The organism is Marinomonas sp. KMM3893 (assembly GCF_004352855.1).
Classification (GTDB): Bacteria; Pseudomonadota; Gammaproteobacteria; order Pseudomonadales; family Marinomonadaceae; genus Marinomonas; species Marinomonas arenicola.
The window spans coordinates 519,043-576,713 of sequence record NZ_SJSC01000003.1 but is presented as its reverse complement, the minus strand read 5'-3'; the positions used below and the strand labels follow the sequence as shown (position 1 = coordinate 576,713).

57 protein-coding genes and 1 other RNA gene (1 of these 58 running past the window's edge) are annotated in these 57,671 nt (G+C 46.4%); 14 read left to right on the top strand and 44 right to left on the bottom strand.

Going from position 1 to position 57,671, the window contains the following annotated elements; all coding sequences use genetic code 11:
- Positions 1 to 107: 107 nt before the first annotated feature.
- The 7 genes from E0D71_RS10580 to zapE form a co-directional block, all read right to left on the bottom strand.
- A complete protein-coding gene (locus tag E0D71_RS10580) occupies positions 108 to 740 on the bottom strand; it encodes a glutathione S-transferase N-terminal domain-containing protein (RefSeq protein WP_133003270.1) in 633 nt (210 codons plus the stop codon).
- 100 nt (positions 741 to 840) lie between these two features.
- Positions 841 to 1,611 (bottom strand): cytochrome c1, encoded by a 771-nt coding sequence (locus E0D71_RS10575; RefSeq protein WP_133003269.1) that lies wholly within the window; start codon positions 1,609 to 1,611, stop codon positions 841 to 843.
- Entirely contained in the window at positions 1,612 to 2,850 is a 1,239-nt protein-coding gene (locus E0D71_RS10570) for a cytochrome bc complex cytochrome b subunit (protein ID WP_207923365.1), read from the bottom strand.
- A complete protein-coding gene (gene petA / locus E0D71_RS10565; protein ID WP_207923374.1) occupies positions 2,850 to 3,443 on the bottom strand; it encodes a ubiquinol-cytochrome c reductase iron-sulfur subunit in 594 nt (197 codons plus the stop codon). Before petA ends, E0D71_RS10570 begins: the two co-directional genes overlap by 1 nt.
- Positions 3,444 to 3,693: 250 nt before the next feature.
- The gene (gene rpsI, locus E0D71_RS10560; protein ID WP_133003268.1) at positions 3,694 to 4,086 is read right to left on the bottom strand and encodes a 30S ribosomal protein S9; all 393 of its coding nucleotides are present in this window, start codon (positions 4,084 to 4,086) and stop codon (positions 3,694 to 3,696) included.
- 14 nt (positions 4,087 to 4,100) lie between these two features.
- Positions 4,101 to 4,529, bottom strand: coding sequence for a 50S ribosomal protein L13 (gene rplM / locus E0D71_RS10555; protein WP_115898655.1), 429 nt, complete (start codon positions 4,527 to 4,529; stop codon positions 4,101 to 4,103).
- 156 nt (positions 4,530 to 4,685) lie between these two features.
- The gene (zapE, locus tag E0D71_RS10550; protein ID WP_133003267.1) at positions 4,686 to 5,786 is read right to left on the bottom strand and encodes a cell division protein ZapE; all 1,101 of its coding nucleotides are present in this window, start codon (positions 5,784 to 5,786) and stop codon (positions 4,686 to 4,688) included.
- Positions 5,787 to 5,915: 129 nt separating this feature from the next.
- On the opposite strand from zapE, the gene E0D71_RS10545 reads away from it, so the two are divergent.
- The gene (locus tag E0D71_RS10545; protein WP_133003266.1) at positions 5,916 to 6,371 is read left to right on the top strand and encodes a DUF1043 family protein; all 456 of its coding nucleotides are present in this window, start codon (positions 5,916 to 5,918) and stop codon (positions 6,369 to 6,371) included.
- 73 nt (positions 6,372 to 6,444) lie between these two features.
- Here E0D71_RS10545 and E0D71_RS10540 read toward each other — a convergent pair whose 3' ends face one another.
- The gene (locus E0D71_RS10540; protein ID WP_133003265.1) at positions 6,445 to 7,209 is read right to left on the bottom strand and encodes a Nif3-like dinuclear metal center hexameric protein; all 765 of its coding nucleotides are present in this window, start codon (positions 7,207 to 7,209) and stop codon (positions 6,445 to 6,447) included.
- 14 nt (positions 7,210 to 7,223) lie between these two features.
- On the opposite strand from E0D71_RS10540, the gene E0D71_RS10535 reads away from it, so the two are divergent.
- A complete protein-coding gene (locus E0D71_RS10535) occupies positions 7,224 to 8,291 on the top strand; it encodes a trypsin-like peptidase domain-containing protein (RefSeq protein WP_133003264.1) in 1,068 nt (355 codons plus the stop codon).
- On the opposite strand, the gene E0D71_RS10530 is transcribed toward E0D71_RS10535, so the two are convergent.
- From E0D71_RS10530 to E0D71_RS10490, 9 genes are all read right to left on the bottom strand, one after another.
- Complete coding sequence (locus E0D71_RS10530) at positions 8,285 to 8,839, bottom strand: polyketide cyclase (RefSeq protein ID WP_133003263.1); 555 nt, start codon at positions 8,837 to 8,839, stop codon at positions 8,285 to 8,287. The genes E0D71_RS10535 and E0D71_RS10530 overlap by 7 nt on opposite strands.
- Positions 8,832 to 10,181: a histidinol dehydrogenase gene (gene hisD / locus E0D71_RS10525; RefSeq protein ID WP_133003262.1), complete on the bottom strand. Its 1,350-nt coding sequence runs from the start codon at positions 10,179 to 10,181 to the stop codon at positions 8,832 to 8,834. The genes E0D71_RS10530 and hisD overlap by 8 nt, the downstream gene beginning before the upstream one ends.
- Complete coding sequence (hisG, locus tag E0D71_RS10520) at positions 10,182 to 10,826, bottom strand: ATP phosphoribosyltransferase (protein WP_133003261.1); 645 nt, start codon at positions 10,824 to 10,826, stop codon at positions 10,182 to 10,184. It abuts the gene before it with no gap.
- A gap of 1 nt (position 10,827) precedes the next feature.
- Positions 10,828 to 12,090 (bottom strand): UDP-N-acetylglucosamine 1-carboxyvinyltransferase, encoded by a 1,263-nt coding sequence (gene murA / locus E0D71_RS10515; RefSeq protein ID WP_133003260.1) that lies wholly within the window; start codon positions 12,088 to 12,090, stop codon positions 10,828 to 10,830.
- A 22-nt stretch (positions 12,091 to 12,112) separates the two neighbouring features.
- Positions 12,113 to 12,349 (bottom strand): BolA family protein, encoded by a 237-nt coding sequence (locus tag E0D71_RS10510; RefSeq protein WP_133003259.1) that lies wholly within the window; start codon positions 12,347 to 12,349, stop codon positions 12,113 to 12,115.
- A gap of 200 nt (positions 12,350 to 12,549) precedes the next feature.
- Positions 12,550 to 13,164: an ABC transporter substrate-binding protein gene (locus E0D71_RS10505; protein WP_133003258.1), complete on the bottom strand. Its 615-nt coding sequence runs from the start codon at positions 13,162 to 13,164 to the stop codon at positions 12,550 to 12,552.
- A gap of 11 nt (positions 13,165 to 13,175) precedes the next feature.
- Positions 13,176 to 13,643: an outer membrane lipid asymmetry maintenance protein MlaD gene (gene mlaD, locus E0D71_RS10500; RefSeq protein ID WP_133003257.1), complete on the bottom strand. Its 468-nt coding sequence runs from the start codon at positions 13,641 to 13,643 to the stop codon at positions 13,176 to 13,178.
- Between the two features lies 1 nt (position 13,644).
- The gene (gene mlaE, locus E0D71_RS10495; protein ID WP_133003256.1) at positions 13,645 to 14,427 is read right to left on the bottom strand and encodes a lipid asymmetry maintenance ABC transporter permease subunit MlaE; all 783 of its coding nucleotides are present in this window, start codon (positions 14,425 to 14,427) and stop codon (positions 13,645 to 13,647) included.
- On the bottom strand, positions 14,424 to 15,167 hold the full coding sequence (locus E0D71_RS10490; protein ID WP_133003255.1) for an ATP-binding cassette domain-containing protein: 744 nt from the start codon (positions 15,165 to 15,167) through the stop codon (positions 14,424 to 14,426). The genes mlaE and E0D71_RS10490 overlap by 4 nt, the downstream gene beginning before the upstream one ends.
- A 225-nt stretch (positions 15,168 to 15,392) precedes the next feature.
- Here E0D71_RS10490 and E0D71_RS10485 point away from each other — a divergent pair, with 225 nt between their 5' ends.
- From E0D71_RS10485 to yjgA, 9 genes are all read left to right on the top strand, one after another.
- Positions 15,393 to 16,355 carry a calcium/sodium antiporter gene (locus E0D71_RS10485; protein ID WP_133003254.1) on the top strand — a complete coding sequence of 321 codons (963 nt, stop codon included), beginning with the start codon at positions 15,393 to 15,395 and terminating at the stop codon, positions 16,353 to 16,355.
- On the top strand, positions 16,355 to 16,921 hold the full coding sequence (gene lptC / locus E0D71_RS10480; protein WP_133003253.1) for an LPS export ABC transporter periplasmic protein LptC: 567 nt from the start codon (positions 16,355 to 16,357) through the stop codon (positions 16,919 to 16,921). The genes E0D71_RS10485 and lptC overlap by 1 nt, the downstream gene beginning before the upstream one ends.
- Positions 16,905 to 17,423, top strand: a complete 519-nt coding sequence (lptA, locus tag E0D71_RS10475; RefSeq protein ID WP_133003252.1) for a lipopolysaccharide transport periplasmic protein LptA — start codon at positions 16,905 to 16,907, stop codon at positions 17,421 to 17,423. Before lptC ends, lptA begins: the two co-directional genes overlap by 17 nt.
- A complete protein-coding gene (gene lptB, locus E0D71_RS10470) occupies positions 17,424 to 18,149 on the top strand; it encodes an LPS export ABC transporter ATP-binding protein (protein ID WP_133003251.1) in 726 nt (241 codons plus the stop codon). It abuts the gene before it with no gap.
- A gap of 75 nt (positions 18,150 to 18,224) precedes the next feature.
- Positions 18,225 to 19,703, top strand: a complete 1,479-nt coding sequence (locus tag E0D71_RS10465; protein ID WP_133003250.1) for an RNA polymerase factor sigma-54 — start codon at positions 18,225 to 18,227, stop codon at positions 19,701 to 19,703.
- Positions 19,704 to 19,721: 18 nt separating this feature from the next.
- A complete protein-coding gene (locus tag E0D71_RS10460) occupies positions 19,722 to 20,171 on the top strand; it encodes a PTS sugar transporter subunit IIA (protein WP_133003249.1) in 450 nt (149 codons plus the stop codon).
- Positions 20,172 to 20,181: 10 nt separating this feature from the next.
- The gene (locus tag E0D71_RS10455; protein ID WP_133003248.1) at positions 20,182 to 20,451 is read left to right on the top strand and encodes an HPr family phosphocarrier protein; all 270 of its coding nucleotides are present in this window, start codon (positions 20,182 to 20,184) and stop codon (positions 20,449 to 20,451) included.
- Positions 20,452 to 20,459: 8 nt separating this feature from the next.
- Positions 20,460 to 21,812 carry a magnesium transporter gene (gene mgtE / locus E0D71_RS10450; protein WP_133003247.1) on the top strand — a complete coding sequence of 451 codons (1,353 nt, stop codon included), beginning with the start codon at positions 20,460 to 20,462 and terminating at the stop codon, positions 21,810 to 21,812.
- A gap of 6 nt (positions 21,813 to 21,818) precedes the next feature.
- Entirely contained in the window at positions 21,819 to 22,355 is a 537-nt protein-coding gene (gene yjgA, locus E0D71_RS10445; protein WP_133003246.1) for a ribosome biogenesis factor YjgA, read from the top strand.
- A 60-nt stretch (positions 22,356 to 22,415) separates the two neighbouring features.
- Here the strand turns inward: yjgA and E0D71_RS10440 are convergent, their stop codons facing one another.
- The 7 genes from E0D71_RS10440 to E0D71_RS10410 are packed head-to-tail and all read right to left on the bottom strand — an operon-like array spanning position 22,416 to position 31,529.
- A complete protein-coding gene (locus E0D71_RS10440) occupies positions 22,416 to 23,246 on the bottom strand; it encodes a carbon-nitrogen hydrolase family protein (RefSeq protein WP_133003245.1) in 831 nt (276 codons plus the stop codon).
- Positions 23,246 to 27,067 carry a YhdP family protein gene (locus tag E0D71_RS10435; protein ID WP_133003244.1) on the bottom strand — a complete coding sequence of 1,274 codons (3,822 nt, stop codon included), beginning with the start codon at positions 27,065 to 27,067 and terminating at the stop codon, positions 23,246 to 23,248. The genes E0D71_RS10440 and E0D71_RS10435 overlap by 1 nt, the downstream gene beginning before the upstream one ends.
- A gap of 19 nt (positions 27,068 to 27,086) precedes the next feature.
- Entirely contained in the window at positions 27,087 to 28,541 is a 1,455-nt protein-coding gene (gene rng, locus E0D71_RS10430) for a ribonuclease G (RefSeq protein ID WP_133003243.1), read from the bottom strand.
- On the bottom strand, positions 28,534 to 29,139 hold the full coding sequence (locus E0D71_RS10425) for a Maf family protein (protein WP_133003242.1): 606 nt from the start codon (positions 29,137 to 29,139) through the stop codon (positions 28,534 to 28,536). The genes rng and E0D71_RS10425 overlap by 8 nt, the downstream gene beginning before the upstream one ends.
- Positions 29,140 to 29,161: 22 nt before the next feature.
- Positions 29,162 to 29,635, bottom strand: a complete 474-nt coding sequence (gene mreD / locus E0D71_RS10420; protein WP_133003241.1) for a rod shape-determining protein MreD — start codon at positions 29,633 to 29,635, stop codon at positions 29,162 to 29,164.
- Positions 29,632 to 30,459 (bottom strand): rod shape-determining protein MreC, encoded by an 828-nt coding sequence (mreC, locus tag E0D71_RS10415; protein ID WP_243712017.1) that lies wholly within the window; start codon positions 30,457 to 30,459, stop codon positions 29,632 to 29,634. The genes mreD and mreC overlap by 4 nt, the downstream gene beginning before the upstream one ends.
- A gap of 26 nt (positions 30,460 to 30,485) precedes the next feature.
- A complete protein-coding gene (locus E0D71_RS10410) occupies positions 30,486 to 31,529 on the bottom strand; it encodes a rod shape-determining protein (RefSeq protein WP_133003240.1) in 1,044 nt (347 codons plus the stop codon).
- Positions 31,530 to 31,765: 236 nt separating this feature from the next.
- Between E0D71_RS10410 and gatC the strand changes: the two genes are divergently transcribed.
- From gatC to gatB, 3 genes are read left to right on the top strand one after another with little or no spacing between them, the layout of a single operon-like run.
- Positions 31,766 to 32,053, top strand: coding sequence for an Asp-tRNA(Asn)/Glu-tRNA(Gln) amidotransferase subunit GatC (gatC, locus tag E0D71_RS10405; protein ID WP_133003239.1), 288 nt, complete (start codon positions 31,766 to 31,768; stop codon positions 32,051 to 32,053).
- Between the two features lie 12 nt (positions 32,054 to 32,065).
- Positions 32,066 to 33,526, top strand: coding sequence for an Asp-tRNA(Asn)/Glu-tRNA(Gln) amidotransferase subunit GatA (gene gatA, locus E0D71_RS10400; RefSeq protein ID WP_133003238.1), 1,461 nt, complete (start codon positions 32,066 to 32,068; stop codon positions 33,524 to 33,526).
- Positions 33,527 to 33,528: 2 nt separating this feature from the next.
- The gene (gene gatB, locus E0D71_RS10395) at positions 33,529 to 34,974 is read left to right on the top strand and encodes an Asp-tRNA(Asn)/Glu-tRNA(Gln) amidotransferase subunit GatB (RefSeq protein WP_133003237.1); all 1,446 of its coding nucleotides are present in this window, start codon (positions 33,529 to 33,531) and stop codon (positions 34,972 to 34,974) included.
- 147 nt (positions 34,975 to 35,121) lie between these two features.
- Here the strand turns inward: gatB and mutT are convergent, their stop codons facing one another.
- The 20 genes from mutT to rnpB form a co-directional block, all read right to left on the bottom strand.
- A complete protein-coding gene (mutT, locus tag E0D71_RS10390; RefSeq protein WP_207923364.1) occupies positions 35,122 to 35,505 on the bottom strand; it encodes an 8-oxo-dGTP diphosphatase MutT in 384 nt (127 codons plus the stop codon).
- A complete protein-coding gene (gene argJ, locus E0D71_RS10385; protein ID WP_133003235.1) occupies positions 35,505 to 36,725 on the bottom strand; it encodes a bifunctional glutamate N-acetyltransferase/amino-acid acetyltransferase ArgJ in 1,221 nt (406 codons plus the stop codon). Before argJ ends, mutT begins: the two co-directional genes overlap by 1 nt.
- Before the next feature lie 14 nt (positions 36,726 to 36,739).
- Positions 36,740 to 39,442 (bottom strand): preprotein translocase subunit SecA, encoded by a 2,703-nt coding sequence (gene secA / locus E0D71_RS10380; protein ID WP_133003234.1) that lies wholly within the window; start codon positions 39,440 to 39,442, stop codon positions 36,740 to 36,742.
- A 144-nt stretch (positions 39,443 to 39,586) separates the two neighbouring features.
- Positions 39,587 to 40,504 carry a UDP-3-O-acyl-N-acetylglucosamine deacetylase gene (gene lpxC, locus E0D71_RS10375; protein ID WP_133003233.1) on the bottom strand — a complete coding sequence of 306 codons (918 nt, stop codon included), beginning with the start codon at positions 40,502 to 40,504 and terminating at the stop codon, positions 39,587 to 39,589.
- 108 nt (positions 40,505 to 40,612) lie between these two features.
- Positions 40,613 to 41,857 carry a cell division protein FtsZ gene (gene ftsZ / locus E0D71_RS10370; RefSeq protein WP_133003232.1) on the bottom strand — a complete coding sequence of 415 codons (1,245 nt, stop codon included), beginning with the start codon at positions 41,855 to 41,857 and terminating at the stop codon, positions 40,613 to 40,615.
- A 39-nt stretch (positions 41,858 to 41,896) separates the two neighbouring features.
- Positions 41,897 to 43,168 (bottom strand): cell division protein FtsA, encoded by a 1,272-nt coding sequence (ftsA, locus tag E0D71_RS10365; RefSeq protein ID WP_133003231.1) that lies wholly within the window; start codon positions 43,166 to 43,168, stop codon positions 41,897 to 41,899.
- A gap of 74 nt (positions 43,169 to 43,242) precedes the next feature.
- Complete coding sequence (locus tag E0D71_RS10360) at positions 43,243 to 43,893, bottom strand: cell division protein FtsQ/DivIB (protein WP_243712015.1); 651 nt, start codon at positions 43,891 to 43,893, stop codon at positions 43,243 to 43,245.
- A 33-nt stretch (positions 43,894 to 43,926) separates the two neighbouring features.
- Positions 43,927 to 44,877 (bottom strand): D-alanine--D-alanine ligase, encoded by a 951-nt coding sequence (locus E0D71_RS10355; RefSeq protein ID WP_133003229.1) that lies wholly within the window; start codon positions 44,875 to 44,877, stop codon positions 43,927 to 43,929.
- Entirely contained in the window at positions 44,878 to 46,302 is a 1,425-nt protein-coding gene (murC, locus tag E0D71_RS10350; RefSeq protein WP_133003228.1) for a UDP-N-acetylmuramate--L-alanine ligase, read from the bottom strand.
- Positions 46,299 to 47,369: an undecaprenyldiphospho-muramoylpentapeptide beta-N-acetylglucosaminyltransferase gene (murG, locus tag E0D71_RS10345; RefSeq protein WP_133003227.1), complete on the bottom strand. Its 1,071-nt coding sequence runs from the start codon at positions 47,367 to 47,369 to the stop codon at positions 46,299 to 46,301. Before murG ends, murC begins: the two co-directional genes overlap by 4 nt.
- Positions 47,362 to 48,561, bottom strand: coding sequence for a putative lipid II flippase FtsW (gene ftsW, locus E0D71_RS10340; RefSeq protein ID WP_133003226.1), 1,200 nt, complete (start codon positions 48,559 to 48,561; stop codon positions 47,362 to 47,364). Before ftsW ends, murG begins: the two co-directional genes overlap by 8 nt.
- The gene (murD, locus tag E0D71_RS10335; RefSeq protein WP_133003225.1) at positions 48,558 to 49,907 is read right to left on the bottom strand and encodes a UDP-N-acetylmuramoyl-L-alanine--D-glutamate ligase; all 1,350 of its coding nucleotides are present in this window, start codon (positions 49,905 to 49,907) and stop codon (positions 48,558 to 48,560) included. The genes ftsW and murD overlap by 4 nt, the downstream gene beginning before the upstream one ends.
- Positions 49,908 to 49,916: 9 nt before the next feature.
- Complete coding sequence (mraY, locus tag E0D71_RS10330) at positions 49,917 to 50,999, bottom strand: phospho-N-acetylmuramoyl-pentapeptide-transferase (RefSeq protein WP_133003224.1); 1,083 nt, start codon at positions 50,997 to 50,999, stop codon at positions 49,917 to 49,919.
- 14 nt (positions 51,000 to 51,013) lie between these two features.
- Positions 51,014 to 52,360 (bottom strand): UDP-N-acetylmuramoyl-tripeptide--D-alanyl-D-alanine ligase, encoded by a 1,347-nt coding sequence (gene murF, locus E0D71_RS10325; protein ID WP_133003223.1) that lies wholly within the window; start codon positions 52,358 to 52,360, stop codon positions 51,014 to 51,016.
- Positions 52,350 to 53,816, bottom strand: coding sequence for a UDP-N-acetylmuramoyl-L-alanyl-D-glutamate--2,6-diaminopimelate ligase (locus tag E0D71_RS10320; RefSeq protein ID WP_133003222.1), 1,467 nt, complete (start codon positions 53,814 to 53,816; stop codon positions 52,350 to 52,352). Before E0D71_RS10320 ends, murF begins: the two co-directional genes overlap by 11 nt.
- 1 nt (position 53,817) lies before the next feature.
- Positions 53,818 to 55,581 (bottom strand): penicillin-binding protein 2, encoded by a 1,764-nt coding sequence (locus E0D71_RS10315; protein ID WP_133003221.1) that lies wholly within the window; start codon positions 55,579 to 55,581, stop codon positions 53,818 to 53,820.
- Positions 55,578 to 55,856, bottom strand: coding sequence for a cell division protein FtsL (ftsL, locus tag E0D71_RS10310; protein ID WP_133003220.1), 279 nt, complete (start codon positions 55,854 to 55,856; stop codon positions 55,578 to 55,580). The genes E0D71_RS10315 and ftsL overlap by 4 nt, the downstream gene beginning before the upstream one ends.
- Positions 55,849 to 56,787: a 16S rRNA (cytosine(1402)-N(4))-methyltransferase RsmH gene (gene rsmH, locus E0D71_RS10305; RefSeq protein ID WP_133003219.1), complete on the bottom strand. Its 939-nt coding sequence runs from the start codon at positions 56,785 to 56,787 to the stop codon at positions 55,849 to 55,851. Before rsmH ends, ftsL begins: the two co-directional genes overlap by 8 nt.
- Positions 56,784 to 57,239 (bottom strand): division/cell wall cluster transcriptional repressor MraZ, encoded by a 456-nt coding sequence (gene mraZ / locus E0D71_RS10300; protein ID WP_133003218.1) that lies wholly within the window; start codon positions 57,237 to 57,239, stop codon positions 56,784 to 56,786. The genes rsmH and mraZ overlap by 4 nt, the downstream gene beginning before the upstream one ends.
- A 219-nt stretch (positions 57,240 to 57,458) precedes the next feature.
- Positions 57,459 to 57,671: RNase P RNA component class A (gene rnpB / locus E0D71_RS10295), an RNA gene on the bottom strand; it runs 134 nt beyond the window's last position.

Here is a 57,671-nt window from a genome sequence, read left to right as displayed (position 1 = left end):
AGCGCTATGACAGTGCATAACCGATACTATCTTTTCGTTGTTCAGCAAACAATTTGTACAAAAAAGGAGCCATACAAGCTCCTTTTTCACATCAAATACCAGACAAATTAGTCTAGGCGCATTTCTTGTTCTGCTTCAGATAGGCTCTCTTTGAATGACTCACGAGAGAAAACCAAGTCCATATACTTATGCAGTGAAGCCGCTTGGTCTTTTGGAATGTCTACGCCCAACGCAGGCAAACGCCATAAGATAGGCGCAAGACAACAATCAACAATCGTAAACTCATCACTCATAAAGTAAGGTTTTTCTTCAAAAATTGGTGATACGCTGATTAAGCCTTCACGCAATTCTTTTTGTGCTTGCGCCACTGCTTCTTTGTCTTTACTAGAAAGAATCAAATCAACCAATTTCGCCCAGTCACGCTGAATGCGGTACATGTACAAACGGCTTTCTGCACGAGCAACAGGGTAAACAGGTAATAGAGGCGGATGAGGAAAACGCTCATCTAAATATTCCATCATTACGTTTGGCTCATAAAGAACCAAATCACGATCTACTAAGGCTGGCAATTCATTGTATGGATTCACATCAGCCAATTCATCTGGCTTATTGAATGGGTCCACATCAATGATGTCAACAGTAACGGCTTTTTCAGCCAGCACGATACGTACTCGATGACTGTAATGATCTTCGCCATCGGAGAAGAACGTCATTGAAGAGCGCTTAGCAATAACACCCATGTATAACCCCTATCTTAAAAACAACACAAGCCCAAAAGGGCAAACTAATAAAATGGCCAATCAACTCGTCTTGTTAAGACTCACTGACCAGTCGATAATTTTATGCAAGATCCCGCCAAAACTCTCGCTTTAGCAGATAAGCAAAAAGCACAAACAAACCAATAAAAAGCAGCACTTTCAATCCAAGAGACTCCCTGTCCGACCGCGAAGGGTCTGAAGTGTAAGCCAAAAAATTCGCGATATCATACGCCACTTTTTTAAACTCTTGATCTGTCAGTTGACCTTTTTTTATTCCATCAACAATACCACATTTTGAATCACTCAATAGAGTCGATATTGAATACTTGCCATTAAAGGCATTCGCTGCTTCCTCGCAGCGCAGCTGTCTCTCCCCCTGCAAATGTTCTAACACATTTGGCATCATGGAATCTGGAGAAACACTATTATTCACACCAAAAGGGCGCGTTTTATCCTGATAAAATCCCTGCAAGTAGCGATAAATCCAATCTGGACTATGGCGACTCGCGGCCAGCGATAAATCCGGCGGAACAACACCAAACCAAGCCTTAGCGTCCGATTTTGTCATTGTTGATGTAATTTGGTCGCCTATTCTAGCATATTTCGGCAATAAATTTTCGGCAAATAACGATTTAGGAATAGTTAAATCTTCTGCGACTCGACTATATCGTACATATTGCAATTGATGACAACCGGAACAATAGTTTGAATACAAAGCAAAACCGCGCTGTAAGGACGCGAGGTCACCGGCATCAGGGGTTATTTTATCCAAAGCCGCGGTTTCTGCTAGCGCCAAAGGCACGCTTAATAAGAAACACAACGCTAAAATAACTTGTCGCCAGATAAGCTTCATTTACTGCACCCTTTCTGGAACAGGCAAGGTCGTTTCATAGCGAGAATACCAAGGCATTAACAAGAAGTAAGCAAAATACAGCACACTACACAACTGCGCGATGCCCGTCGAAAGCGCGCTAACAGGCAGACTCCCAACCACACCCAAGAGCACAAAGCTGAGACAAAACAGCATCAAGAAAAGCTTACTTAATCGACCTTTATAACGAATGGATTTCACAGGGCTTTTGTCCAGCCATGGCAAAGCAAAAGGCACAACCACCGCAGACACCATAACCAAGGCCCCTAAAAATTTGGCATCTAAACCAAACAACGAAAAAGTCACTGCCCGCAACATGGCGTAAAAAGGAGTGAAATACCAGAGCGCAGCAATATGCTCAGGCGTCTGCAGCCGATTGGCAGGCTCCAAATTGGCCTTCTCTAAAAAGTAACCGCCCATAGTCGGAAAAAAGAACACCACAATACAAAACAAAAACAAGAACACACCGATGGCCAAAACCTCTTTGCTTACAAAGTACGGCGCAAAAGGAATCGTATCCAAAGGAACGCCGTTTTGGTCTCGGTGCTTCTTAATGTCTATGCCCGCAGGGTTATTGGACCCCACGTGTCGCAACGTGGAAAGGTGCAAAAAAACCAACAACAAAAGCAACAACGGAAAGGCAATCACATGCAAAGCATAAAAACGCTTTAGCGTTACGCCAGAGACAAAATAATCCCCTCTGACCCACTCTTGCAAACTCGTGCCCACCACAGGAATACTGCCAAAAATAGAGGTAATCACTTGCGCGCCCCAATAAGACATTTGCCCCCATGGCAACAAATACCCCAGAAAACCCTCGATCATGATGACAAAATATAAAGTCATCCCGAACAACCAAACAAGCTCTCTCGGTTTTTGATAAGAGCCATACAACAAGCTGCGCAAAACATGAAAATACAACACAATAAACAGCGCTGAGGCGCCCGTGGTATGCAGGTAGCGAATCAACCAGCCATAAGGCAGGTCACGCATAATATATTGGATCGATGCAAACGCCTTCTCAGGTGAAGGCTCATAACTCATGGCCAACCAAATCCCAGTGAGCAACTGATTCGCCATCAAGACGAGAGCCAGCACCCCAAACACATACATAAGATTGAGGTTTTTAGGCACATGATATTCGGTGAAATGCTTCTTATACAAAGACTTAATAGGAAAGCGCTCGTCTAACCAATCCACCACACCACGCAATACCGCCATTAGGCCTTAACCTCACGGCTAACGCCAATTTCAATCACCGTGTCGGTTTTATAAAAATAAGGCGGCACTATTAAATTCGCTTGCGCAGGATAATGCTTGTACGCCCTTCCCGCCAAATCAAAACGAGAGCCATGACATGGACAAACAAAGCCGCCCTTCCACGATGCATCCAAATCTTTAGCGGCGCGGTCAGGGCGATACGTTGGTGAGCACCCTAGGTGCGTACAAATACCTATCAATACGGATATTTCAGGCTTGATCGAACGATAGGTATTTTGCGCATAGCTAGGTTGTTGATCTTTTTGCGAAGAGGGGTCCACCAGCTGAGCGGTTAAACTGGCTAAATCAGTGAGATTCTGCGGGGTTCGCTTCACGACCCAGACGGGCTGCCCTTGCCACTCAACGGTCATCTGCTGCCCTAACTCTAGCTTGCTAATATCCACTTGAATCGGCGCCCCAGCGGCGCGACTCTGGCGACTGGGTTGCCAAGCCGCCACAAACGGCGTTGCAACGCCAACAGCACCCAGGGCACCTAGCGTACAGGTCGAGCCAATTAGAAACTGACGACGCCCTTTATTCACTTCATTTGCCACCAGCGCACTACTCCATCCTAAGCGAGAAACCGACCACATGCTAAGCAGTCCGTTTACTTACTCTTATAACAGGCCATTAAAAGCGGCTTTTTAATCGTTTTTTTCAGTCAAAAGCTCACAGAGTTAATCACATTCTATTCAATAAATGCGCTTAACTCTACGCCTTCTCATTTCTCTTTTTGACAAATTTAGAATAAAAAAAACGCCTGGTGCAAACACACCAAGCGTTTTGATAATCTGAAAACGAAAATTAACGTTTTGAGAACTGAGGACGACGACGTGCTTTGCGTAGACCCACTTTTTTACGTTCAACTTCACGAGAGTCACGAGTAACGAAACCGGCAGAACGTAGAGTGCGGCGTAGTGTTTCGTCGTATTGCATCAATGCGCGAGTGATACCATGGCGGATTGCACCAGCTTGACCAGAAATACCACCACCTTTAACAGTGATGTAAACGTCAAATTTTTCAGTAGCGTCAACAAGTTCAAGAGGCTGACGAACAACCATTTGAGCCGTTTCACGACCGAAGTACTGAGCAAGCGAGCGGTTGTTGATAACTAGGTTACCAGTACCGGCTTTAAGGAACACACGAGCGGTAGACGTTTTACGACGACCTGTACCGTAGTATTGAGTAGCTGACATAATGATCTTCCGTATTAAATGTTAAGGGCTTGAGGCTGTTGAGCAGCATGTGGATGCTCAGTACCAGCGTACACTTTCATTTTCTTGTGCATTGCGCGGCCCAAAGGACCTTTTGGCAACATACCTTTTACGGCGATTTCAAGAACGCGCTCAGGAGCGTGATCAATCAACTTCTCGAAATTCATAGAACGCAAGCCGCCTGGGTAACCAGTGTGGCGGTAGTATTGTTTCGCAGCTGCTTTGTTACCAGAAACGTGAACTTTCTCAGCATTGATAACAACGATGTAATCACCAGTGTCAACGTGCGGAGTGTATTCAGCTTTATGCTTACCGCGTAAACGGCGAGCAATTTCGGTAGCCAAACGGCCTAGAGTTTTGCCTTCAGCATCAACCACGAACCAGTCGCGGCGTACTTCAGCAGGTTTAGCTGTAAAAGTTTTCATCAAAAAACCCTTTCAATACGCGTGTTCAATGACACGCTATACCTATTATTATTGGTTATTAAAGCACTTTCGATTTTTAATAACGTACACTTACCTTCTAAAAAGGCGTGCGGAGTATATAACAGCACGCCTAAAGAATAAAGCCGTAAAGCACTTTTATGGGCGATGTTCTAGTGATAAATAGTCTTCAGATTGCATTTCCAGCAAACGGCTCACGGTACGATCGTACTCAAACGCCAAACGCGTACCAGTATAGATGTCTGGAATCGCAACGTCCGCAGTAATAATCACCTTCACATGACGGTCGTAAAACTCATCGATGAGGTTAATAAAACGGCGCGCCAAATCATCTCGACTGGCGTCCATCTGAGGCAAATTGGCGATCAAGACGGTCGTGTACAACTTAGCGATTTCGATGTAGTCCACCTGACTTCGAGGCCCGTCACATAAGGCTTTTACATCAAACCACGCCATTGTTTCACAACTTTTCACGAAAGGAATTTGACGCCCTTCGATCTCCACAGCGCCGTTCTCTTCAATGTGCGAGGCATCTGAAATCAAACTCATAAAGCGAGCCGCCAGCACGTCATTGGATTCAGCCGTCAGCGGGTAATGGTAAAGCTGAGCCTGCTTCAAGGTTCTCAAACGATAATCAACGCCACCGTCTACATTCAATACCTTGGTGTGCTTATTAACCAGGTCAATCGCAGGCAAGAAGCGCGCACGCTGCAAACCGTTTTTATACAAGCCATCTGGCTCAATATTGGACGTGGCCACCAAGGTGGTGCCATTTTTGAACAACACTTCCAGCAGACCGGCCAAAATCATCGCATCGGTAATGTCCGTCACAAAAAACTCATCAAAACACAAGACTTGCGCCTTTTCAGAGATTTGCTTGCCCACTATTTCCAATGGATTCTTAACGTGCTCTAGCTTACGCATCTCCTGATGCACCATTTGCATAAAGCGGTGAAAGTGCAAACGCATTTTCTTCTCAGTCGGTAGACACTCAAAAAAAGTATCCATTAAATAGGTTTTACCGCGCCCTACTCCGCCCCAGAAGTACAAACCTGTTTCTACTTCAATCTCTTTCTTCTTACGAAAAAGACCAAACAACCCACCAGAAGGCACCTGATTTTGCTTCGCTACCAATCGATCAAACAAGTCCTGAAGTGCTTCTACTGCTTCTTCTTGCGCTGGGTCGTAATGAAAATCTTCTTTTTCTAAATCCTGTTTATATCGAGTAATAGGCGTCATCGTTGCTCTTTCGTCACAATTAAATTAATAAAGCGTATTCTATCAAATAGATACTTAAACAACACCTAGCAAGGTGTTATCGTGGAGAGGATTTCGGCTATAATAGCCTCTGATTTTTGGGAGCACATTATGAACTTGGAAGAATTCAACATTATTGTTTTTGTTACTGGCGCCATTGTCGGCTTCGCCATTGCCCTTGTATTAAGAAGCATTACCTCGAAAAGCACGGAGAAAGAATCTTCCTCTAGCTCGAATGCCATTACTATCAAGTCCCTGCAACAAGAACTGGATAAGAAACAAGTCATTATCGACAATTTCTTCTCAGACAGTAATGAACATTTATTAACGGCTGAAAAACGTCTAGCAGAGTTGAGAAAAAATCTATCTTCTGGTGCTAGCCAGTTAAGCCATATCGACATACCGGTTTCGATCAACCCTCAAAGCACGCCTGTAGCAGCAGAAGAGGACATCACTGAACCGCCTCGTGATTACGCTCTTAAAAACGACGCTGAGCAAGGCATGCTGAGTGAAGATTTTGGGCTGAAGAACAAACCAGAGTCTCTCGAACCCACCAGAGCAATCTAACACACTACTCTCTATCCCACTAAAAAGAGGCTCATGATGAAGCCTCTTTTTTTTACTTTCTTTTCAGGCAACCCTAGGCTGGGTTATCGATATCAATGAATATCGCATCCATTCCGTATTCTTCTTGCAACAAGGTCGCTATTGCCTGCGCGCCAAAACGTTCCGTCGCATGATGCCCCGCTGCCACAAAATGTATGCCTAACTCGCGCGCTATGTGGATCGTTTGTTCAGACACTTCGCCGGTGATAAACACATCCGCACCCGCCAAATAAGCCTGCTCGATATAGCCTTGCGCACCACCAGTACACAGCGCTACCGTCTTAATCTCTTTGCTAGACACAGCCTCAAGCAAAACGTCTCGACCAACCGCCTTTTCCACCAACGCCTTAAAGGCTTGCGTTGTCATCGCTTGAGCCAGCTCACCGACAACCCCAATCGCCTCCTCCAACGGCAGACCCGCTTGCAATGAACGGCGCTCGCCCTGCAACCCTAATGCGTCAGCCAACCCCGCATTGTTGCCATAAACAGGATGAGCATCCAGCGGCAAATGGTAGCCAAACAAGTTAATATCGTTTTTGATCAAAGCAGATAAACGACGGTACTTCATACTGGTAATTTCGGGCGCTTCGTTTTTCCAGAAATAGCCGTGATGAACAAAAATCGCATCCGCACCGTGCGCAACCGCCGCATCAATCAGCGCCTGACAAGCCGTCACTCCCGTCACCACACGCTCAATGTTACTTTTCCCTTCCACCTGAAGACCATTGGGCGCATAATCTTTAAATCTGTGCGGACTCAACGTACTATCTAATAACCGTTTAAATTCATTTCGCAGCAAAACAACCTCTATCTATGAATCAGAAAAATCAGTGGACACCACTTATTATCGCCATTCTTCTCGGCACTTGTATAGGGCTTGCAACCTTACTCATTCAAGAAAAAAAGAAAGTGGCAGAAAACAGTTACGCAGCCCCAGTTGAAAAAGCAGCGCCCTCTGTCGTCAACATTTACACTCAAGTTTCACCCAAAAACACCCCACTGCAAGACAACCCACTCAACAACCCCACACACCCTCAAACCATCAATTTAGGCTCGGGGGTTATTGTCTCTGCAGATGGCTTTATTCTCACCAACCACCACGTCATTCAAAACGCTCAACGCATTGTGGTTGGCCTACATGATGATCGTCAAATTGAAGCAAAACTGATTGGCTCAGACCCATCGACAGATCTTGCCGTATTGAAAATAACCGTACCCAATTTGACGCCCATCAAGCTCGGCAGAAGCAGCTTAGTTTCCGTGGGCGATAAAACACTCGCCATCGGCAACCCCTTTGGCATAGGCCAAACGGTCACCTCTGGCATCATCAGCGCCAAAGGACGAAACAGCATTGGCCTTAACACCTATGAAAACTTTATCCAGACCGATGCCGCCATTAACCCAGGCAACTCCGGTGGCGCCCTGATCAACCTACAAGGTGAGCTTATCGGCATCAGCTCGGCCATCTACTCTAGCAGCGGCGGCTCTCAAGGAATTGGCTTTGCCACACCTGTTGATGATGCGGTTCAAGTGATGCGCGATTTGATAAAACGCGGTCGCGTTGTGCGCGCCTATTTGGGAATGGATGCGAAAAAAATCACCTCTACACTGGCTAAAAGCTTAGCTTTGCCGGTAGATCATGGATTAATTGTTAGCGAAATAACCAAGGAAAGCCCTGCCGACAAAGCAGGTATTCAGATCGGGGACATCATAGTCAAAATCAACAATGCGACGAGTGACAACCCATTTAAAACACGAAATTTAATTGCTTCAATGAAACCCGGAACGACCATCTCACTACTGGGATACAGAGGAAGACAATCGTACCAAGCCAACATAAAACTAGAAACTCAACCGACCATGCAAAGCATTGATTATTGAGCTAATTCCACTTTTTCTTTTAAACGCTGCAGGCTAATTTCAAAATTACGCCCCGCGATTTTATTTGCAAAAAAGGCCAAGTAAGGACTCAAAAAGCCCGTTCTTAACTGCCCTTCAATTTCCCAGTCAACATTCGTTGTGGTGTCATCGCCGCTCACGTAAATCGTGTTATGAACAAGATCCACACCCGCTTTAGGCTTAACATCAAACGCAATGGTGTTTGTGGTAACCGTAGTAAAGGTCAAACTGCCTTTGTCTGATGAATCATGGTAGGAAATCCCCACTTCATCACCCTGCTGAAAAAAACCCTTATGCAGGTTCACTTGACCACCACTAATAAACATCCAATCAGGTAACGAATCGCCACCCAACAAGGCATTAACAACCACATCGTGCGGCTTATTAACAATAATGCTGCGCTCTACTCGATAATCGGTCGGCAGAAAAAAGCCAAGCACAACAACCGCCAAGATCACTAAGGCCGAAACCCTAGTAATCTTCCGCAATTGGTACAAAGCCTTAGGGTGAGAAGACGGCTTCTTACTCACCTTTTGCCTCCGATGACTTTACTGCAGACGCATCCACATCGGCCAAAATACGATACTCTGCCGACATAGCGTGCGCTTCTAACGACTCACCACGCGCCAAAGGAGACGCTATTTTTGCCAAATCACTGGCGCCTTGTGGCGAACAATTAATCAAGGAGCTGCGTTTTTGAAAATCATAAACACCCAGCGGAGAGGAGAAACGCGCAGTGCCCGATGTCGGTAACACGTGGTTAGGCCCAGCACAATAATCACCCAATGCTTCTGGCGTATGACGCCCCATAAAAATGGCACCCGCATGGCGAATTTTTTCAGACCATTTCTCAGGCTCATCAATCGACAACTCAAGGTGCTCTGCCGCCACCACATTGGCAATGTCCATTGCCTCATCCAGGTCTTTAACATGGATGAAAGCCCCACGATTTTCTAAAGAGACTTTAATGATCGCTTGGCGACTCTGCGCTTCAATCAATCGCTCCATAGAGGCTTTAACGTCTTGAATGAATGCTTTATCTGGCGTAATCAAAATAGACTGTGCATCTTCATCGTGCTCAGCTTGCGAGAATAAATCCATCGCAATCCAATCCGGATCCGTCTTACCATCGCAAACCACTAGAATTTCCGATGGCCCTGCAATCATGTCGATACCAACCGCACCAAACACCATGCGCTTCGCCGTTGCCACAAAGATATTACCAGGCCCTACGATCTTATCGACCTTAGGCACAGTGTCCGTACCATAAGCCAACGCCGCGACCGCTTGTGCACCACCAATGGTAAACACGCGATCTACGCCTGCAATGTAAGCCGCCGCCAACACAATATCGTTCACCACACCATCAGGAGTAGGAACCACCATAATGATTTCACCCACGCCCGCGACTTTAGCCGGCATAACATTCATCAATACCGAAGACGGGTACGCGGCTTTACCACCAGGAACATACACACCCACACGATCCAAAGGCGTAACCTTCTGACCAAGCACAGTGCCGTCTGCTTCTTGATACTGCCAAGAAGGCTGCTTTTGGCGTTCATGATAGTCATGCACACGCTGAGCAGCCGCTTCAAGACTCGCCACCAGCTCATCACTCACTCTTAATTTGGCTTGCGCCATCTCTTCTCGTGAGATTTCTAATTCCGTTGCCGATTTAATCTCGCGACGATCAAAGCGATTGGTAAACTCAATAACCGCTTCATCGCCTCTTTTGCGCACCTGAGTCACTATGTTTGCAACACTTTCTTGCACAGCAACATCCGACACGGAGTCCCAAGCAAGCAAAGTCTCAAGTTCTGCTAAGAACCCTTCTGACTCTGTCGAAAACTCTCTAATATTTAATTTCAACTATTTGCCCTCGTTCTCTTCGACAGCCCCACGCAACATTTCGATGATGGGCTCAATTTGAGCATATTTAGTTTTGTAAGCCGCCTTGTTCACAACCAAACGCGTACTAATGTCTGCAATAAATTCTCTTGGCTCTAAGCCATTCGCTTTTAGCGTATTGCCGGTATCCACGATATCCACGATCAAATCTGCCAATCCCATGATAGGCGCTAATTCCATCGCACCGTACAGCTTGATGACATCGGCTTGGATACCCTGATCCGCAAAATAGGCTTTCGCCGTTTTGGTGAACTTAGACGCCACTTTCAAGCGACGCTTAGGAAGATCAGCCCCAACCACGCCCGCGGTCATCAATCGACATTTTGCGATTTTCAGATCCACCAATTCGTATAGGTTTTTTGTGGTCGCTTCCATTAATACGTCTTTACCAGCCACACCAAAGTCAGCCACACCATGCTCTACGTAGGTCGGTACATCCGTCGCTCGCAAAATCACTAGCTTTATGTGTTCATGGTTAGTATCAAAAATCAGCTTACGACTTTTATGAATGTCTTCCGCCGGAATAATATTGGCTTTTTCAAGCAGAGGTAATGTTTCACCTAAAATACGCCCTTTTGAAAGCGCAATTGTTAATGTGTTACTCATGCTAGTTTAATACCCGTGAAATTTTCGCACCTAACGCACCGAATTTTTCTTCGATACACTCATAACCACGGTCAATGTGGTAAATACGATCGATTTTAGTGTCACCATCAGCCACCAATGCTGAAAGCACCAAGCTTGCCGATGCACGAAGGTCCGTTGCCATCACAGGCGCACCTTTCAAAGATTCACAACCACGTACAATCGCCGTATTACCATTCACTTCAATGTCAGCGCCCATGCGCAACATTTCATCAACGTGCATAAAACGGTTTTCGAAAATGTTTTCAATCACTCGACCAACCCCTGTTGCTACCGAGTTCAGAGCAACAAATTGCGCTTGCATATCGGTTGGGAAAGCGGGGTAAGGCGCGGTACTGATGTTGACAGCAGTAGGACGACGGCCTTCCATGTCCACTTCAATCCAATCTTCACCACAAGTCACTTTGGCGCCCGCTTCTTCAAGCTTCGCCAGCACTGCTTCTAATGATTTAACGTCGGTATCAATAACTTTAACTTTGCCGCCAGTAATCGCCGCGGCCACCAAGAAAGTACCGGTTTCAATACGATCAGGCATCACAGGATAAGAGGTACCATGAAGTTCCTCGACCCCTTCAATGGTAATTGTATCGGTACCATGACCTTCAATTTTGGCACCCATCGCAATTAAGCATTTTGCAAGGTCAACCACTTCAGGCTCTTTGGCCGCATTTTCAAGTACGGTTTGACCTTCAGCAAGCGTTGCAGCCATCAATAAATTTTCTGTGCCCGTAACCGTTACCTTGTCAAAGAAGATGCGCGCCCCTTTAAGGCGACCATCAACACTGGCAACAATATCACCGCCCTCAACAGAAATAGTCGCGCCCATCGCTTCAAGGCCGCGCAGATGCAAATCAACAGGACGACTACCAATGGCACAACCACCAGGCAAAGACACAGTCGCTTTACCAAAATGGCTCACTAATGGACCTAGCACTAGAATGGAAGCGCGCATGGTTTTCACCAAATCGTAAGGCGCCTCTGAGTTATTCAATGTAGACACATCCAATTGAACACTCATTTTCTCATCCACCACGACGCCACAACCCATTGAGCCAAGCAGCTCTAGCATGGTGGTAATATCATGAAGATGAGGTAAGTTTTTAATCGTAATTAACTCTTTCGTGAGCAAGGTCGCTGCTAAAATAGGCAGCGCCGCATTTTTTGCTCCTGAAGCACGCACAACACCCTGAAGTCTTGTACCACCGGTAATCAGTAGCTTATCCATATGTTTCGTCTCTTCTAATTTTTTATAGCGTGCTGAATTGTTCTGGGGTGTAGGTTTTCATTGTGACGGCATGAATCGCCCCGCTGGAAATCGCGTCTTGAAGATGTGAATAAACCAGTTGCTGCCTTTTAACAGTAGACATTCCTTCAAACTCGGAAGAAACAACAACGATTCGAAAATTACAGCCTTCACCTTCGGCAGTAACCTTGCAATCATTGATAGTAGATTCTAAAAGTGCTTTCACTTCACTCGCGTTCACAATCGCTCCAATATTAAATATTCATAGATTTCATTATTCTACCTTAGTCGAGTCAACTTCTTAACACCCATTCACTCAACTCACCGTAAAAAAAATGTCTGTTTTGTTATTCACGCCTCTTGTTTGCCACAATTCTGGCAAAAAAAATCCGAAGCGGATAAATCGGCTTCGGATTTCTGTACTTCAAACCCAATAATGGCTTAAGACTTTTTCTCTAAAGACTGTTTCCAAGCGTCGATCGCGGCATCAATTTTATTATGATTTTGCTGCATCATGACAGAAAATTGTTTTCTAAAAGTCAGCCCGAAGTTGATATTGTTAATCACTACGTTGCTTAGCTTCCAACTGTCATTGCCATAATCTTCCATAAAGAAACTAAGATTCAGCGGACTGCCATCGCCCATTTGAAAGTCCACATCGACCTTCACTTCACGGCCTTCACGCTGCGGTCCCAATGGCAACACCTTGATTTTGTCAGGATCCAACTCCAACAAAGAGCCACCGTAGGTTTTCAACAAGGTATCCTTGGTTACCGTCGCAAAACGCACACGCTGATCAGGGGTTGCTCTGCGGTAGTATTTCCCCATTACTTTTTTAGAAAAATCATCAAAATCAATGACTGGCGTTAAAATCTTATCGATTCTCTGAGCCAACAGTGGCGCGTTATTCGCCAACTCTGCTTTGTCTGCAATAATGTCTGTTCGGAACGAATCAACCACCCCTATCACAGTATCACGAGCCGCTTCTTGCCCCGCCCAAACAGAAGAGGAAATCAACGCCCCCACCATCATTATTACTTTCATTACTCTCGACATACTTGTTACCTTTATTTATCAGAACCACTTGTCTTATTAAATAGGAACTGACTAATCAGATTCTCTAATACAAGCGCGGATTGCGTATCGTGAATTTCATCGCCATTTTTCAGCATTTTATCATCAGCACCGATAGAAATGCCCAAGTACTTTTCGCCCAATAGACCACTGGTTAAAATGGCTATCGAACTGTCATCAGGAATATTATGCACATCGGACTCAATATTCATGGTGACTTTGGCCATGTATAGATTTTTGTCGTAAGTGATTGAATCAACACTGCCCACAGTAACACCCGCAATGGTGACTTTAGCGCGATCGCTCAAACCACCAATATCATCAAACCGAGCGACTACTTGATAAGTGTCTTTCTTACTCGCAAACCCCAAACCACTCACTTGCACGGCAAGGTACACAAACGCTGCCAAGCCCAATACAATAAAACACCCAACTAATAATTCAGCGCGCTTACTTCTCATCCTAAAAATCTCCAAACATCGCAGCGGTTAACACAAAATCCAATGCCAAAACGGCCAATGAGCCCAACACGACCGTTCTCGTCGTCGCTTTACCAATGCCTTCCGATGTCGGAACACACTCATAGCCCTGATAAACAGCAATCCATGTAATGGCCACTGCAAACACCAACGCCTTTATCAAACCATTTACTATGTCCGTATCAAAATAAACAGACTGCTGCATCAGCGACCAAAAAGACCCGTCACTCACGCCCAGCCAACCAACAGACACCAACAAACCACCAATAATACCCGCAGCGGAAAACACCATGCTCAGCAAAGGAAGACACACCACACCCGCAATAAAACGTGGGGCAATAACGCGTCGTAATGGATCGACCCCCATCATTTCATAGCTAGACAATTGCTCGGTGGCTTTCATTAGACCAATTTCTGCTGTCAATGAAGAGCCAGCGCGCCCAGCAAATAAAAGCGCAGTCACAACCGGACCCAACTCCCTTAACAAAGACAAGGCAAGCAACTGCCCAACCGAATCCTCAGAGCCAAACTTGGCCAAAATACTGTAACCCTGAAGGGACAGCACCATGCCAATAAACGTGCCGGACACAATAATAATAACGAGCGACAACACACCCACTGAGTAAAGCTGGCGCACTAATAGATTGACCGCCTCACCAAATCGCACAGGAAGACGAAAGATACTTTGGAACAGAAAAATACCCGCTCGCCCTATCGCTTCTAGCCAATCAAAGAGCCAAGCTCCTAGAGAAATCAAACCTTTCATTGCGACACCCCTTGATCAGAACCAAGGTCCTCAGGATAATGAAATGGCACAGGCCCATCTGGCTCGCCATGCAAAAACTGCTTCACTTGCGCGTTATCTGACGCTCGAATTTCGTCCGGCGACCCTTCGGCAATGACAAAGCCACCCGCTAAAATACAAACATGATCTGCAATCGACAAAGACTCTTCCACATCATGAGACACCAATACAGACGTAATGCCGGTGGCATCATTTAACTTACGAATCAGCTCAACCAAAACACCTTTTGAAATAGGGTCTTGCCCTGCAAACGGCTCGTCAAACATCACCAACTCAGGGTCAAGCGCAATGGCCCGCGCCAAAGCCACCCTTCTTGCCATCCCTCCAGAAAGTTCAGAAGGCCTCAAGTAAGCGGCACCGCGCAAGCCCACACTATGCAGTTTTTCCAGTACGATTTTCTTTATTTCAACAGCGCTAAGTTGCGTGTGCTCTTCCAGCGGAAACGCCACGTTTTCAAACACCGTCATATCACTAAACAAAGCGCCACTTTGGAACAGCATACCTATTTTCTCTCGCACCTTATATAAAGCGGAGCGTGACAATGTGTGCACATCTTGGCCATCCACCATGATATTTCCACTATCCGGAGACAGTTGAGCGGCAATAAGTCGCAACAGGGTGGTTTTACCTGTTCCACTTGGCCCCATCACAGCCGTGATTTTTCCCCTAGGAATCGTTAAGGATACATCGTCATAGATCATCCTATTTCCTCTAGAGAAGCGAAGATTCTGCACTTTTATATACACATCTAGCACTGATTCACCTTCTAGTCCTTATTAAAGTATCGCCGGATAGTATCATCCGCCTTTCACAAAGAGAATCTTGACGCAGACAGATTCGAAATTGTTTCAAAGATCAAGTCTTGAATTTAACCCGTAAACCTCATTAAATGGGGGCTCATTTAATTTACGAGTAAATTCAAGGCTATGCTGCTGTTTTCCGCTGCTCTTATTGTGGGTTTGATCCTGCTAATCGTTAGTTCCGATAAATTCATCGAACACGCTGCACTTGTTGCTGAAAAACTGAACGTTAACCCAATGGTCATTGGTGTGACCTTAGTGGCTTTTGGCACTTCAGCCCCTGAAATGGTGGTGTCTGGCATTGCCGCTCTTGATAACGCCCCAGAAATTGCCATTGGTAATGTGCTTGGCTCAAACATCGCCAACATTGCCCTCGTTTTTGGTGTCACATTACTCTTTTCCGCCATCCCAATCGCGAAGGGACTTGCCACCAAAGAAGTCCCCTTGGTCATTGCCATCACCTTACTCGCTGGCTGGCTTTTACATGATCACTATTTAAGCTTTTACGATGGCATTATTTTGCTGGTTGCGTTTGCGATTGTGTTGTTTATTTTATTGCGCGGCAGCAAAAACCTAGAAGAACAATTAAAGGACGAATTACCCAGCGATGACGGCACCTCTACCGGGAAGTCACTGATCATCGCCTTGATCGGCTTGGCCGTCCTCATCGGCAGCTCAAAACTCTTGGTTTGGGGCGCAATCGGCATCGCGAAAGGGCTCGGCGTTAGCGAGCTAGTCATCGGGTTAACCATAGTTGCGGTTGGCACCAGCCTGCCAGAATTGGCGGCCTCCATTAGCAGCGTCCGTAAAGGCTTACACGACATAGCGATCGGCAACATCATCGGCTCCAATATTTTCAACCTCGCTACAGTACTGCCGCTGCCTGGTTTAATTGCCCCAGGCATGATCGATGCCAATGCCTCTGGCCGAGATTATTACTGGGTATTAGGCTTAACCCTTGCTTTGTCTTTGCTTATCTTTCTCTTTAGCAAATCCAAACACGTCAGCATCCCTCGCTGGGTAGGCTTCCCTCTCGTGGGGGCTTACGCTCTTTATTTAATTCTTGTTAGTACAGGAAGTGCCGCATAATGATTCAGTTAAACGCCAAAAACATCCTCATTGGCGCCGCTGTTATTGCACTGGTTTGTGGTGTTTTCTTTACCGACACACCACTCACTCGCTCACTTGTGCCGACTGAAAAGCTCAGCAGCACACCGGACTATTTCATCACCAATATCAACGCAAAAGAATACGATGAAACTGGCATGCTGCAAGAAACACTGACCGCCACACAGGCGCTACATTACAGTCAAAACTCTCGCACTTTACTAGACAATCCCACCGTAAGACGACACCAAAACGCTGGGCTCTGGCATGCCAAAGGAAAAAAAGGAATAATAGAGGATGGCAGTCATGATATCCTGTTAACCGATGACGCTGTTGCCGTTAAGCAGTCTGTAGATTCACCCGACATCATTCTTAACGCCGACAACATTCATTATTTAGACAGTAATCAGTCATTAACAAGCAGCGGTCACGCCACCTTGCATTCGACACAAGGCAAGACAACGGCAAAAACCATCGTTACTTACATTAATTCAGAAGAAGTCGTCATGACAGGATCCGTACGAGGACAGTATGAAACAACTCATTAATTTCAGCGCACTCTTGGCCAGCTTAATCATTAGCCAACAAGTCCTTGCTCTGCCTGATGACTTAAGTCAGCCACTAACAATACAGTCGAACGAAGCCTTTTTAGACCAAAAAACAGGTGAAGCGACCTACAAGGGCGATGTCTTTGTGAAACAGGGAACCATTGAGATACAAGCTCAATACCTGAAGGTCACAACCGACCCTAAAACTCGGAAATTCAGCAAACTGGTTGCCACAGGCGGACCGGCAAAATTCAGTCAGCAAATCGACTGGAGCGGCAATATGATGATCAGTCGAGGGGATAAAATAGACTATCAAGTCACCACGTCAAAATTGGAAATCTTTGGCAATGGCTACCTCAATAAGATGGACGACAAGATCACCGCCGATTACATCCTCTACCACATAGACACCGGCACCTTTAACGCCCAGAAAAAAGGCACAGGGCGCGTATCTATGACATTACAACCAGCAGACAACGAAAAAGAAGGCAAAAAGAAATAGATGGCCCTTTTAGAAGCAAAAAACCTGGCGAAGAGCTACAAAAAAAGACAAGTCGTTAAAGACGTCTCTCTTTCTGTAGAATCCGGTCAAGCCGTTGGCTTGCTCGGCCCAAATGGCGCAGGCAAAACGACCTGCTTCTATATGATAGTTGGCATGGTCGCGAATGACGCCGGCGGCATCTTCATCGACGGGCAAGACATCACCAAAAACGCCATGCATACGCGGGCGCAAAAAGGCATTGGCTACTTACCACAAGAAGCGTCTATTTTTAGAAAAATGTCCGTTGAAGACAATATTTACGCCATTTTAGAAACGCGCAAAGAGCTGTCAAAAGAACAAAAGAAAGAAAGACTAGAAGGCCTGTTAAACGAGTTTCATGTCACCCACATTCGCAGTAACTTAGGCATGGCACTCTCTGGCGGCGAACGTCGTCGCGTGGAAATAGCGCGTGCGCTTGCCATGAACCCAAAGTTCATCCTATTGGATGAACCTTTCGCTGGGGTTGACCCCATCTCGGTTGGCGACATTAAACTGATCATAAAACACCTGCAAGAAAGCGGCATTGGTGTTTTGATTACCGATCACAACGTACGCGAAACATTAGACATTTGCGACAAAGCCTATATCGTAGGCAATGGGAAAATAATCGCCTCAGGTGATGCTGATACCGTGATCAACAATGAGCAAGTAAAAAAGGTTTATTTAGGGGACGACTTCCGTCTATAGCCTCTTATCTTTGCAGCCGAAAGGGAGTAGTATGCATAACTCGTTCCAATTTCCTCTTATTAGAAGTGTTTCTTTATGAAGCAGTCTCTGCAATTAAAAATCGGTCAACAACTGACCATGACTCCCCAGCTGCAACAAGCCATTCGGTTGCTGCAGCTTTCTACGTTAGACCTGAAACAGGAAATCCATGAGTTTCTAGAATCCAATCCGCTTTTAGAAATTGATGATGAAGATTTTTCCCATTCAGAAGCGCCAACGAGAGAACAGGAAGAGGCAGCCAGTAAAAAAACCGAGGCGAACGCCAGTGAAGAAGCCCGCGTTGAGTCCGAGTGGACCGACAGCATTCCAGCAGAGCTCTCCATTGACAGCAATTGGGACGATACTTACCAAAATTCTGCCGCAGCAAGCGTCGGCTCCAGCAATAATTATGAAGGTGACAGTGACTACGAAAGTCGCAACGCCCCTGCTGAAAGCATTCAAGATCACTTGATCTGGCAACTTAATCTAACGCACATGTCAGATCGCGACATTGAAATCGCTTACGCCATCATTGAATGCGTGCAATCAGACGGCTATCTCAGTATTACGCCTGAAGATATTTGGGAATCGCTAACCAGCGAACTTGAAGATCTTGAGCTCGACGAAGTCATGGCAGTGCAACACAGACTACAACGCTTTGATCCTGCTGGCGCCTGTTCAACTGACTTACGCGATTGCCTATTAGTGCAATTAGAAGCCTTTCGCGACCACCCTCTTTATAAGAGTACCTACAACCTAGTCGATAACCATCTGGCTTTACTAGGCAACCGTGATTTTGCTCAATTAAGTCGCAAAACAAAGCTCAAAGAAGAGTCATTGAAGGAAGTGGTCGATCTGATTCAACAACTCAACCCACGACCAGGCTCTATTATTGACGCTGATGACACGGATTATGTTATTCCAGATGTCTCTGTCAAAAAGTGCAATGGGGTTTGGCAAGTTGAGTTAAATAACGACGCGTTACCGCCCGTCAAGATCAACGAAACTTATTCTGCGATGGCCGCAACAGCCTCCACCTCAGAAGACGTCACCTACATCAAAAACTCCTTGCAAGAAGCCAAGTGGTTTATGAAAAGCCTACAAAGCCGCAACGAGACCCTACTCAAAGTGGCCAGCTGTATCGTAAATCGCCAAATCGACTTCTTTGAACTTGGTGAAGAAGCCATGAAACCCATGGTACTTCACGATGTCGCGGAAGAAGTCGGCATGCACGAGTCCACCATTTCGCGTGTGACGACACAAAAGTACATGCACGCACCAAAAGGTATTTTCGAGCTGAAGTACTTCTTCTCAAGCCACGTTAATACCGCTTCTGGTGGCGAATGCTCTTCGACAGCAATCAGAGCCATGATCAAAAAATTGGTGGTAGAAGAACCCGCCAAAAAGCCCTTGAGTGACAACAAGCTAGCCACTATTTTAGCGGACCAAGGCATACAAGTAGCACGACGAACTGTTGCAAAGTACCGTGAGGCAATGAACATTCCTCCTTCTAATGAACGAAAACGATTGATTTAATACGGACAACTACTTCTTATGCCATTAAAATCATTAATAAAAGCAGACCTTGTCTTTGCAAAACAAGACGTTGTGAGCAAAAAACGCATTCTTGAAAGCGTTGCCGATGTGGCTGCAAATCGTCTCCATTGTGACAAAGAAGCAATCTACGAAGCTTTACTTGGACGCGAAAAGCTAGGCAGCACCGGCATTGGTAATGGCATTGCCATTCCTCATTGTCGCCTAGAAAGCGCCAATCACACCGCTGTCGTTATTTTGTCGCTGCAATCTGCCATTGACTTTGATGCGGTCGACAGAAAACCAATCGATTTAGTTTTTGCGTTAATTGTGCCACCACAAGAATGTGACGCACACTTATCCACGCTGGCGGAAATTGCTGAACTGGCACAATCAGAAAAAGTGTTAAACACATTAAGAGAGGCCGAAACAAATGACGCCCTCTTTATTGCACTAGATTCATTACTATAAAGGAAAGAGTATGTTGGAAGAGTCTATCACCATCATTAACAAACTTGGCCTTCATGCGCGCGCAGCTGGCAAACTGGTAGAAACAACGTCTCGTTTCTCTTCTGACATCACCATTGAAAAAGATGGCCGCAACGTTGATGGTAAAAGCATCATGGCAATGATGATGTTGGCGGCTGGCAAAGGCACAGAGATCAAAATTAAAACCAACGGGGAAGATGAAGAGGAAGCCATCAAAGCGGTTATCACCTTGATCAATGATCGCTTCGGCGAAGACGAGTAAGGATCGCCATGCCAGAACAAACCACCTTAGCCCACCTTCAAACGGTCACCGACTCCCTAGAGTCCGGTGCCACCATGCAGATCCGTTATCTCCTTAACGGTGCACTACCTGCTCAAGATGTTGCCCGTTTACTGGAATCTTCCCCACCAAAAGAACGTAAATTACTTTGGGACCTAATCGATTCCAAAAATGAAGGGGATGTTCTTCAATACCTAAGCGAAGACATTGGCGTTCAATTCATGCGCAACATGAATACTGAGCGTCTCGTTGCCGTTTCCGAACACTTTGAAAGCGATGACCTTGCCGACCTTTTACAACACCTTCCAGAAACCGTTGTAAAAGAAGTACTGGCTTCCATGTCAAGCCAAGACAGGTTACGAGTAGAAGCCCTGCTGAGCTACTCAGAAGACTCTGCTGGCGGCTTGATGAATACGGACACCATTACCATACGTCCGAACATCACAGTGGACATCGTTTTCCGCTACCTTCGTCGCCACAACAAACTTCCAGACATGACGGATAACCTACTGGTTGTTAGTCGCTCTGATCGACTGCTTGGCTCGCTGCCTCTCACCAAACTCTTGGTAGCCGATGTGAACGCCACCGTGCGCGACATCATGGAAACCGACAACACAGTGATAGACGCAGAAACGCCTGCCAGCGAAGTGGCACAACTGTTTGAAAAAATGGATTTGGTCTCGGCACCGGTTATTGACAGCAAAACCAGAAAATTATTAGGCCGCATCACCATTGATGACGTGGTCGATGTTATCCGCGATGAAGCGGAGCACTCCATGCTCAGCATGGCAGGCCTAGACGATGATGAAGACACCTTCTCCCCCATCTTAAAAACCACCAGACGACGCGCCGTTTGGCTAGGCATCAACCTAATTACCGCCTTCATTGCTTCCTATGTGATTGGGCTATTCCAGCACACACTTGATCAAGTGGTCGCGCTGGCCATTTTAATGCCCATCGTTGCCAGCATGGGCGGCATAGCAGGCTCTCAGGTACTTACCTTGGTTATTCGTGGTATCGCCTTAAATCAAATCGGTGCCACCAACACAAGATGGCTTTTAAACCGCGAATTGATCGTCGGTTTGCTAAATGGCATACTTTGGGCAACGGTTATTGCCGCTTTAACCGCACTTTGGTTTGACAACATAAAGATTGCCTATATCATTGCAAGCGCGACAATCATAAATCTCTTGTTTGCCGCCCTCACTGGCACGCTATTACCTATTTTCCTGAAGAAGCTAGGTATTGACCCTGCATTAGCCGCCAGTGTGATTTTGACAACTGTGACCGATGTTGTTGGCTTCTTAGCCTTCCTTGGTCTCGCCACTCTTTTTTTAGTATAGGTTCCCATGACAAACTTTGATCAATTTGATGACGACGAAGAAAACTTTAAAAGCAAAACGCAGATCAAGCGTGAAATGGAAGAACTCCAAGAGTTGGGCAAGAAATTATTAGGCCTCAGCAAAAATCAGCAAAAGAAAGTTGATATGTCTGAGACCCTACGAGATGCACTGGCCGAAGCGGATCGAATTAAACAGCGCGAAGCCATGAGAAGACACCTGCAATACATTGGCAAAGTCATGCGCACAGAAGATCATGAAGCCATTGCTCGTCGTGTTGCCCTGTTTGATACAACCTCTGCCGCTTACAACAAACTCTTCCATCAATTAGAGCTAAAACGCGATATCTTGATTGGAGAAAACAGCAAAGAAGCGCTGGCTGATTATTTACGCGAACACCCAGAAGTAGAAGACATACAGCAATTACGACAGCTGATTCGTCTATCTCAAAAAGAAGTGTCTCAGCAAGGTAACACCAGCAACAGAAAAAAACTGTTTCGCTTCTTGAGAGAAACAGAAGAGAGAAAATTAGGTTTAATGGAATAATATCCAGCCAAGAAATAACAACCTCATGCGCCTAACAGCCCATGAGGTTTTTTTTGCCTTTTAAAGGCGACGATGCGACATGCAAGGCATTCTTTCTCGACATTCAATTAATGACGAATCATCAATCTCACAAACAAAATACCCTGGTGCTTCTTCTAAGTGAGATAAAGATTCACCGGTAGGAGAAAACAACACACTGTGACCATAAGTCTGTCGTGTTTCATTATGCCAACCACATTGGTTCACCCCTAACACAAAGCACTGGTTTTCTATCGCTCTGGCAGCCAACAGAGTATTCCAATGCGCCTTACCCGTTACATAAGTGAAGGCCGCAGGCACCAACAAGATTTCAGCGCCCGCCTTAGACAGAGCGCGATACAATTCCGGAAAACGAAGGTCGTAACAAATGCTCAAACCCACTTTAAAGCCATCAACATCAATAATCTGTGTCTCAATATCACCAGGCTCAATAGACGCCGACTCCTTGTAAGCCCCAGCTTTGTCGTTGACCGCCACATCAAATAGATGAATTTTATCATAGCGCTTTACCAATTCTCCATCAGGTGAAAACACCAAACACGATTGACGTACTCGATTGTTCTCAACACAGTCACCATTCGGCCGGCTGGCTGAAGGGTGTGAACCGACCACCAAATAAATGGAATACTGAATAGCCAATTCTCGAACCGCGTTTAAAATCACCGCTTGCGCCTCAGAGTCGGCCAAACCACGCATGGCTTTTCCATCAAACAAAAAAACATTTTCCGGCAACACAACCAATCGAGCGCCATCTTGCGCGGCCAACCCAACCCACTTTTTCACCATTTCTAGGTTTGTAGACCAATCAGCCACACTGGTTAATTGGATAGCGGCAATACGAAGTGATTTCATTAGCGTTCCACTCTTTTCGCAGGTTTATGTTTAATTGGCGTAATAATCGGCTCATCGAAAGAACCCTGTACCTTATATTGAACACTGGTCACTTTTGAAATCTTGTCGCCAATCAGTTTATCCGTTAAGTACAAGATACCCGCCAGCTGAGGCGTTCCCCACAGTAAACCTGCCAATGGCAGAGAGCGAGTAATTGGTAAGGTCGCGGTCAACACCTCATCCAAGGTCTCATTTGCAATGTCTGCACTGCCTTCCACCGTCACTTCCGCGGTTGGCGACACTATGTGTAACGGTTTGGTTGTTTTCAATATTCCTTTGTTGATTTCGAAAGCCCCTTCAAAGCGATCGTAGGTCAACCCTGGCTTATAGACATCTGAGAAATCGAGCGTCAAACGTCGTCTTAATGCCTCAACATTGAAAATACCAAATATTTTCATGAACCCCGGCAATTCATCAACCTGAGCAAAATTACCGTCTTTTGCATCAAAAACAATGCGCCCAGATAGAGACGGACGATCAAAATAAAATGGATTACCGTACCAATTCAGCGCAACATTGATTTTATAATTTTTCGATGTCACAAAGGCCTTATCGGAGAATTTACCCGTTAGCTCAGCCAAGTCTTTGCCGTTTACCGCCATGGTTAATGTCACGCTGGGGGCGTTTTTATCGTCGCGCCACACCAAATGACCATCAAATGTGCCTTTTTTCAAACCTGAAGAAAAAGGATCCACGCGCAGCTCATTGCCCTGCTGAATCACATTTAAGTTCCAATCTCCGTATGGCGCTTGGTTAATATAAAGCTGATCAATGATCAAACGCATATTAGGGATTTGATTCGCATGAAACGGCGGCGCATCCGCCTCTTCTTTTGCTGAGGTCTTCTCTGTATTCCAATTCAAATAACCAAAATGGAAGCGCGGCTTACCCGCGTCATGGTCAAACTTAACGTTTAATTCATCCGAGCTGACCTGAAACTTCCCTTTTGCCTTATTAACGTCATAATTTAACTTAACATTGTGCAATGTATTCTGGTCATTGACCACCACCTGATCCACCAACAAATTCACTTGGCGCAACCAATCAGGCACTTTAAAACCCTCATTTGGCAGAGCATCCTTGGTCGTTTTGTTACTGACCGAAGTGCCTAACACCGCCTGCCACTGAGCCACATCAAAGGCAGCAAACTGCCCTTCAAAAGCCAAACCTGGCAGCATGTCTTTGGGCAATGCCTTATTGGAATTCAAATATAAGTCACCCCCATAAAGCGCCCCCGAACGAACCAACAAGCGCACTTTCGCTAAACCAGCAAGGCTGCCCTGCACCACGACATCCTGTTGATGCGCCATCACCTTTAAATCCAACGGCATGGCTTGCGTGGAGACCTTAGAAAAAGGCTTCGGAAAAGACGCCACCCCACCCTTGAGATCACTGTTAAGGTGCAAATCCACTTGCCCTTCTTGTGACTTATTAATCTCCAGCGTGCCTTGATAAGACACATCACCTGAGAGATTACTTAGCACCTGCTCAGGCCATTTCTGCCAGCTAGCCACCTGATGCAAATCAACGCCACCAGAAAGCTGCCCAAGTACACTAATGCGACCGTCGCTTTCTACCCCTGACGTGAGATCAAGATGGGAGTCTCCTGAAAAAGCGCGAACGTCAAAATGCGAATCCGTAATCCCTTTTTCGGTAGAGAAATGAAACTCTCCTTGCTTAACTTGTGTGTCTAGATTTACATCCCCAATGTAAATAGGGTTATCTTTAAACACCAAGGCCAATGTTGCTTTTGGTTGCAGCGTTTGATCATTCAATGGAACCGACACATCAAATTCAGCAGCGACATTGCCTTTGATGGTCCACGTTTTAAACGGCGCAAGAACACTGTCGTTCAATGGTGTAGTACGCAGCAAGTTCAAGGCTTCTGCTGCATCCCGATCGACTTTACCGGACACACTCAGCCAATCTGCTTTACCTTCTTTAATCGGCACGTTCACGGCAATATTAGACACCTTCACACCGGACAAAGAAGCCGAATGAACGTCAACATGCACTCCAGACTCATCCAGTAAAAACTGACCATTAAGCGACTTAGCAACAGGCCAGCCTTTGCTGTAATCTAATTGCGCATTACTGACATCCATTTTAAGACGCACGTCTGGAGTGGCCCCATCCGCCAATTCGGATTGAATAATAAGGTCAAGGTTATTCACTTCTCCTTGGTCAGAGAGCGCGCTGCCAATCCAATCCTTCAACTCTGTATTCAGTGCATTTTCTGGCAAATAGACAAGCCTATCAGCGATCGGGACATGCTGCCCTCGGATACTTAGAGACAACCAGTCTGGGGCATTTGGCCGAGACTCAAAACGAAATCCGCCATCGACATCCGCGCCATTTCGGTGAATTTTTAATCCGCGCCCACTCACCACCAAGGTATTTTGAACCAACTGCCAATCCACCAACCCAGAAAGCCCGCTCACTTGCCACTTATCTGCATACAAGGTTGGAAACGCCAGCTCACCACGCTGTTGCTTAAACTGAATATAACCATCACCGTCAGTGAGGCTAAACACAGCGTTTAAATGATTGACCTCAGGTATGCCTTGATAACCCGCCACTGACGCCTGTTGTAAATTGCTTAAAAAGTGATAAGAAACAGCATCGCCTTTTTTACCTAAACGCAATGCCGCATTGGAGACCACCCCTTGTGGCGCCAACCCAGAAATCAACTTTGATACATGCCATTCTGGCTGCAAAAAATGCTTGGCAATGCGATGCGCTAAACCAAGATCCACTTGATTAAACGACAGGTACGACTGATTCGAAGTCTTCAACCACTCATAAGAAAGATTGATTGGTGGGTAAACTTGACCCGTCTCATCTTTCAGCGCCAATTGATGAACATCGACAAATGCTCCGCCTCTTTTCTGGCTATAACGAACTCGAATAGACGGGGCGGATTCATAGGTTTCACCGTTATTGAAGCCCAACATCAAGCGCGATGCTTTCGCTTGCAGACTCAACCCATCTCCCACTCGATAATTTAGCCAAAGCTTGCCGGCAAAATCCGCATCAGACAAGCTTGCCGCCCAAGAAGAAGACTCTCCCCCAAAAGGAATAGAAATATTAGGCACATCTACGCTAGCGTCGACCTGATACGCGCCGAACACACCGAGCGACTGGTAAATTTTGGCATTAATATCAAATGGCGTGGCGTTACCATCGACATACACTGTCGACTTGATCCATGACGATTGCGTATGTTGAAAAATATAGGCGGAGGGAATCGAGACAGAATGATCACCATATTGCTGGCTGACCAGATCAACATTGGCATTTAACACAGAAAAACGTTGTTGCGCCGTTAGGTAGCCTAAAATACGCTCTACACCAATATCAGTCTTCACATCAGAGGAAGGCGCTGAGCCCTTTAAAGCCCATTGACCAGCACGCTCTTGCAAAGACAACGACGGCTTAACAAAACGCACATAAGTAAATTGAGGGGAGAAAGTAAGCAGGGATTTAATGGCGTCGATGCGCACTCGTATTTCAGCCACGCTCGCCGCAGGTGAGCCATTAACAGACATCACCAAGCCATTAATAGAGACAGTAGGGTCAACCCCTTCTAGGTGCCCGCCGATACTATCAAGCGTCACCTGATAGCCAGTTAAGTGACTTAAATTACTTTCTATTTGTGTGCGGTAATCATTCAAGCATGGCAACAGCAATTTAACAGACACAACCAGCACAGCAAGCAAGGCCGCCACACCGATAACGAACCAATACACGCCACAAACACATCCTTGCAGTTGCTTTTTCATCCTGAGCACCTACAACCTATTATCGAAGAACGACATCATATTGATCTTGTGTATAGATAGGGTCAACCTGAAAACGAATCGTCTTACCAATAAAGTCCTCCAATTCAGCCACTGCCACACTCTCTTCGTCCAAAAAGCGATCCACCACTGAACTGGCCGCCAATACCGTGTAAGTCTGAGAGTCATAAGCACGATCCGCTCTGAGTATTTCACGGAACACCTCATAACATACGGTTTCAGGCGTTTTGACCAAACCACTTCCCCGACAAGAACGACAAGGCTCACAAAGCGTTTGCCCCAAACTCTCTCGCGTTCGTTTTCGAGTCATTTCCACTAAACCAAGCTCGGACACTCCGGTAATCTTGGTTTTGGCATGGTCAGACTCTAAGGTTTTTTCGAGCATCCTCAGCACTTGGCGCTTATGCTCTTCGTCTTCCATGTCGATGAAGTCAATAATAATAATGCCACCTAGATTACGTAACCGTAACTGGCGACCAATCGAGGTCGCGGCCTCTAAATTGGTTTTATAGATGGTTTCTTCTAAATTACGACTGCCAACAAACGCCCCCGTGTTCACATCGATGGTGGTCATGGATTCGGTCTGTTCGACAATAAGATACCCCCCCGATTTAAGCTGAACCTTACGATCTAGCGCCTTCTGAATTTCATCTTCGACACTGTATAAATCAAAGATTGGGCGTTCACCCGGATAGTATTCAATACGCTCCGTTAACTCAGGCATGAAATCTTCTGCAAAGGACCGCAATTTCGTAAAATTCTCACGCGAATCTATGCGAATTTTCTCCGTCGTCAAACTCACCAAGTCACGCATGGTTCGTAAATGCAGAGGCAAATCTTCATAAATAACAGACGGCGCTTTGGCCACTTTAATGCGTCGTTTTACGGATTGCCACAGTCGTGTCAAAAACTTGATATCAGCCAATATTTCTTCTTCTCCAGCACGTTCAGCCGCTGTTCGAAGAATATACCCATTGGTTTCATCTGCGTCTTTTAACGCCTCAGAAATCAATGATTTCAAACGTTCACGCTCTTCTTCATTTTCTATTCTTTGGCTCACACCAACATGAGATTGATCTGGCATGTAAACAAGATAACGAGAAGGAATCGACAAATGGGTCGTTAAACGCGCGCCCTTAGTGCTAATAGGGTCTTTTGTCACCTGAACAACCAGCGACTGGCCTTCACGCAAATAATCGCCGATCTGGTCACTCGGATTGACCGCATCGCGATCGGCCACTTCAGAAACATGAATAAACGCCGCTCTTTCTAAGCCGATATCCACAAACGCCGCCTGCATACCGGGCAGCACTCGCACCACCTTACCTTGATAGATATTGCCTACGATGCCTTTTCGACTAGAGCGTTCGATATACACTTCTTGCAGCACGCCATTTTCGACAAGAGAAACTCGAATCTCCATCGGGGTGACATTGATTAATACATCTTCACTCATGGGACATTTCCTCTAGCGAATGAATACCAAATAAAGCAAGCAACTGAGAGGTCTCATAAAGCGGCAAACCAACAACAGCCGAATAAGAGCCTGAGACGGCGCGGACAAACACAGCGCCCAAGCCTTGAATAGCGTATGAGCCTGCTTTATCTTGAGGCTCGCCACTGCGCCAGTATTGAGCGATTTCAACGTCTGAGATGGCCCGAAAAGACACGTCACTCACGACATTCGTTAATTGCAAATGTTCGCGCTTTGCATCATAAAGACAAACCGAGGTCATCACCTGATGATCGCGACCAGACAACAGTCTAAGCATCGCTTTTGACTCTTCAAAATCGGCCGGCTTACCGAGAATAACCCCGTCAACCACCACACTGGTGTCTGAAGCCAACACAATAAGAGACGACGTCGTCTTGTCTTGCGATAATTTGTCAGAAACCGCCAAGGCTTTTTCATGGGCCATGCGCTTTACATAAGCGGACGCATCCTCACCTTGGTAAGGCGTCTCATCAATGTCTGCAGGGCAAATGTCAAACTCTCTCACCAATTGCCCTAACAGTTCTTTTCTTCTTGGCGATGCCGAGGCCAAAACAAGCATAAATACGTCCTAATTAAACAATCTAACGAATAGCGTAAATACGACGCACACTACGCAATATTACAAATGACCAAGGCCATAGCAAGCCGGTCACAATCGCCGGCATAAAAATCATCAAGGTCGGCTCAGCATTCCCCAGGTAATGATCCACCCAGAAACCAACCAACTGATTGATACTGACGAGCAAACAAACAAAAATACCTTGCTGCCAACGGTGGTACATGCGTAAGCGCTTGTAAAAAATCGCACACGAGAAGGCAATCAGAACATAGGTTAAAGAATGCTGACCTATGATTCCACCTTGCAGCAAATCCACCATCAAACCTAAAAACCAAGCAACGCCCACACCAACACGAAATGGTAGCGCAATAACCCAGTATAAAATAACCAACAAAGCCCATTCAGGGCGATACCAAACCAAAGATTCAGGAAGCGGCATCGCCTCTAGCATTAGTGCGGCCAGCAAGGTCACAAAAAAGACAAAAAACGATTTCATTGACGCTCCGACTTAGGCTTTTCAATTAACATCACATGACGACTGCGCCCGAGCTGCGCAAGAGGCACCACATCCACGTCTGCGTAAGGTTTACCTGGCACATGTGTCACAGCGCGCACGACCCCTACAGGATAGCCGCTCGGAAACCGCTTACCCAAACCTGACGTAGTGAGAATATCGCCTTTTTTAATATCAGCAGAATGCGGCACACTCATCAGTTTCATATGTTTTAAATCCCCGACACCACGCAACACACTTCTAAAACCAGTACGAGACAACTGTACGGGTAAAAAGTGACTGGCGTCCGCAATCAATAACACACGACTGGTATAGGCTGAGGTTTCGACGACTTGACCAAGTACGCCAGTTGCATCCAAAACCGGTTGACCAACATAGGCACCAGAAGAGAAGCCTTTATCAATTAGGATCTTATGGCTGTACGCATTCTGATCAAAACCAATAACCTCGGCCATTACAATCTTCTCATCGACTCGCTGAGAGGCGTCTAACAACTCTCGTAAGCGCACGTTTTCGGCTTGCAACGAATCCAGCTTTTGCAAGCGACTGCGTAAAATGAGTATTTCTTGGCTTAATGCCTGATTCTCATCCACCAAGCCTTCACGGCTCGCCAAATGATCACTGGTCCAATAGAGAATTTTTTGAGGGGTATTTACAACCACTTGTATCGGCGCAACAAGCCAGGTGAGATAAGGACGAATGGGGGCAAACAGAGAATAGCGGACATCCGCCACTATCATCGCGATTGATAAGATCACCAGCACAACAAAGCGTGTGCCGGATATCTTGCCATTAAAATAAAGCAAATTATTAATGGTGTAGCTCCTAGCTATTACTCATTTTCAGCAGTAAAAAGCTCTGAGGCATGTTTGTCCATCATTTCAAGCGCCATGCCGCCGCCTCGTGCAACACACGTCAACGGATCATCAGCAATAATCACCGGCAAACCTGTTTCTTCGCTAATCAAACGATCGATTTCACGAAGCAAAGCACCACCGCCAGTTAAGACGAGACCCGTTTCACCAATGTCAGCGGCTAATTCAGGTGGCGATTGCTCTAACACCCCTTTAATGGCTTGCACTATTTGAGCCAGCGGCTCTTGCAAAGCGTCTAAAATTTCTGTGCTGCTTAACGTGAAAGAACGAGGAATACCCTCTGCTAAGTTACGGCCGCGAACGTCTATCTGTAACTCTTCGCCAGTATGATACGCCATACCAATTTCTGTTTTAATTCGCTCCGCCGTCGCATCACCAATCAAACTGCCATATTGACGACGAACATAAGTTGTAATCGCCTCATCAAAACGGTCACCACCAACACGGATAGACTCAGAAGTCACAATACCGTTCAAAGAGATGATCGCAATTTCAGTCGTACCACCACCGATGTCAATCACCATAGAACCAGATGCTTCAGCAACCGGAAGACCCGCACCAATCGCTGCGGCCATTGGCTCTTCAATAATATACACTTCGCGAGCACCTGCACCCAAGGCAGACTCTTTAATAGCACGACGCTCTACTTGCGTTGACTTGCAAGGCACACATACTAGAACCCTAGGGCTTGGCTTAAGCATGCTATTTTCGTGAACTTTGGAAATAAAATACTGGAGCATTTTTTCGGTAACATGAAAGTCAGCGATAACACCGTCTTTCATTGGGCGAATTGCCGTTATATTACCAGGCGTACGCCCTAACATGCGCTTTGCATCCATGCCGACAGAAGCGACTGTTTTTTGATTGCCGTTATGACGAATAGCTACTACAGATGGCTCATCAAGAACGATACCACGGTCGCGAACGTAGATAAGGGTATTAGCTGTCCCTAGGTCAATCGACAAATCGCTAGAGAACATTCCCCTAATTTTTTTAAACATGTAATCCCACACCCTAATGAATACGATACGAACAGCGTCAAAATGTAACAATCGCTTACACATTCGGCAAGCCGATTCATCGCAAATATGCAAAAACTCTTTAGGTATTTCATTGTTTATACGAAAAATTTTGATTTCAACAAAAACGAAGGCCTTTTTCCCCCTAGCGCCTTTATAGCAAACTAACTAAGGGATACAATAGGAGCCATTTTCGACAATCAAGTATCAGGTGGAACATGTCCATAGACAAGCAAGACGTGCAAAAAATAGCACACTTGGCTCGCCTCGCCCTCACCGAGGAAGATGCCGTGCAGTACCAACATTCCCTATCCAGCGTATTATCACTGGTAGAGCAAATGCAATCGGTTGATACCGATGGCGTTGCCCCACTCTCTAATCCACTTGAAATGACACAGCGTTTACGCGAAGACGAAGTGACCGAGGTCAATCAACGCGATGCCTTTTTGGCCAACGCGCCACAAACAGAAGCCGGTCTTTTCCTAGTCCCACAAGTGATTGAATAACGAGAGCCAACCATGTTTGAACAAAGCATTGCCACCCTCGCGCAACAACTGCGCAACAAAGAGATTTCCAGCGTCGAATTGACTCGCCTATTTCTAGATCGCATTCAGGCACTCGACCCGCAACTGAACAGCTTTATCACCATCAGTGACGAACTTGCCCTACAACAAGCGAAAGCCGCTGACACCGCCATTGCAAACGGCAGTAGCAGCAGCCTTACCGGCATTCCGATTGCTCATAAAGATTTGTTTTGCACCCAAGACGTTTTAACCACTTGTGGCTCCAAAATGCTGAACAACTTCATCCCACCTTACGAATCGACCGTCACCAGCCGCATTCAACAAGCGGGTGCTGTCATGCTAGGCAAAACCAACATGGACGAGTTCGCGATGGGTTCCTCCAATGAAAACAGCTTCTATGGCGCCGTTAAAAACCCATGGAACCTAAACAAGGTTCCTGGTGGCTCTTCTGGCGGCTCCGCCGCTGCGGTTGCTGCAGGCCTTGCCGTTGCGGCTACTGGCACAGACACTGGCGGCTCCATTCGCCAACCGGCCTCTTTTTGTGGCATCACTGGCCTTAAACCGACTTACGGTCGCGTTTCTCGCTTTGGCATGATCGCCTACGCCTCCAGCCTAGACCAAGGCGGCCCGATGGCAAAAAGCGCTGAAGATTGCGCCCACTTAATGCAAGCCATGGCAGGCTTTGACGACAAAGACTCAACCTCTTCTGAAACCCCTAAAGAAGACTACCTAGCCAACTTAAATGCGCCACTAGCGGGCCTTAAAATCGGCTTGCCAAAAGAATACTTTGGTGACGGCTTAGACGCCAAGGTCGCCGACACCATAATGGCCGCCGTAAAAGAATTCGAAAAGCTTGGCGCGACCGTGAAAGAAGTGTCCCTACCAAACCTTCAACTAAGCATTCCGTCTTACTACGTCATTGCGCCGTCTGAAGCGTCTTCCAACCTATCTCGCTTTGATGGCGTTCGCTTTGGTCATCGCTGTGACGATCCGAAAGACCTGCTCGACATGTACACTCGCTCTCGCGCAGAAGGCTTTGGCACCGAAGTACAAAAACGCATCATGGTCGGTACCTATGCGCTTTCTGAAGGTTATTACGACGCTTACTACTTAAAAGCACAAAAAATCCGCCGCCTAATCAAAGAAGATTTCGTCAACGCACTCAATGAGGTTGATGTCATCATGGGACCTGTTGCACCGACTACCGCTTTCGATCTTGGCAGTAAAACAAACGACCCTGTGGCCATGTATCTGGAAGACATCTACACCCTTTCAGTGAACCTTGCCGGCATCCCTGCTATGTCTGTTCCAGCAGGCTTTGTCGACAACATGCCTGTTGGCCTACAAATCATGGGCAATTACTTTGCTGAAGCCAAGTTGCTGAACATAGCGCACCAGTATCAACAAAATACTGACTGGCACCTACAAACACCTACTATGGCAAAAGGAGCATAAGCATGAACTGGGAAGTTGTTATTGGCCTTGAGATTCATACTCAGCTCTCTACTAAATCAAAGTTATTTTCTGGTGCGGCAGTAGGGTTTGGCGCCGAGCCAAACACACAAACCACACTGGTTGACCTAGGCATGCCTGGCGCCTTACCTGTATTCAACAAAGAAGCGCTACGCATGGCCGTTATGTTTGGTCACGCAATCAATGCAGAAATCGGCATGACGTCCGTGTTTGCTCGCAAGAACTACTTCTACCCAGATTTGCCAAAAGGCTACCAAACTAGCCAAATGGACCATCCGATTGTTGGCAAGGGCTACCTAGACGTCACTCTAGAAGACGGCACCACAACCCGCGTGGGCATCACTCGCGCCCATCTTGAAGAAGACGCCGGCAAGTCTTTGCACGAAGACTTCCAAGGTATGACGGGCATCGATTTAAACCGCTCTAGCACACCACTACTAGAGATCGTTTCAGAACCCGATATTCGCTCCGCAAAAGAAGCCGTTGCTTACGTTAAGATGATTCACTCCATCGTAACCTACCTTGGCATTTGTGACGGCAATATGGCGGAAGGCTCAATGCGCTGCGACATTAACCTATCGCTACGCCCAAAAGGTCAGGAAGAATACGGTACTCGCACCGAGATCAAAAACGTCAACTCTTTCCGCTTTATTGAAAAAGCCATCTACACCGAAATTGAACGTCAAGCAGACATTCTCGAAGATGGCGGCCGCATTATTCAGGAAACACGCCTTTACGATCCAGAGAAAAACGAAACTCGCAGCATGCGCTCTAAAGAAGACGCCAACGATTATCGCTACTTTCCCTGCCCTGACTTACTGCCTATCGTCTTGACCCAAGAGTACGTTGACCAGATAAAAGCCAACCTACCGGAACTACCAAGTCAAAAAGCAGAGCGCTTCCAGAGCGAGTACAACTTGAGCGACTATGACGCCCATGTTCTTTCCTCTTCACGCGCAATGGCGGATTACTTTGAAGCCGCCAACAAGGTCAACCAAGACCCTAAACTAACGGCCAACTGGGTGATGGGCGAGCTAAGCAAGCTACTCAACCAGTCCCAATTAGACATCGCCAATTCGCCAGTGGATGCCAACGCCTTTGGCGAGCTACTTGCTCGCATTAAAGACAACACTATTAACGGCAAAACAGCGAAAGACGTACTGCAAGCAATGTGGGACGGCGAAGGCTCTGCGGATGAGATTATCGATGCAAAAGGCCTGAAACAGGTAACCGACACTGGTGCAATCGAAAGCATGATCCAAACCATTTTGGACGCAAATGCCGCCCAAGTTGAACAGTATCGTGCCGCAGAACCCGACAAACAGAAGAAAATGATTGGCTTCTTTGTTGGCCAAGTCATGAAAGCCTCTCAAGGCAAGGCAAACCCAGGAATGGTCAACCCTATCCTTGCGAAAATGCTAAAAGGCTAACCCTGATAAGCACAAATAAAACGACCCTACATTCTCGTAGCGGTCGTTTTTTTTCATCCCTAGAAAACCCAAACCATCAGCAAGGCAAAAAAAAGCACCGTAATGACTTACGATGCTTTTTATACGTTTACTGCAGATCGCTAACAATTAACCTGCTAACAAAGCCTTCACAATGATCTGATTCGCTTCCGGAAAGTCATAATCAGCAAGCTCTGACACAGCAACCCAACACACTTCTTGACCTTCCTTCCCTGTCGCCTCACCCAAAAACTGAGACACGGTATAAAAAATCAATTCAACCTGCTTATCACCATAGTCATGAGCAACCGTTTGAAAGTGCTCCGCGTACTGAACCTTGATACCACACTCTTCTAGCAACTCACGAGACAAAGCCTGCAAGGGAGTCTCATTCGACTCACACTTGCCGCCTGGAAATTCCCATAAACCACCTTGATGCTGGTCACGCTTTCGCAAAGCAATAAACACCTGACCTTCCCGAAGGATAATCCCAGCCGCTACACGCACCAACATCAGGTTCGGTAATCCGCATTAATGGTCACGTATTCGTGAGAGAAATCCGTTGTCCACACCGTATCCGAAGAATCACCGGCACCCAGATCAATTTGAATCTGAATTTCCTCTGGCGCCATGGCTTCTTGACCATGTTCTTCTAGATAATCTGGCGAACGACAGCCATCTCGCGCGATTTCAAAGCCGTTAATATGAAGCTGCACCTTATCAACATCCAATGCCTCAACACCAGCACGACCCACGACCGCTAAAATACGACCCCAATTTGGATCAGACGCGAACAACGCCGTTTTCACCAAAGGAGAGTGCGCCACTTCAAACGCCACTTTTGTCGCATCAGACTCAAGCTTAGCGCCCTGAACCTTAATAGTGACAAACTTGGTGGCACCTTCCCCATCACGCACGATGGCATGCGCCAACTCTTGCATAACTTCGGTAAAGGCCGCCAAAAAGGCTTGCGCCAAAGGCGAATTAATATCCGTAACGAGATCATTACCTGCCGCACCAGTCGCGACCGCAATACAAGAATCGTTAGTAGAAGTATCACTATCAACGGTAATACGGTTGAAGCTCTTATTCACAACAGACGATAACATCTGCTGAAGCAATGCTTTATCAAGGGCAATATCACTAAACACATAACCCAACATGGTCGCCATATTAGGGCGAATCATGCCAGCACCTTTAGAGATACCGGCAACCGTATAGCGACGTCCGTCAAACTCAAACGTCCTAACAGAACCTTTAGGCAAGGTGTCTGTCGTCATAATACCAAGACCCGCCGCCTTCCAATTATCCCCTTCAAGAGAAGACAAGGCCGTCGGCAGAGCCGCTAGGATTTTAGCAACAGGCAAAGGCTCACCAATGACACCGGTAGAAAAAGGCAAAACAGACTCTGCGGCCACACCAGCAGAGCGAGCAAGCTCCTGACACGTCAGCAAAGCATTTTCCATACCTTGCTTACCAGTGCCCGCATTAGCGTTACCCGTATTTATTAACAAATATCGAATATCAGAGCCAAGCAAATGCTTTTGACAAACACGAACCGGCGCCGCACAAAAAGCATTTTGGGTGAAAACGCCTGCAACAGCTGCCCCTTCACACAACTCAAAAACAACAAGGTCTTTTTTGTTTGGCTTTTTAATGCCCGCTTCAGCGAACCCAATCTTCACACCCTTAATTTCTGGGATATTGGGGAAATCCTGCAACCCTACCGCCATTTAACTACCCTCTACTAAACCAGACTGCCATGACATTGCTTGTATTTTTTACCAGACCCACAAGGACAAGGCTCATTACGCCCAACTTTAGGGTATTGTGCGCCATCTCCAGCAACACCATCATCAGAAAGTACCGATGTAGACTCGTGCTGCATGCTTAGCTGAGTTTTTTCTTCATGAAGTCGACGCGCTTCTTCGATTTTTTCAGATTCTTCAGGCGATTGAACCTTCACTCGCGTGACTATCTGGATCACTTCAAATTTGACCTGCTCCAGCAAATCTTGGAAAAGCTCAAACGCTTCTCGCTTATATTCTTGCTTTGGATTCTTCTGAGCATAACCACGTAAGTGAATACCCTGACGAAGCATGTCCATTGTTTGCAAATGCTCTTTCCAAAGCGTATCCAATACTTGCAGCAACACTTGCTTCTCAAAAGATCTAAGCGGCTCAGCACCGGCTGCAGACTCTTTCTCAGCATAATCACTAACAAAAGCATCAAGGATTTTTTGACGCAATGGCTCTTCGTACAATTTCGAATCTTCTTCTACCCATTGCGCAACAGGTAACTCAAGACCAAACTCATTACGAATTTTATCTTCTAGACCTTTTAGATCCCATTGATCATAAACACTTTGCGGCGGAACAAATTCATCAATTAAATTCGTTACCACTTCTTCACGCATCGCAGAAATCGCTTCTGATAAATCTTCCGACACCATCATATCGAAACGCTGACGGTAGATAACCTGACGCTGATCATTCGCCACATCATCGTATTCAAGCAGTTGCTTACGAATATCGAAGTTGCGCCCCTCTACTTTACGCTGAGCTTTTTCAATCGCATTTGAGACCATTTTATGCTCAATGGCTTCACCCTTCTCCATACCCAACGCCATCATCATTTTCTTGATGCGATCAGACATGAAGATTCGCATTAAGCTATCTTCAAGAGACAAGTAAAAACGCGAAGAACCCACATCACCTTGACGACCCGCTCGGCCACGCAACTGATTATCTATACGACGCGATTCATGACGCTCCGTACCAATAATATGCAAACCACCTGCAGCCAATACCGCTTCGTTACGCTGTTTCCAGTCCGCTTTCAAAGCATCAATTTCTTCTTGGGAAGCAGATTCACCAAGTTGATCAATCTCAACCTGTAAGTTACCACCCAACACAATATCCGTGCCTCGACCCGCCATGTTAGTCGCAATAGTAACAGCGCCCGGACGACCCGCTTCCGCAACAATTTGCGCTTCACGCTCATGCTGCTTGGCATTCAATACATTGTGTTTAATGTTTTTCTTATTGAGGTATTCAGACAACAACTCAGAATATTCTATCGACGCAGTACCCACGAGGATAGGACGCCCTTGAGCCACATTGTCTTCAATATCAACAACAATCGCCTCAAACTTATCTTCAGTAGACATGTAGATAAGGTCATTGAAATCTTTTCGCTGAACTTGTTTATTGGTCGGAATAACCACAACAGACAAGCCATAGATTTGCTGAAATTCGAACGCTTCAGTGTCCGCGGTCCCCGTCATACCAGACAAGTTCTCGTACAAACGGAAGTAGTTCTGGAAGGTCGTCGATGCCAATGTCTGACTTTCAGCCTGAATGGTAACACCTTCTTTGGCTTCTACTGCCTGGTGAATACCTTCTGACCAACGTCGACCTTGCATCGTACGTCCGGTGTGCTCATCAACAATAACCACTTCATTGTTTTGAACCACATAATCAATGTTTTTACGAAAGATGACATGGGCTTTTAGACACGCATGAACATGATGCAACAACGACAAGTTACCCGCCGCATATAGACTGTCACCTTCTTGCAGCATACCCTGCTCAACCAACCAACTTTCTACAAACTGGTGACCATTTTCAGTCAGCTCAATGCTCTTCTGAGACTCATCGAACACATAATGCCCGCTCGCCTCTTCCATAGCTTCTTCAGCCTCTTGTCGCGTTAACAACGGCGGCAAGTGATTGATCTTTCGGTACTGTTCTGAGCTGTCTTCTACCGCACCAGAAATAATTAACGGCGTTCTGGCTTCATCAATAAGGATAGAGTCAACCTCATCGACAACAGTAAAGTTAAGCTCACGCTGCACTCTATCTTCAAAACGAAAGACCATGTTATCGCGCAAATAATCGAAACCAAATTCGTTATTTGTGCCATAGGTAATGTCACTTAAATAAGCAGCTCGCTTGTCATCTCGGTCTTGGCCAGAAAACACAACACCGACACTCATGTCTAAAAACTCATAAAGCGGACGCATCCAATTGGCGTCACGCTTCGCGAGATAGTCATTCACGGTAACAACATGAACCCCTTTAGAGGAAATTGCATTCAAATATACAGCCAGCGTCGCTACAAGCGTTTTACCTTCACCGGTACGCATCTCTGCAATTTTACCTTCATGAAGGACCATGCCGCCGATCAGCTGCACATCAAAATGCCGCATTCCCATCACCCTGCGACTGCCTTCTCGAACCGTCGCAAAAGCTTCAGGCAATAAAGCGTCTAAGGATTCACCTTTTGATACTCGCTCGCGAAACTCATTTGTCTTAGCGGAAAGTTCGTCATCGGAGAGCTTGCTGAAAGATTCTTCAAGCTTATTAATTTGAGTAACGACTTTTTTAAATCGTTTCACTTCTCGGTCATTCTTTGTACCGATTACCTTTTTAATTACAGTTCCTAACATCTTGAATACAACGCAGCCAAATTAGTAATGAATAGAGTCTACCACGGTAATGTGGGACAAAACATGAAATATCAAGGCACTAAACACAAAAAAGCCAGACATTTAGTCTGGCTTTTTGGCGATTTTTAGCAATTCGATCAATTATTAAGCGCCAGCGAAGGCAGGCTCAACATACGAAATAGGTTTTGCTTGAGCTTCGTCTTCGAAGACAACATATTCCCAAGCTTCTTGCTGCTCAAGTAGTGCCAACAAAAGCTTATTATTCAAAGCATGTCCAGATTTAAAAGCCTTGTATTCCCCGATCAAACTATGACCAAGAAGATACAAATCACCAATTGCATCCAGCACTTTATGTCTGACTAACTCATCGCGGTAGCGCAAGCCTTCGTCATTCAGTACACGGAAATCATCAAGTACGATGGCATTTTCCATGTTAGCACCGCGTGCTAGATTGTTGTTTTTGAAGTACTCAAGGTCCTTCATAAAACCAAATGTTCGAGCTCGACTGATTTCTTTAACGAAGGTCGTTGTAGAGAAATCAAAAGAAGTATGCTGAACATCTTCACCAATCGCTGGATGCTGAAAATCAATAGTGAATGACAAGCGAAAACCAGTATGAGGCTCTAAAGTTGCGTATTTGTCACCGTCTTCAACTCGAATCGGCTTCTTAATACGAATAAACTTCTTAGGCGCACTTTGCGCTTCCAAGCCTGCAGACTGAAGAAGAAACACAAATGGGCTGGCACTGCCATCCATTAATGGAACTTCACTAGCGCTCACTTCGACATAGGCGTTATCCACACCCAAGCCAGCCATAGCAGAGAGTAGATGTTCTACGGTACTAACCTTCACATCTCCTTTGCATAAAGCCGTAGCGAAATTTGTTGAGCCAACTGCGCGTGCATCACCAGGAATTTCCACTACTGGATCCAAGTCTGTACGGACAAAAACTATCCCTGTGTTTACAGGAGCCGGCTTTAATGTCAAATACACCTTCTCACCTGAGTGAAGACCTACACCGGTAGCTCGAATAATGTTTTTTAATGTGTGTTGACGTACCATTAGATTCCTACACTTACATGACAAGATATATTTTCAATTAAGAAACAATATCAATAACACAATTTTTATACAATTCAACGCCTTATGCTTGCATCTTTTTTACGCAAACTAATCAGCTTGCCGACGCAAAAAAGCGGGAATGTCCAAGTATGACAATTTATCACCACTCGCTGATGAAGCAGATTCGTTCAAATCGCCCCCTTCAGAGTCCGAGCTTTTCTCAACCGCTTCTTCTCGCTTAACCGCAGAGGAAGCAGCAACAGGTCTAGACGCTGATCGCTGTTGAGGCGCAACAACTTGCTTTTCTTCAACAACACGTTCAACACTTGCCTGCACTGGTTGAGAAACAACTGACTCTCCTACAGCGGACTGCATTTCTGCAGAGGAATGCCCTTCTAAACCAGTCGCAACCACTGTAACTCGCATCTCGTCTCCAACACTTGGATCGATTGCACAACCAATTACAACAGTCGCATCTTCTGATGCGTATTCTTCAATAATCCCACCAACCTCAGTAAACTCTGACAAACCAACTTCTTCGTTAGCTGTGATGTTTACTAGGACACCACGGGCGCCCCTAAGGTTAATGTCTTCCAATAATGGGTTGTGAATAGCCGCTTCCGCCGCCACTCTTGCTCGGTCATCACCAGAAGCCGAACCTGTTCCCATCATCGCCATGCCCATTTCAGACATCACTGTTCTTACGTCTGCAAAGTCAACGTTGATCAAGCCAGGGCGCATAATCAAATCGGTAATACCCTGAACCGCATTAAACAAAACATTGTTGGCTTCACCAAACGCTTTCAGTAGAGAGATGTTTTTTCCCAATACTGGTAATAAGCGCTCATTTGGAACAGTAATTAATGAATCGACATTTTCACGCAATTCTTTAACACCTTCTTCTGCCACTCTTGCGCGACGACGTCCTTCGAAAGGAAACGGTTTAGTCACCACAGCAACCGTCAGAATACCAAGTTCACGGGCCACTTTAGCAATTACCGGCGCAGCACCTGTACCTGTACCACCGCCCATGCCTGCGGTGATAAACACCATATCGGCACCGGTTAACAATTGTGTAATTTTTTCTTGATCTTCAAGCGCCGAATCACGACCAACTTCTGGGTTCGCACCCGCTCCAAGACCTTTTGTAATCGTTGTACCTAACTGTAAAGATACTCCAGTATCAAAACCCGTTAGTGCTTTGGAGTCAGTGTTGGCGCAGATAAACTCAACCCCCTCCAACTGACTTTCAAGCATGTGACGAACAGCGTTACCGCCACCACCACCAACACCGATAACCTTAATAACAGCGTTATCAGATAAATTTTCATCGGCTAAATCAAAGACGTTCATGGGCTTATAGCTCCTTAATTAATTCGTTCTCAACGCTAACTACATGTAGCTCTGAAACCAGTGTTTTACATTGTGCCACACCTTCGCTGCACTGAAGGACGACCCGGTTTCTTTTGCTGCTAGCAATGATGTATCTCGTTTATTTTGCGTCTTAGACATAACTTGCTTAGAGGGCTCAGCAGTCTCAGCCTCCTTACTTCCATAAGCCAATAATCCAACGCTTGTTGAATATATCGGGTTATCGACAATGTCCGACATTCCTTTAGCACAATCTGGTACCGATAAGCGAACTGGCATATCAAATACTCTTTCTGCTAACTCAGCTGCCCCCTCCATAAGAGAGGTACCGCCAGTAATTACAATACCTGCAGGGATGCGCTCGGCGTATCCGCTGCGTCTTAATTCATCTTGAATTAAACTGTAAATTTCTTCATACCTTGCTTCAACCACCTCTGCTAGAGCATGGCGAGAAATTGTTCTTGGCTGTCTGTCCCCGACACTTGGCACCTGAATAGCCTGGTCGACTGTGGCGAGCGAAGACATAGCGCAAGCGTATTTCACTTTAATTTCTTCCGCATGCTGAGTCGGAGTACGCAACGCCATAGAAATGTCGTTCGTCACTTGATCCCCTGCTACTGGTACCACCGCAGTATGATGCAACGCACCATCAAGCCAAACCGCGATATCCGATGTACCCGCACCAATGTCCACCAAGCAAACGCCTAACTCTTTCTCATCTTCGCTCAAGGAAGACTCACTGGACGCCAGTTGCGATAAAATCACACCATCGACACCCAGACCACAACGTTTAATGCATTTTTCAACATTCATCACCGCATTCGCGGCGCCTGAAATCATATGCACATTGGCTTCTAAGCGAACCCCAGACATGCCTAAAGGATCTTTAATGCCTTCTTGCGAGTCAATGTGATATTCCTGCGGGAGAATATGCAGAACACGTTGATCAGAAGAAATCGGTACCGCTTGCGCCGCATCAATCACTCGATCTACATCTTCTTTTTGCACTTCACCATTTTTGACCGCAACAATACCATGGGAATTCAAGCTTCGAATATGGCTTCCCGCGACACTCACGTAAACAGAATGAATATTACACCCTGCCATTAATTCAGCTTCTTCTACAGCTCTCTGTATAGATTGAACGGTCGATTCAATATTAATAACAACACCGCGCTTCATTCCCTTAGAGCTGTGAGAGCCAATACCGACAATTTCCAAACTACCGTCAGCCAGAACTTCTCCGACTAAGCAAATAACTTTTGATGTGCCTACATCCAAACCGACTATCATTTAACCTTCCCGGCATTTTAGTGCTGTTAGAACCGCCCTCTACCTTGTTTAAAAAAGCAACAAACAGGCCAAGTTTATTTTGTTTCTTTCCAGGCAACGGCAACCCCATGAGGGTAACGCGCGTCGATGGAGCTAATTTGATCTATTCTACCCGATAAATCACTTTTATACACCGCTATAAAGCGTTGTAATCTCTCTAAAATTTCCTCTCTTCCTAACTTTACCTTCACACCATTGGTGAAAGTAATATTCCACGCTCCTCGCAGCTCTAAACTGAGTTTTTCAATGCGCAGTGACGTCGAAGACAGTACCTGACTAATCAATCCAAACTGTTCTAGTACCAGATCGCTAGTATCTTCAGGTCCGTACAACTTAGGAAGCGGCAAATCTGGTAGTGCTCGCGGCGATATTACTACCGCTCCTGTGGAAATTATTTGCCTATCTCCCCAGTATGCGAGAGGTTTATACTCTCGAACAAGTATCTGCAGCGTATTCGGCCAAACTTTACGTACCTCTACACTTTCCACCCATTGCGGCGACAGAGCAATAGACTTTATTGACACTAGCGATGTCGTCAATAAGTTTTTTCCCAGCAAAGACTGATAGTCTTTTTGCAGCGCCGTGGCAGAGGCATACTTCAACTCACCCTTCACATCTATCTTCTTGATCGCAAACCAACTATCAGGAGAATCATCCCCTTGAAATAAAGCCACTACGATCAACAATACAGCCCCAATAAGCGCGGCGAGCCTCATAATTTAATCACGCTGCGCACCATGCCATGCACTCAGTGCTATCTTTTCAACCAACCCATTGTAACTTAACCCTACATGGTTAGCCGCCATAGGAACCAAGCTATGGGAGGTCATTCCGGGCGACGTATTCACCTCTAACACCCAAAACACACCCTGCTGATCACGCATCACATCAACACGCCCCCAACCAGTACAACCTAGCGACTGATAAGCCTCTAAGGCCAAGGACTGAAGTTCAGCTTCATCATCCTCGCTCAAGCCACACGGCAACAAATATTGAGTATCTTCTGCCAAATATTTGGCATCGTAGTCATACAACTCATGGGTGGATGATGCTTTAAGACCAATAGCGGGATACACCACATCATCAATAATGGCCACCGTGTATTCAGGCCCATCCACAAACTCTTCGACTAAAATATCCGAATCAAACTCAAGCGCATTGGTTAACGCAGACAAGAGCTCAGTACGATCATTCGCTTTATTAATACCAATCGTCGACCCTTCTCGAGACGGCTTAATAATCAGCGGATAAGACATGGACTCTTCAATCACCGCAGGATCTGGTTGCCCCTCAAATGACAAGTAGGCAGGCGTTGCAATACCAATCCCCTTCCAAAAGCGCTTAGTCATGACTTTATCCATCGCAAAACCACAAGCGAAAGGAGAGCTTCCGGTATAAGGCTTACCCATCATGTCTAACAACGCTTGGATGCGCCCATCTTCCCCTTCGCCACCGTGAAGGGCAATAAAAGCCAGATCAAACTCAATCGACTGCAGCTGCTTCACTGGATCCAGCCCTTCAGCACCATATAAGTCAATGGCCACCACTTGATAACCAGAGGCACGCAACCCCTCAACAACCAATGGCCCACTTTGCAAGGACACGTCCCGCTCAGCGGAACGCCCACCATAAATCACGGCAATAACGGATTCTTTTAAACTTGATGACATTTACTGTATCCCACTGGTTGCTAAATTTTTAGAAATCAAACCAATATCACCAGCGCCTTGAGTAATCAATAAATCGTCTTTCTTAAGCACATTGCTCAAGATAGAACGTAAATCCGTCACACTGCCTACGTGCACAGGGTCTACCGTACCCCGTTGGCGAATACTGCCACATAAAGATCGGCTGTCAGCGCCATTAATCGGCGTCTCTCCTGCTGAGTAAACGTCCAGTAACAAGAGCACATCCACTTGCGACAAGACGCGCACAAAATCTTCATACAAGTCACGCGTTCGAGAGAATCGATGAGGCTGATAAATCATCACCAAACGCTTTTCTGGCCAGCCCGCTCGAATCGCTTTGATGGTGGCAAGCACTTCACTTGGATGATGGCCATAATCGTCCACAAACATCACTTCGGAACCATCCGACAAAGCCAATGGCGTTTGCTCTTGGAAGCGGCGACCCACCCCTTCAAACCCCATTAAACCAGCCTGAATAGCCGCCGCATCAACACCCAAATCCGTCGCAACTGCAATCGTTGATAAAGCGTTTAATACGTTGTGTATTCCCGGCATTGGCAAACGAATTTTTAACGGCTCGCCTTCAGGGCGGTGAGCGGTAAATTCACAAAAACGCCCAGTTTGAACTATGTCTGTCGCATAAAAGTCAGCTTCATGCTCGATCCCGTAGGTCAGCACTGGACGACTCAATGACGGCAAAATCTCTCTGACATTCGCATCATCCACACACAGCACAGCCAAACCATAAAACGGCAAGTTGTGCACAAACTCGATAAAGGTGTGCTTCACTTTTTCGAAGTCACCACCATAAGTATCCATATGATCTTCATCGATATTAGTGATAATGACGGTCTGCGGCTGCAAATGTAGGAAAGAAGCGTCACTCTCATCCGCCTCAGCAACCAAATAAGAGCTACTTCCTAATTGCGCATTCGCGCCCGCACTGGTTAAACGCCCACCAATAACAAACGTCGGCGCTTCGCCTGTGGCCGCCAATACCGACGCCATAAGGCTGGTCGTCGTCGTTTTACCATGAGTACCCGCCACAGCGATACCGTGACGATAGCGCATCAACTCTGCCAACATTTCCGCTCGGCGAACAATAGGAATGCGATTGTCTTTACCCCAAATAATTTCAGGGTTTTGTTCATTAACCGCCGTTGAAACGACAATAACATGAGCATCAAAGACATTTTCAGCCTGATGCCCAACATAGACCTTAATGCCCATTTCAGACAACCTGTCCGTTGTCGCCGACGCTTTCAAGTCAGAACCTGATACCGAATACCCTTGGTTATGCAACACTTCTGCAATGCCACACATCCCCACGCCACCAATACCTATAAAGTGGATGTTTTGAATGCGACGCATGGTCGGAATATCGTATTGAAATTTATTTACTATCATTTTATTAACCTTAAACAATGCGCAACCACATCTTGTGTTGCGGTAGGGTGCGCTATTTTCTTTGCTTGCTCACCCATTTTTTGTAAAGTCGACTCACTCTCAAGTAAGCCCATTAGAATAGACACCACTTTTTGACTTGTTAACTCTGTCTGAGGCAATAAATAGGCTGCCCCAACCGCATCAAGGTGTCGAGCGTTTGCGGTTTGATGATCATCAATAGCGTGTGGCAAAGGCACTAAAATAGACGGCAAGCCTGCTATCGCCAATTCACTCACTGTCATTGCACCAGCACGGCAGAGCACCACATCCGCCCAATAATAGGCCTGCTCCATGCCGTCCAAATAAGGTTCTACTCGCGCTTTAACACCCACCTCATCGTATAACGCTGACACGGCTTCAAAATTGCGTTTACCCGTTTGATGCCATACATCCAAACGTTGCGAGCCATCCCATTGCGCCAACACATTTGGCACAATGTCATTAATCGCTTTCGCCCCAAGACTCCCTCCCACCACGAGTAACTTAAGTGGTCGACCTTGGCCGCTTCTCGGCGGACGCACCGTCTGAGATAAAATATCAGCGCGAATTGGGTTTCCCACTGTGATGGCGTTTGGCAATGCGTTATCAAATGCTTGCAGACGAGTATTCGCCACTTTTGCCAATATTCGATTCGTAGTGCCCGCTATCGCATTTTGCTCATGAATCACCAAAGGGATGCCAAGCAATTTAGCGGCAATGGCCCCAGGTCCAGCCACAAAGCCCCCCATACCTAACACCACAGCAGGTTTGATTTTTTGCAGAAAAGCCACCGCTTGGCCAATCGCATGCAAGATTCGAAAAGGCGCAGACAACAGCCCCAAAACGCCCTTTCCTCGCACCCCTTTTATCGACAAGGTATGAATCGCAATATCGTGCTGTGGAACCAGCGACTCTTCCATGCCACCTTTCGAACCCAGCCAGAAGACCTCCATGCCTTTTTCTTTAAATTGCTGAGCACTGGCCAAGGCTGGGTATATGTGCCCACCCGTTCCGCCAGCCATAATGACAACACGCTTAGAATCACTCATCTTTTTTCTCTACTGTTCCACTCTTTTGACCAGAGTCTTTGGCTTGCGCTTCATATCGCCTATTTTCTATGTCCACTCGCGCAATAACGAACAAACTACCTAGGGTAATAATCAAGCTACTACCACCATAACTAATCAAGGGCAAAGTCAGTCCTTTTGTCGGCAGAAATCCAGTATTCACCCCAATATTGATAATCACCTGGGCCAGAATAAGAATCGAAAAACCAAAACACATATAACCTGAAAAAGGACGCGAGAGATCCATCGCTTTATGCCCTATTTTAAAAGCTCGACTAACCATAATGCCAAACAAGGCAATCAGAAACAGGCCACCTAGCAGGCCGGTTTCTTCAACCCAAACAGAAAACACAAAATCCGTGTGCGCTTCTGGTAAATAGGAGAGTTTTTGCACGCTATTACCCAGCCCCAAACCAAACCACTCACCTCGCCCGTAGGCAATGAGCGCCTGACTCAGCTGGTAGCCCTCATTAAAGGGGTCCGCCCATGGATCAATAAAGTTCATTAGGCGCTTCATCCGGTAACTTTCAGAGACCGCCACTACCCCCAACATACAAACAGCCGCAACCAACAAGAGTAAGAATTGGTACAAGGGAGCGCCACCTAAAAACAACAGCGCCATAACGGTACCCAGTAAGACCACTGAGGCACCAAAATCCGGTTCAAACAACAAAAACAAAAGAAAAATACTGCACAGGCACAAGGGCAAGAAAAAGCCCACCCAACCTTCTCGCACTCGATCGGCACGGCGCACCAAATAACCAGACACGTACACCACCATACAGACCTTGGCCACTTCGGACGCCTGTAAGTTAAACACCACCAAATTGATCCAGCGACGACTGCCGTTTACGCTCTTCCCAATCCCTGGCACCAACACCAACACCAGCAACAGAAACGACAAGCCCATCAGCAGAATCCCCCACTGTTGCAACTTATCAGTAGGTAACGAGATCATCACCCAACCGAAAACCAGCCCGATTAATAAATAGAGCATCTGGCGACCCATAAAGAAATAAGGGTGGCCATGCATGTTTTCAGAAATGGAAATCGATGCGCTCGACACCATAACAATCCCTAACGCTAAGATTGACACTACAGAAACAATAAAAATAGAGTCAACCTGGCTAAACTCTCGCCATGTCACACGATCAAAGAACTTCAACCAGGTCATAAAGCACGAACCAGATCGATGAAATGCTGCCCACGTTGCTCATAGTTTTTGTACATATCCAAACTGGCGCAAGCGGGCGAAAAGAGCACAATATCGCCCGGCGTCACTTCGCCTGCCAACGCAGCCACCACCTCGTCCAAGGTCGCAAAAAATTCGACATCAGACGATGCCGACAAGGCCTTAGCAATGACGCTCGCATCCTTGCCAAATAAATACGTTTTTTGCACCAAGTCAGAAACAGGTTTCGCTAAGGGTGAAAAATCAGCCCCTTTCCCCTCACCACCGGCAATCAAATGTATGTGTTTCTGAGAGGCGTTTCCTAAACCTTCCAACGCGGCCAGCGTGGCACCCACGTTCGTGCCTTTCGAATCATTAATATAAACAACACCATTATGGGTACGTACCGTTTCACAACGATGTGGCAAGCCACCAAATTCACGTAACACTTGAGCAACACCGTCCGCGCGAACATCCTGCCCTAACAGCTCAATCATCGCCAACGCCGCCAACACATTGGCATAATTATGCGACCCCTGCAGGGCAATATTTGACGTGTGGTAAAGTCGCTCAACCCCTTTACAAAGCCAAGCACCGTCGTCATCCGGTAGCATTCCGTATTCTTTTAAATCAGGACTCTTGGTGGTGAACGCACGCACAGGAACACCCTCAGCAAGTAAGGGCGCGGTTAATATATCTTGTTTATTGCACACCGCCGCCTTACAGCCTCGATATACTTTTTGTTTGACTCGCTGGTATTCATACAGGTCTTTATAACGATCCATATGATCTTCAGACACATTCAGCAAACAGGCCAAATCCGCTTGCAATGCATGGGTCGTTTCCAGCTGAAAACTGGACAACTCAAGCACATAAAAATCCACACCCGCGCTCAGCAAGTCCAACGCAGGCAAGCCAAGATTACCGCCTGCTACGGCGTTATTGCCACACGCTTCTAGAAGCTTAGCAACCAAGGTGGTGACGGTACTTTTTGCATTAGACCCGGTAATCGCCACAAAAGGCGCATTTACATAATCACAGAAAAGATCGATGTCCCCACGCATGGCCACGCCTTTTTCAGCAAGCGCCGCCAGCACAGGGGTTTTTAATGGAATACCGGGGCTAACATAAAGCTCATTGACGCCTAAACGCGCCAGCACAGCCAAATCGCCGGTAAAAATTCGATCCGCAGGGCAAAGCGCTTTAGCCTGCTCTAACCCTGGAGGGTTGTCGCGGGAATCCACGACAAAAAAATCAATATTCTGACTTGCCAAAAAGCGCACACAAGAGAGACCTGTCGCCCCCAAGCCAACGACGGCTCTTATCCGATCTGACCCGATCAACGACATAAAACGCTCCTAACGCACTTTTAGAGTGGCAAAACCAACCAATACAAGACACACAGTAATAATCCAAAACCGCACAATAACCTTGGGCTCTGCCCAGCCTTTCAGCTCAAAATGATGGTGTATCGGCGCCATTCTAAAAATACGCCGCTTGGTCAGTTTGTAAGACGCCACCTGCAAAATAACGGACACCGTTTCCATTACAAAAACACCGCCCATGATAAACAACACCAATTCTTGGCGAACAATCACCGCAATGGTGCCCAAGGCAGCCCCCATCGCTAAGGAACCCACGTCCCCCATGAAAATCTGCGCTGGGTAGGTGTTAAACCATAAAAACCCTAAACCGGCACCAATCAGAGCCGAGCAAAACACCAGCAACTCACCTGAGCCATGAACATAAGGAATCAACAAATAATCCGCGAAACGAACGTTACCAGTAAGGTACGCAAATACCCCTAACGCCCCGCCGACCAGAACCGTTGGCACAATCGCCAGACCATCAAGACCATCGGTTAAATTCACCGCATTACTGGTGCCAACAATCACAAAATACGTCAACACGACAAAGAAGATACCTAAAGGCAAGGCCACATTTTTAAACAGCGGCACCAACAAGGCCGTTTCGGCGGGCGTGGTCGCGGTAAAGTACAAAAAGAAAGCGGCCGCTAGACCAAACACACTTTGCCAAAAATACTTCCACTTAGCAGGCAATCCTTTTGAGTTTTTCGCAACCACTTTACGGTAGTCATCCACCCAACCAATCACGCCAAACGCCCACATAACCGCTAATACAAGCCAAACGTACTTATTAGTGAGGTCTCCCCATAACAAGGTACTGATGGAAATTGAAAAAATAATCAACGCGCCGCCCATGGTTGGCGTGCCCGCTTTACTCAGGTGTGACTGAGGACCATCGCTTCGTATTGCCTGTCCAATCTGCAAACGTTGCAACAATAAAATGACACGATTCCCGATCAACAAAGAAATCGCCAGCGCCGTTAGCACACCCAAAATGGCGCGCAATGACAAATAATTAAAAACGGTAAAAAAAGTGTGGTGCTCGCTCAAATAAGCCGTCAGCAGGAGTAGCATGAGTTAATAGCATCCTAAAGTGTTAAAATATTCACCACATTTTCCATTTTAGAAGAGCGAGACCCTTTCACTAAAATGGCATGTGCCTTATTAAGCGCCTGAACAACAGACGCCGCTTCGTTGTGTGTCTGGCAAAAAACCGCCTCGCCGCCATTGGCGCGAAACGCTTGAGCCGCCAATCCAGCAATCGGACCGACACTGATCAAACAGGAAATGCCTTTTTGTTGAGCATATTCCCCAAGTGCTTTGTGTATATCATCTTGTTGCGCTCCCAACTCACCTAATGCACCAAGAACAAGCCAAGTTTTCTCGACTTTTTGCATGGCTAATACATCAATGGCCGCCTCAACAGACGTAGGGCTGGCATTGTAACAATCATTGATTAACAGAGCCTTATTTTTTGTCAACAAGCGCTCCATTCTACCGGGCACTTGAACAGGTTGCGCTAACTTAGCAACAGCGTCTTTCAAGCTCATGCCCAGCGCCATCAACGCCAATACCACAGCCATGCCATTCGCCACCAAATGTCGCCCAGCGCCAGACACATAAACCGCCACACTCTCCCCTTGATAAGTAAAAGTTGCACGGCTCGATTCTGCTTCTAACACCAGATCGTGAGCATACAAATCGGCGGATTCAGTAAACCCGAAGGAGCAAACTCGACGCTGATTGGCCAGCGTTTTCCAATAATCAAAATAAGCGTCATCGGCATTTAAAATAATGGTCGCTGTCGCTTTAGCGGCTGAAATCAGCTCACCTTTTTCAACCGCGATCCCTTCTAAACTACCAAAGCCTTCAAAATGACTGCCACTGGCGTTCGTTAAAATCACCACATCGGCACGGATAATTTCCGCCAGCTTTTTAATTTCGCCAGGAAAGCTGGTGCCCGCTTCAATCACAGCCGCATCATGATCACCAGTGAGTTCAAGCAAGGTCTGCGGCACACCAATCTGATTATTCAAATTAGCGCGTGTTTTTAGCACATTTTTTTCGTCAAGAGATTGAGCCAGCCAATCTTTTACGGTTGTTTTACCGTTACTTCCCGTAATCGCGACAACAGTGCCAGTAAAAGCCTCTCGAATGGCGTTCGCTATGCGCCCATAAGCCGCTACAGTGGACGCCACTCTGATGTAACTCGACACCGAAATATCCTTTTCAGACAGCACGGCGATGGCGCCTTGATCCATAGCCGATTGCGCATAGTCATGCCCATCAAAGCGCTCACCTTTAATGGCAACAAACAAGCAGCCGCCATGAATCTTGCGAGTATCAGTAACCACATCCTTAATGACTTGATCTTCCCCAATAAGCACACCGCCACAAAGACTCGCGATTTGAGACAAGGAAAGTTTAATCAACATAGCCATTTAGCACCTTTGCCGCTTCTTCTTTATCGTCAAAATGATGCTTTACACCATTCACATCCTGATACGTTTCATGCCCCTTGCCCGCGATCAAAATAATGTCGCCACGCGAAGCGGTCTCAATGGCTTTTGCAATCGCACTGGCACGATCCACATCAACATTCACCTCTGACGCAGGTGCGCCAGCAAGCGCATCATTAATAATCTGCTCTGGGGATTCGGTGCGCGGGTTATCCGAGGTTAACCAAACACTGTCTGCAAACGCTAACGCCGCCTGCAACATCAAGGGACGTTTGCCTTTATCGCGATCACCACCACACCCAAATACACACACCAAACGCCCTTGAGAATGTTCTTTTAGCGCTTGCAACGCGACCTTTAGCGCATCTGGTGTATGGGCATAATCCACAACCACTGCCGGCCCTTTTTCTGACACCACCCTTTCCATGCGACCAGGCGCCCCTTGCAAGGACGACAACGCAGAAATCAATAGCGCTTTATCCGCTACGGTGGACCATAAACTTGCTAAAGCGGCCAAGGCATTTTGAATATTAAAACGCCCCAGCAGTGGCAAAAAGACCGCATCTTCACCGTTCGGATGACACAATGTAAAGTGGCAACCATTGGGCGCCAAACGCAGAGAAGTAGCATAAAAATCAGCTTGCGAATTGCTCTCACTGTAATAATAACGCTCGCTGTCTGACGACAAACCTTGCGCCATAAAAGAAGCATACGGATCGTCCAAGCAAAACACCCCGCGAGTCACCCCCGGAAAAGAAAACAACCGACGTTTTGCAGCCGCATAAGCGTCCATAGTGCCATGGTAATCTAGGTGATCACGAGAGAGATTGGAAAACACCGCCGTTTGAAACGGCACGCCATACAAGCGCCCTTGATCCAAGGCATGTGAAGACGCTTCAAAGGCCACAAAATCAATCGATTTAGACGCCATATGGATCAGCAATTCATGCAATGACAATAGATCTGGCGTGGTTTGATTCGCCTCTTGCAGCGCGCCAATCGGCCCCACCCCAAACGTACCAATCAAACCACTAGAATGACCAATAGACTCAGCTAATTGAGCCAAGTAGTAACAAATCGAAGACTTACCATTGGTCCCCGTTACCGCCACCAAAGCGGCTGGCGGAAGCCCGAAAAATGAATACAGACACGCCACAAGAAAGGCCGCTGGATCGTCCACATGAATCAGCTGCAAGCGATCATGGGTCAATGAAAGATGCCCAGGCACAACAGCCACCTGACCACCCAACTCAGCCACTTTATCTAAATAAAGCCAGCCGTGACTGGTCACCCCTGGTAGGGCAAAAAAGACCCCATTAGGGTCCATTTTTCGGCTATCCGTTTCTAAATGAGTGTAGGTCTGACTGGCGGCAGGCTCATCGACGGTAAGCCCGACTAAATTAAGAAGCTGAGCATGCGTCAAATTAGCCATATTAATTCCCTTGCGCCACCCGATATGGCGCTTTTTTTGTATCAAGTCGCACTTCACGCAACCCATCAGGTAAGTCTGGTGAAATATTTAAAATCGTCAGCGCCCCTTCCATCACACGGGAGAAAACCGGTGCTGCGACTTCACCACCATAATATTGACGACCCTTTGGATCATTGATCATGATAACCATGGCCAAGCGTGGGTTCGAAGCAGGCGCAAAACCTGCAAACATAGCGTTGTATTGATCATACTCATACCCTTTTGAGCCGACCCTGTGCACGGTTCCTGTTTTACCCGCTACGCTGTAACCCGGTATTTTAGCCGCTCGTCCTGAGCCTCGCTGCACGACAGCCTCCATCATTTTCGTGACATTTTTAGCCACTTGACGCGGAATCACTTGTTTACCGACAGGCTTGCCATCTTGTTTAAAAATACTTACCGGCACACGATAACCGCCATTAGCCAAGGTCATATAGGCTTGCGCTAACTGCAATGTAGAAACCGATAAGCCATAACCATAAGAAAGCGTTGCCACTTCAGAAGGGTGCCATTTGGGATGAGACGGTAGATTTCCCGTCGCTTCACCAGGAAAACCAATGCCAACAGGAGAGCCAATACCAAGCTCATAATCTATGTTCCAAATGGCATCTTGAGGCAAAGAAAAGGCAATTTTAGAGGCGCCAACGTTACTGGATTTAACCAGTAATGTTTCTAAGTTGATTTTTCCATAATTGCCTTCGTCTCGAATCGTAAAGCGCCCAATGCGCAAGTAACCAGGCGCTGTATTAATGGTTGATTCTGTGTTGTATTGGCCTGACATAAGCGCCGCCGATACCGTGAAAGGCTTCATCGTGGAGCCCGGCTCGAATAAATCGATCACGGCACGATTTCGTAACTCGTCGTATTCTAACGTTGAACGATCATTTGGGTTATAAGATGGTTGGTTGACCATGGCTAAAATCTCACCGGTCTTCACATCCAAAATCACCGCAGACGCCGATGTGGCTCTATGCTCAGTCACCGCCGCTTTCAGCTCTCTGTAGGCAAGGTATTGCAAACGCAGATCAATGCTTAATTCTATATTTTGACCAGGACGCTCTGGCTCATCTTCGCCGATAGAGCGCAACACATTGCCATTCAAATCTTTTAGGAAGGTGCGCTTACCAGGTTTTCCCTGTAACGCTTTATCATAAGCAAGCTCTATCCCTTCTTGGCCTTTATCATCAATGTTGGTAAAGCCAACCACTTGAGCGGCCACTTCTCCGGCAGGATAAAAACGTTTGTATTCACGGGTTTTGCTAACCCCCACCACATGAGCAGCCATGATCCGATCCGCTTCATGAGGTGCAACTTGTCGCTTCAAATACATGTAAGAGCGATTTTTGTTGCTCTCAAACTTGTCTTGCAACCAAGCACGCCCAACCCCCATAGCATCAGCCAAATGCTTGATTTGCTGACTCGGTGTTTTCCCCTGCTGTGGGTCCTGCTCCATATTCCAAAGCGCTTTTGGATTGGCAATCAAGGTCCATGTTGGCGTACTGACCGCTAACGGCTCACCACGGCGATCGAGAATCATCCCCCTTGTCGCAGGAATAGATTCACTTCTCACCGCACGCATCTCTCCCTGATTCTGCAAGAATTCTTTATCAACAACGGTCAGGTAAAAAAGACGGCCGCCTGCGACTAGAAATAATACTAGCGCAATGCCGTACACAAACCTAAAACGCCATTTTCCTGGACGGTGAGAACCGTTTTCAATATTCATGGTTTAACTATTATTAATTCATCCTGAGTGGGGGAATGCATGTGTAAATCCTTGATGGCAGCTTGCTCTAATCGACTCGGCTGAGTCAGAGCACTTTGTTCTAACAACAGCTGCCCCCATGTAACCTCATAATTCACCTCATCTTTCTTTAACGCTTGAAGATGAGAAAAATCTGTCCTGAAATCATAAACTTGTACAACAACTAAAATAGATATCATGGCTAAAACAACAACACCGAGGCTGGTAGGCCAAGGAGAAAAACGTTGCTTAATCACTTATCTTCTCCAGCACACGAAGCACCGCACTGCGCGATCTCACGTTGTCGCTCACTTCCGATTCTGAAGGTTTAATCGCCTTACCAATGGTTTTAAATTTAATGTCTAAATGCGCATTACGAATCGGCAAATGACGTGGCAATTCAGGCCCTTTCGCTTTCAATTTCATAAAGCGTTTTACGATGCGATCTTCCAAAGAATGGAAACTAATCACCACCAAACGACCACCGACTTTTAAAGACTCGGTTGCGGCTTCTAATCCGGTTTCCAAATCCCCTAACTCGTTATTAATAAAGATTCGAATACCCTGAAAGGCTCGGGTCGCAGGATTTTTTCCTTTCTCCCAAGCTGGGTTGGCTTCCGCCACGACTTTAGAAAGCTGTAAGGTAGTGATGATTGGCGTGTGGGAACGGTATTCACAGATGGCTTTGGCGATGCGTCGCGAAAAACGTTCTTCGCCGTATTGATACATCACATCGGCAATTTCTTTTTCCCCAGCAACCGCAATCCATTCAGCCGCACTCATCCCTTTATCAGGGTTCATCCGCATATCAAGCGGACCATCATTCATAAAACTAAAACCACGTTCAGCGTCATCTAATTGGGGCGAAGAAACGCCCAAATCCATCATAATGCCGTCGACTTTATCGACACCAAACACCTCATTAATGTGCTCAGCCATGGCCGCAAACGTGTCTTGTACAATCGTAAAACGCGAATCTTCAGACTCCAGCGCTTTACCAAAACCAATTGCCACTGGGTCTTTATCAAACCCCAATAATTTACCGTCGTTCAATCGGTCTAACACTAGGCGCGTATGACCACCTCGCCCGAATGTCCCGTCGACATACAGTCCGTCAGTGTTGGTCACTAACATATCTACCGACTCATTTAACATCACACTGATATGTTTTGAGGTCGCGTCTGTCATAAAGAGATATCCATCATAATTTCTGGTTGCAATTCATCGAGTGATTCTTGAGATAAGTAGTCGTCGCGCTGGGACTCCCACTCATCTTGACTCCATATTTCTAATTTCTTCCCTTGCCCAAGCAAGGTTACTTTGCGATCTAAAGCGGCAAAATCACGCAATGGGGCTGGCAATAAAATCCTTCCCGCTTTATCCACTTCTAAATCTGTAGCATGACCAACCAAAAGTCGCTGAAGCCGTCTTGCCTGTGGCTGAAAACTTGGCAACTTATCCAATTTTTGCTGGATCTGTTCCCACTCAATCAATGGATAAAGCAATAAACACTTTGACGCTGGATCAATAGTGACGACGACACCTTCCTCTTCGTATTGAGCAAGTTCATCACGTAGGCGGGCCGGAAGCGTCATACGCCCCTTTGCATCCACACTCACTTGATGAATTCCACGAAACACGGCCATATCCCACTTATCGACACTTTATCCCACAATTTAACACCATTTGCTAAAAAGAGTAAAAAAAAATGCCCAAAATAAGCAAAAATAGATGCAATGATTCCGTAAAGACGCATTAGAGGAGATTTTTCAGAGAAAAACGCACAAAAAAGACAAGCTCTGTCTCAAGCAAGGGATTCAACGCGTTGGGATTGGTATTACAAAAAAAGAAGGGGAAAAAAAGCAAGTTGGCCGATAAGCCGGGTTCTGTCGTGAACAGTCATTCATCTAATACGTACATCACTGCACGTCTTTAGCAACCTACCCGAACTCAGCGCGGGTCACGCCAATGAGTTCCTATTTGGTCTTGCTTCAAGTGGGGTTTACCTTGCCACGAACTGTTACCAGTCGCGCGGTGCGCTCTTACCGCACCATTTCAACCTTACCGGTAGT

What these genes read in the sequence shown, in the direction of transcription:
- E0D71_RS10580 (WP_133003270.1), bottom strand. Translation starts at nt 740, where the DNA reads ATGGGTGTTATTGCTAAGCGCTCTTCAATGACGTTCTTCTCCGATGGC.
- E0D71_RS10575 (WP_133003269.1), bottom strand. Translation starts at nt 1,611, where the DNA reads ATGAAGCTTATCTGGCGACAAGTTATTTTAGCGTTGTGTTTCTTATTA.
- E0D71_RS10570 (WP_207923365.1), bottom strand. Translation starts at nt 2,850, where the DNA reads ATGGCGGTATTGCGTGGTGTGGTGGATTGGTTAGACGAGCGCTTTCCT.
- rpsI (WP_133003268.1), bottom strand. Translation starts at nt 4,086, where the DNA reads ATGTCAGCTACTCAATACTACGGTACAGGTCGTCGTAAAACGTCTACC.
- rplM (WP_115898655.1), bottom strand. Translation starts at nt 4,529, where the DNA reads ATGAAAACTTTTACAGCTAAACCTGCTGAAGTACGCCGCGACTGGTTC.
- zapE (WP_133003267.1), bottom strand. Translation starts at nt 5,786, where the DNA reads ATGACGCCTATTACTCGATATAAACAGGATTTAGAAAAAGAAGATTTT.
- E0D71_RS10545 (WP_133003266.1), top strand. Translation starts at nt 5,916, where the DNA reads ATGAACTTGGAAGAATTCAACATTATTGTTTTTGTTACTGGCGCCATT.
- E0D71_RS10535 (WP_133003264.1), top strand. Translation starts at nt 7,224, where the DNA reads ATGAATCAGAAAAATCAGTGGACACCACTTATTATCGCCATTCTTCTC.
- hisG (WP_133003261.1), bottom strand. Translation starts at nt 10,826, where the DNA reads ATGAGTAACACATTAACAATTGCGCTTTCAAAAGGGCGTATTTTAGGT.
- murA (WP_133003260.1), bottom strand. Translation starts at nt 12,090, where the DNA reads ATGGATAAGCTACTGATTACCGGTGGTACAAGACTTCAGGGTGTTGTG.
- E0D71_RS10505 (WP_133003258.1), bottom strand. Translation starts at nt 13,164, where the DNA reads ATGTCGAGAGTAATGAAAGTAATAATGATGGTGGGGGCGTTGATTTCC.
- mlaD (WP_133003257.1), bottom strand. Translation starts at nt 13,643, where the DNA reads ATGAGAAGTAAGCGCGCTGAATTATTAGTTGGGTGTTTTATTGTATTG.
- mlaE (WP_133003256.1), bottom strand. Translation starts at nt 14,427, where the DNA reads ATGAAAGGTTTGATTTCTCTAGGAGCTTGGCTCTTTGATTGGCTAGAA.
- E0D71_RS10490 (WP_133003255.1), bottom strand. Translation starts at nt 15,167, where the DNA reads ATGATCTATGACGATGTATCCTTAACGATTCCTAGGGGAAAAATCACG.
- E0D71_RS10485 (WP_133003254.1), top strand. Translation starts at nt 15,393, where the DNA reads ATGCTGCTGTTTTCCGCTGCTCTTATTGTGGGTTTGATCCTGCTAATC.
- lptC (WP_133003253.1), top strand. Translation starts at nt 16,355, where the DNA reads ATGATTCAGTTAAACGCCAAAAACATCCTCATTGGCGCCGCTGTTATT.
- lptA (WP_133003252.1), top strand. Translation starts at nt 16,905, where the DNA reads ATGAAACAACTCATTAATTTCAGCGCACTCTTGGCCAGCTTAATCATT.
- lptB (WP_133003251.1), top strand. Translation starts at nt 17,424, where the DNA reads ATGGCCCTTTTAGAAGCAAAAAACCTGGCGAAGAGCTACAAAAAAAGA.
- E0D71_RS10465 (WP_133003250.1), top strand. Translation starts at nt 18,225, where the DNA reads ATGAAGCAGTCTCTGCAATTAAAAATCGGTCAACAACTGACCATGACT.
- E0D71_RS10460 (WP_133003249.1), top strand. Translation starts at nt 19,722, where the DNA reads ATGCCATTAAAATCATTAATAAAAGCAGACCTTGTCTTTGCAAAACAA.
- E0D71_RS10455 (WP_133003248.1), top strand. Translation starts at nt 20,182, where the DNA reads ATGTTGGAAGAGTCTATCACCATCATTAACAAACTTGGCCTTCATGCG.
- mgtE (WP_133003247.1), top strand. Translation starts at nt 20,460, where the DNA reads ATGCCAGAACAAACCACCTTAGCCCACCTTCAAACGGTCACCGACTCC.
- yjgA (WP_133003246.1), top strand. Translation starts at nt 21,819, where the DNA reads ATGACAAACTTTGATCAATTTGATGACGACGAAGAAAACTTTAAAAGC.
- E0D71_RS10440 (WP_133003245.1), bottom strand. Translation starts at nt 23,246, where the DNA reads ATGAAATCACTTCGTATTGCCGCTATCCAATTAACCAGTGTGGCTGAT.
- E0D71_RS10435 (WP_133003244.1), bottom strand. Translation starts at nt 27,067, where the DNA reads ATGAAAAAGCAACTGCAAGGATGTGTTTGTGGCGTGTATTGGTTCGTT.
- rng (WP_133003243.1), bottom strand. Translation starts at nt 28,541, where the DNA reads ATGAGTGAAGATGTATTAATCAATGTCACCCCGATGGAGATTCGAGTT.
- E0D71_RS10425 (WP_133003242.1), bottom strand. Translation starts at nt 29,139, where the DNA reads ATGCTTGTTTTGGCCTCGGCATCGCCAAGAAGAAAAGAACTGTTAGGG.
- mreD (WP_133003241.1), bottom strand. Translation starts at nt 29,635, where the DNA reads ATGAAATCGTTTTTTGTCTTTTTTGTGACCTTGCTGGCCGCACTAATG.
- E0D71_RS10410 (WP_133003240.1), bottom strand. Translation starts at nt 31,529, where the DNA reads ATGTTTAAAAAAATTAGGGGAATGTTCTCTAGCGATTTGTCGATTGAC.
- gatC (WP_133003239.1), top strand. Translation starts at nt 31,766, where the DNA reads ATGTCCATAGACAAGCAAGACGTGCAAAAAATAGCACACTTGGCTCGC.
- gatA (WP_133003238.1), top strand. Translation starts at nt 32,066, where the DNA reads ATGTTTGAACAAAGCATTGCCACCCTCGCGCAACAACTGCGCAACAAA.
- gatB (WP_133003237.1), top strand. Translation starts at nt 33,529, where the DNA reads ATGAACTGGGAAGTTGTTATTGGCCTTGAGATTCATACTCAGCTCTCT.
- mutT (WP_207923364.1), bottom strand. Translation starts at nt 35,505, where the DNA reads ATGTTGGTGCGTGTAGCGGCTGGGATTATCCTTCGGGAAGGTCAGGTG.
- argJ (WP_133003235.1), bottom strand. Translation starts at nt 36,725, where the DNA reads ATGGCGGTAGGGTTGCAGGATTTCCCCAATATCCCAGAAATTAAGGGT.
- secA (WP_133003234.1), bottom strand. Translation starts at nt 39,442, where the DNA reads ATGTTAGGAACTGTAATTAAAAAGGTAATCGGTACAAAGAATGACCGA.
- lpxC (WP_133003233.1), bottom strand. Translation starts at nt 40,504, where the DNA reads ATGGTACGTCAACACACATTAAAAAACATTATTCGAGCTACCGGTGTA.
- ftsZ (WP_133003232.1), bottom strand. Translation starts at nt 41,857, where the DNA reads ATGAACGTCTTTGATTTAGCCGATGAAAATTTATCTGATAACGCTGTT.
- ftsA (WP_133003231.1), bottom strand. Translation starts at nt 43,168, where the DNA reads ATGATAGTCGGTTTGGATGTAGGCACATCAAAAGTTATTTGCTTAGTC.
- E0D71_RS10355 (WP_133003229.1), bottom strand. Translation starts at nt 44,877, where the DNA reads ATGTCATCAAGTTTAAAAGAATCCGTTATTGCCGTGATTTATGGTGGG.
- murC (WP_133003228.1), bottom strand. Translation starts at nt 46,302, where the DNA reads ATGATAGTAAATAAATTTCAATACGATATTCCGACCATGCGTCGCATT.
- murG (WP_133003227.1), bottom strand. Translation starts at nt 47,369, where the DNA reads ATGAGTGATTCTAAGCGTGTTGTCATTATGGCTGGCGGAACGGGTGGG.
- ftsW (WP_133003226.1), bottom strand. Translation starts at nt 48,561, where the DNA reads ATGACCTGGTTGAAGTTCTTTGATCGTGTGACATGGCGAGAGTTTAGC.
- murD (WP_133003225.1), bottom strand. Translation starts at nt 49,907, where the DNA reads ATGTCGTTGATCGGGTCAGATCGGATAAGAGCCGTCGTTGGCTTGGGG.
- mraY (WP_133003224.1), bottom strand. Translation starts at nt 50,999, where the DNA reads ATGCTACTCCTGCTGACGGCTTATTTGAGCGAGCACCACACTTTTTTT.
- murF (WP_133003223.1), bottom strand. Translation starts at nt 52,360, where the DNA reads ATGTTGATTAAACTTTCCTTGTCTCAAATCGCGAGTCTTTGTGGCGGT.
- E0D71_RS10320 (WP_133003222.1), bottom strand. Translation starts at nt 53,816, where the DNA reads ATGGCTAATTTGACGCATGCTCAGCTTCTTAATTTAGTCGGGCTTACC.
- E0D71_RS10315 (WP_133003221.1), bottom strand. Translation starts at nt 55,581, where the DNA reads ATGAATATTGAAAACGGTTCTCACCGTCCAGGAAAATGGCGTTTTAGG.
- rsmH (WP_133003219.1), bottom strand. Translation starts at nt 56,787, where the DNA reads ATGACAGACGCGACCTCAAAACATATCAGTGTGATGTTAAATGAGTCG.